This window comes from Stutzerimonas stutzeri RCH2 (assembly GCF_000327065.1).
Classification (GTDB): domain Bacteria; phylum Pseudomonadota; class Gammaproteobacteria; order Pseudomonadales; family Pseudomonadaceae; genus Stutzerimonas; species Stutzerimonas stutzeri_AE.
Map to the genome: position 1 here is coordinate 3554373 of NC_019936.1, position 56100 is coordinate 3610472.

A 56100-nucleotide genomic window follows, 5' to 3' on the forward strand; every position below is an offset into this window, starting at 1 on the left:
GCGCGCGACAGATAACAGGTCACCCCATCGACCAAGGGATCGTCGAACGCCTCGACGACGATCTTGTGATTCGGCCCGAGCCATTTGAAGACCGTATCCACCTCACCGATTTTCTCCGCCGACGCCAACGAAGGAACAGCCAACCCAAAAGCCAGCGCAATAGTGGCTAGACGCATGCTCACCTCAGACCAGAATCATGTTGTCGCGATGAATAAGTTCCGGCTCATCAACATATCCAAGCAGCTTTTCGATCTCATCTGATGGCCGCCCGAGAATGCGCTGCGCCTCGGCCGCACTGTAGTTCACCAGACCGCGCGCTACTTCCGCACCCTGCGGTCCGACACAGACCACCATCTCGCCACGACGGAATGCACCCTGCACAGCGCGCACACCGACAGGCAGCAGACTGCGATTGCCTTGACGCAAGGCATGCACGGCACCGTCATCCAGCGTCAGCGTGCCACGCGTTTGCAGATGCCCAGCCAGCCATTGCTTGCGGGCCGCATGGCGGCTGCACTCCGGCGCCAGCAGCGTACCCAAGCGCTCGCCCGCCTTGAGACGCGCCAGCACCTGCTCAATGCGGCCACCGACAATCACCGTATGTGCGCCGGAACGCGCAGCAAGGCGCGCCGCGCGCAGCTTGGTCTGCATACCACCGCGCCCCAGCGCACCACCCGTACCGCCAGCTACCGCATCCAGCGCCGGGTCGTCAGCGCGCGCCTCGCTGATCAGATTGGCTTGAGGATTGAAACGAGGGTCGGCGTCGAACATGCCATCACGGTCGGTCAGGATGACCAGCAGATCAGCTTCGACGAGATTGGCAACCAGCGCGCCAAGGGTGTCGTTGTCACCGAAGCGGATCTCGTCGGTAACCACAGTGTCGTTCTCGTTGATGACCGGCACCACACCGAGATCAATCAGCGTACGCAGCGTACTGCGCGCATTGAGGTAGCGCTTGCGGTCAGAGAGATCGTCGTGGGTGACGAGAATTTGCGCTGTCTGCTGATCGCAGCGAGCAAAGCTGGATTCCCAGGCGCGAATCAAACCCATCTGCCCGACCGCGGCAGCCGCCTGCAGCTCATGCACAGCTTTTGGCCGAGAACTCCAGCCGAGACGACTCATGCCAGCCGCAACCGCACCCGACGACACCAGCACGAGCTCCACCCCTGCCTCACGCAAGGCCACCATCTGATCGACCCAGACCGCCATTGCAGCCTGATCAAGCCCGCGACCGTCGGCGGTCAGCAGCGCACTGCCGATCTTGACCACCCAGCGCCGCGCACCACTCACCTTGTCCCGCATCGTTCCCGCCTCTATACGGCCAAAACACTTCCGGATCGGACTGCGCACGAGCCAGCCCTCCGACCACTCGCCTACCAGGCCGCGCAGCGGCCCGGGGTTCGACTTAGCGCACGTAGATGATCTCGGCACCGCCTTCGTCATCATCATCGTCGTCGAAGTCATCATCCTCGACCTCGTCAACCGCCTTGACACCAGCGCGACGCAACGCGCGCTGATCATCCAGCTCCTGCAGCCGCGCGCGCGCTTCATCTTCGATCTGGCGATCGAGCTCGGCCAGGGCCTCAGCGTAATCAGGCTCTTCGGCGATGCGCACAGTGCGCTCATCCAGATAACGCATGATGGCCTGGCTCAGCGCTTCGGTACCCTCGCTCTCCAGCGCGGAGATGACAAATACGGGACCCTTCCAATCCAACCGCTCGACCACCTGCCGGACCCGCTGCTCGCGCTCGTCTTCCAGCAACTGATCGGCCTTGTTCAGCACCAGCCAGCGATCACGCTGGGTCAGGGCCGGACTGAACTTCTCCAGCTCATGCAGGATAACCTCCGCCGCATCGGCCGGATCGCTACCGTCCAGCGGCGCCATGTCCACCAGATGCAGCAAAAGGCGAGTACGCGCCAAGTGCTTGAGGAAGCGAATCCCCAGCCCCGCACCCTCGGCAGCGCCTTCAATGAGCCCAGGGATATCGGCAATCACGAAGCTCTTGTAGCGCCCGACGCTGACAACACCCAGATTCGGCACCAGCGTGGTGAACGGATAATCGGCGACCTTAGGCTTGGCCGCCGACACCGAGCGAATGAAGGTGCTCTTACCGGCGTTCGGCAAGCCCAGCAGCCCGACATCCGCCAACACCTTCAACTCGAGCTTGAGGTCGCGAGCATCACCCGGCTTGCCCGGCGTGGTCTGCCGCGGCGCACGGTTGGTACTGGATTTGAAGCGGGTATTACCCAATCCATGCCAACCACCCTGAGCCACCAGCAAACGCTGCCCGGCCCTGGTGAGGTCGCCCATGATTTCCTGGGTAGCGGCATCGATCACTGTAGTGCCGACCGGGACCGGAAGAATCAGATCCTCGCCCTTGGCCCCAGTGCAATCGGTGCTACCACCCTTCTGCCCGTTCTGAGCATTGAAACGGCGGGTATAGCGGTAGTCGACCAGGGTATTGAGGTTTTCGTCAGCCTCCAGATACACCGAGCCGCCGTCACCGCCGTCGCCGCCATTGGGACCGCCTTTCTCGATGAACTTCTCTCTGCGGAAGCTCATCATGCCGTTGCCGCCGTCGCCGGCCTTTACAAAAATCGATACTTCATCGACGAATTTCATGAGAACGCCTCCCGTCACAGGACGGGCTTAAGAAACAAGAAACGTAAGGGTCTTGCAAAAAACCCAGCGAAAACTGATTGAGCACCGAGCAGTTCTTTGCAAGAGCCTCACAGGATACAGAAACAAAAAAGCCCCGTCGCATGACAGGGCTTTTCCAGCAACGCCGCAGTTAGGCTGCGACGACGCTCACGTAGCGACGGCCAAAAGCGCCCTTCACTTCGAACTTGATCACGCCTTCGACTTTAGCGAACAGGGTGTGATCCTTGCCCATGCCAACGCCGTAGCCGGGGTGGAACTGGGTGCCGCGCTGACGCACGATGATGTTACCGGCCTTGATGGCCTGGCCGCCGTACATCTTCACGCCAAGGCGCTTGGCTTCTGAGTCGCGACCGTTGCGGGTAGAACCGCCAGCTTTTTTGTGTGCCATGAGTTCAATACTCCTATAAGGGGATTCAGGCCCGATTAGCCCTGAATACCGGTGATTTTGACCTCAGTGAACCACTGACGGTGGCCCTGACGCTTCATGTGGTGCTTACGACGGCGGAACTTGATGATGGTGACCTTGTCGTGACGGCCCTGGGCAATCACTTCAGCGGTAACCTTGGCACCATCGACCACCGGAGCGCCGATCTTTACATCATCGCCGTTGCCGATCAGCAGAACGCGGTCAAAAGTGACAGCTTCGCCAGTAGCAACTTCGAGTTTTTCAATCTTGAGGTATTCGCCTTCGGCAACTTTGTATTGCTTGCCGCCGGTTACGATAACTGCGTACATCTGTGTATCTCCGTTGATCCTGCTCACCCAGCGCTTTGAAATAATGGTTGGTGGCTGGCATGGCTGCATGGGGCCGGAAGGTGACGCCCGTGCAATTGCGTAAGGCAGGGAAATGCCCAGGGGGAAGTTCAGGGTCCGCGATTGTACGCATGCGCTACACCCTGCGCAATAGCCAACTGGCGTTGCCTTGACAGTGCCAGACCCGCCCCCTAGCATGCCGCGCAATCTGCGAGGAGTCCCCGATGCAACCCCAGCCTTTCTATCAAGTTGTGGCGGACGATTTTGCCGCTGTCGACGGCATCATCCGCAAGCAACTGACTTCGCGCGTTCCTCTGGTGGAAAAGATCGGGGACTACATCACCTCGGCCGGCGGCAAGCGCCTGCGCCCCCTGCTGGTACTGCTCAGCGGCAGTGCACTCGGGCATCAGGGCGATCAATTACGCTTGCTGGCTGCCATCATCGAGTTCCTGCATACCTCCACGCTGCTCCATGACGACGTCGTCGACATGTCCGGCATGCGCCGCGGCCGCTCCACCGCCAACGCCCTGTGGGGCAATGCGCCAAGCGTACTGGTTGGCGACTTTCTATATGCACGTTCGTTCGAAATGATGGTGGAACTGGATTCCATGCCGGTGATGCGCATCATCTCCCAGGCAACCCGCGTCATTGCCGAAGGCGAAGTACTGCAGCTGTCCAAGGTCCGAGACGCCAGCACCACCGAAGAAATCTACATGGAGGTCATCCGCGGCAAGACCGCGATGCTCTTCGAAGCCTCGACCCACAGCGCCGCCACCCTGGCCGGCGCCAGCGAGGAACAGCGTGAAGCGCTGCGCACCTTCGGTGATCACCTCGGCATCGCGTTCCAGCTGGTTGACGACCTGCTCGACTACCAGGGCGACGCTGAAACCCTCGGCAAGAATGTTGGCGATGACCTGGCCGAAGGCAAACCCACCCTTCCGCTGATCTACACCATGCGCGAAGGCACCACAGAACAGGCCGCTCTGGTCCGCAAGGCCATTCAGAAAGGTGGCCTCGAGGACCTGGAAAGCATCCGGACCGCTGTCGAGGCGGCAGGCGCACTGGACTACACCGCCAAGCTTGCCCGCGACTATGCCGAGCGCGCTATTGCCTGCCTCGAAGTGATCCCAGCCAATCAGTATCGCGATGCCCTGGTCGAGCTTTGCCGCTTCGCCGTGGCGCGCACGCACTGACAACCCACCCGGCAGTACCGACGCTGCGCCCAGAGCGCAGCAGTCAAACCCAGTTCTAAGCCTCAGCTCCTGCCCGCGCGGCGGGAATATTTGCGCTTGCATATTAGCAAATAACAATTATTCTCATTAACAGAATAAATTGGAGGTGCCGAATGATTTATCTGATAGATGCCTGGCTGGATCGCCCGCAACCGTATCTGCGCATACTCGACCGTAACACCGGCGCGGTATGCATCTCGCTCGACGGGGAAGCGCTGGATGAATTACGAGAACAGGGCGATCTCGATCTTCAGGAGCTGAGTACGAACGAGCCTGGCGTGCTGAAGGAACAGGCACGCAACCTGTTCCTTTTCAGCTATGCCCGCGCGCTGCGGCCTTAGCTCAGATTGCAGCGCGCGCCGAGCTACCGGCTACTGCGCAAAACCAAGCGCCAGCTATTTATCGGGCGCTGCGCAGCCTGTCGAAGCAGCCGCCGTCAGAGAACGTCCAGCAGCTCGACATCAAACACCAACGTGCTGTGCGGCGGGATGCTGCCGACGCCCTGAGCGCCATAGGCCAGCTCGCTAGGAACGTACAGGCGCCACTTGCTGCCGGCATTCATCAGCTGCAACGCTTCGGTCCAACCGGCGATCACACCGCCAACCGGGAACTCGGCAGGCTGGCCACGCTGATAGGAACTGTCAAAGACGCTGCCGTCGATCAGCGTGCCATGGTAGTGGGTACGTACGCTGTCCTCGCGGGACGGTTTGGCGCCCTCTCCAGTCGTCAGCACTTCGTATTGCAGACCCGACTCCAGCACGACCACACCTTCACGCTTGGCATTCTCGACAAGGAAGGCACGACCTTCTGCTGCGGCCGCTTCGGCTTTCTGCTGCGCCTCGGCCTGCATGCGCTCGCGGATCACCGCGAAGCTGGCATTCAACGCTTCCGGGCTGACCTGGCTGGCGATGCCGGCGAAGGCATCACGGATGCCGGCGATGACTGCATCGAGGCTGACGCCCGGCGGGGGATTGTCACGCAGCTGGTCGCCCAGCTGGCGGCCGATGCCATAGCTCACGCGGGTTTCGTCAGTGGACAGGTTGAGGTCGGTCATGCCGGGCTCCGAGATGAAAAAAAGGTCGGCCAGCCTAGCACAGCTCAGCCGGGCGGACGCAGCGGCCTGCAAATCCAAAACAACCGATAGCAACCGCGACTCGAGCGCCTATCCCTTCCGACTACGCCGACAGCGCTCGGAGCAATACCGCACCTCATTCCAGCAGCGCGCCCACTTCTTTCGCCAGGCAAACGGCAAGCCGCACACAACACAGTACTTGAGCGGCAGCTCACCCTTCTTCTTCACAGCGCATCACCGGCATCCAGTCGCGCCAGCAGGATCTCGCCGCGCTGCCACAACGCGCGCTGCTTGCTCTCTGCCATGCGCGCTAGGTTGCGATAGACCATTGTCATCCGCGGATTGACCCGCAGGAGCTCACGATGGCGCATGAGAAAGTGCCAGTACAACGCATTGAACGGACAGGCGTCATCGGTGGTGCTTTCACTCACCTTGTATGGACAATCCTGGCAGTAGTCGGACATCCGCCTGATGTACTGCCCGCTCGCACAATAGGGCTTGGAACCGAGATAGCCGCCATCGGCATGCAGCACCATGCCCAGCACATTGGGCAGCTCCACCCAGTCGAACGCGTCCATGTACACCGCCAGATACCAGTCGCACAGCGCGGGCGGTGCGATGCCTGCAAGTAATGCGAAATTACCGGTCACCATCAGCCGCTGGATATGGTGCGCGTAGGCATGATCCAGCGTCTGCCCGATCACCTGACGCATGCAGTTCATCCGGGTTTGCCCGCTCCAGTAGAACTCGGGCAGCGGCCTGGTATTCCCGAAAGCGTTGCGCTTTGCGTAATCCGGCATCCGTAACCAGTAGATGCCGCGCACATACTCCCGCCAACCGATCAGCTGACGAATGAAGCCCTCAGCCGCGTTCAGCGCGATGCGCCCCTGCCGGTAGGCCGCTTCGACGTCATCGCACAGCCGCCGCAGGTCAAGCAGGCCAACATTGAGCGCCGCACCGATGCGCGCATGAAACAAAAAGGGCTCGCCGCTGGCCATGGCGTCCTGGTAATCACCGAACGCCGCCAGGCCGAAATCGAGGAAATGCAACCAGAGTTGCTCCGCCTCCGCGTGGGTGACCGGGTAATCGAAGCCGTCGAGGCGACCGTAATGATGCGCGAAGCGAGCCTGAACCAACGCCAGAACATCACGGGTAATGCTGTCAGCGGCGAAGCGCAGCACGATCGGGCCATGCAACCCGCGTGGCAACGGCTTGCGGTTGTCCGCATCGAGATTCCACACCCCCCCCTCAGGCGCTCCATCCGGCTGCAGTAGCAGGCCGGTCTTTCGACGCATCTCGCGATAAAAGAACTCCATGCGCAACTGCGGCTTGCCATGTGCCCAGCGTGCGAACTCACCGCGAGAACAGATGAAGCGTCGATCTTCGTGCCAGGTAATGGGCAGACCGCAGCCTTTCAACGCATGCTCGACGCGCCAATCACCGGTCTCGGTGACATGAATCGATTGCGGTCGCTGCAGCCTGGCGAAGCGGGTCAGCTCACCGGCCAGCGAACCGCTATTGGCGGGATCATCAAGCGCCACGTAATCCACCGACACCCCGCGCTGACGCAGCGCCTCGGCGAAGTGACGCATCGCGCTGAAGATGAAAGCAATCTTCTGCGGATGGTGCGGCACATGGCTGACCTCATCGGCCACTTCGGCAAGCAGGACCCGATCACGAGCCAGATCCAACCCCTCCAGGGCCGACAGATCAAAGCTAAGCTGATCGCCAAGCACCAACCGCAGGGCAGCGATGCTCATCGGTCGCCCTCTTCACGCCAGCCGAACGGAACGCAGCAGCGAAGCGGCGTCACCAGTGCGAGCGCATGCCAATCGGCACACGCAGCGGCTCGCGAGCGCCCTCGGCCAGACCGCACATTTCATCGTAGGGCGATTGCTGCACCAGATGGAAAGGCAGCTCAGGCAACTCCCGCAGCAGGTCGCGGGCATGCTCCACCGAGCGCAGATGCCAGACCGCGCCACGCTCGTCGATCAGGCTATGGCGCTGGCCCTGCAGGTAAATGTCGAGAAGATAGATGCCGCCTTCGAGCGAAATCAGCTCGAGGGCGTCGATACGTCCAGCGGCGGCATGAGTCGCAAGGTCGTGAAGATACATGGCAAGGCTCCCGTGAAAACCGCTACAGAATATTGAACAAATAAAATATTCTGTACAGGATTTTTGTCCCTGCCACGAGATAATCGCCGGCTTCTGAGCCGGCGGGCAATGCGCTGCAATCAGTGCTTGGTGATCTTGTCCATGTAGCCCATGGCAAACGCGGAAACTACGAATGTCAGGTGGATGATCACGTACCACATAAGTTTGTCGCTATCGATCTGCTGCACGTCCATGAACATGCGTAGCAGATGGATGGAGGAAATCGCCACGATTGAGGCTGCGACCTTCAGCTTCAGTGAGCTGGAATCCATCTTGCCGAGCCAGTCGAGTTTTTCCTTGCCCTCGGCGACATCCAGCTGTGAAACGAAATTCTCGTAGCCGGAAATCATCACCATCACCAGCAGCCCGCCGACCAGCGCCATGTCGATCAACGACAGCAGTGTCAGCACCAGATCCGCTTCGCTGATCGACAGGATCATCGGCAGGATATGGAAGATTTCCTGGAAGAACTTGATCGCAAGTGCCAGCAGGGCGAATGCCAGACCGAAGTAGATGGGAGCCAGCAGCCAGCGAGCGGCGTACATGGCATTTTCGAGGATGCGCTCCATGAGGATCTCACAGCGGAAAATGACAAAGGCGCGAGTATACGCAGCCCAGCCGGGCGCACCAAGGCAGGCCAAAGGCGCGCCACCCGCTTGTGGATAAGACTTTCATCAGCAACGGCAAACCGCGCCAGCCCATGCGGCGGCCGGTGTAACCCGATGCTCAGGGGCGCGATTCCCACCCCGCCAGGAAGCGAGCCTGATTGGCATTCACCCGGCGCAACTCGGCCTGCATGTGCAGCTGCCAGATGGATGGATCATCCGACTCGCAGTAACCCTGCCCCATCAGGTTGTCCGCGATGGCGGCGAGCACCGATTCAGCCATGGCAGGCCCGTGGAATGGGCCCTGGACCTTGATCGCGGTGGGTTGCCCATCCGCCAGACCGGCTGCACAGAGCAGCGTCCACAATCCATTACCACCGGCAAGCGGGCGTATGACGCATTCGATTCGGGTAACCAGGCCGAGGCACTGGCGATTCAGACAAAGCTTGTGCGGCATGACGGCAGTCCTCGCGTCGGGCTGACGCGAGACATCCTGCGTGGATGTAGCGCGCAAGCCAGTTATCCCCTGAAGCTGTGGATAATCCTGTGGATGGAGGGTGGATGCCCTCCTCCACTGCAGACCTGCCGCGCGCGCTATCGTTCCGTTCAAAAACCGTGCAATGGCGAGCTCAGCTAGCCCCTTCGGGGGCGGACGGCGCTTGCTCCAATGACGCTCCTGACTCGTTCTTCGCTTCTTCTTCCAGCTCGATTTCGGCGATGTCGCGCAACCGCTCGACCACCCGGGCGTTGACACTGCCCTTGGGGAAATGCCCCTGGTCGTTGGCAGCGCCGACATCTTCACCCACCAGCAGTGACAGCGCCTCGTCCACCTGTTTTACAGCATAGACGTGGAATCGCTGCTGGCGCACCGCTTCGAGCACGCGCTCGTCGAGCATCAGCGTGGTGACGTTGGCGAACGGGATGATGACGCCTTGCTCGCCGGTCAATCCGCGGGCCTCGCAGAGGCGGAAGAATCCTTCGATCTTCTCGTTGACCCCGCCGACCGCCTGCACTTCGCCGAACTGGTTGATCGAACCGGTGATGGCGAAGCACTGTTTGAGCGGCGTGCGCGACAGAGCCGAGATCAGCGCGCAGCATTCGCCGAGCGAGGCACTGTCGCCATCGACATAGCCGTAGGACTGCTCCAGCGCGATGCTTGCCGAGATCTCCAGCGGAAACTCCTGGGCGTAGCGGCTGCCGAGGTAGCCGGTAAGAATCATCACCCCCTTGGAGTGGATCGGCTGGCCAAGGTTGACCTCACGTTCGATGTCGACGATCCCCGAACCGCCGGGATAAACAGTCGCGGAAATTCGCGCCGGCATACCGAATGCCGAGTCACCGACTTCCAGCACCGTCAGCCCGTTGCACTTGCCGATCGCCGCGCCTTCGCTATCGATCAGGATCACCCCGGCCAGGATGTCCTCGAGAATCCGTGCCGAGACACGACCGGTGCGCGTGGCCTTGGCCTTCAGTGCACGCTCGATATGACCGGCGTCGGTGACCTCGTCCTTGGCCAGCTGGCGAATGAAATCAGCCTCACTGACCAGCTGGAACAGATCGCCGATGCGTGCCGACAGGCGCCCCTGGTGTTCAGCCAGGCGCGCGCTATAGGTCGCCAGACGCGCAACGGCAGCGGCGGTAAGCGGCGCCATGCCCTCTTCGGAAGTGCGGGTCTTCATCAGTTGGGCGAACTGTTCGAGGCTATCCTCGGCCAGCGGGATGTCCTCGTCGAAATCGACCAGCACGCGGAACATCTCCTGGAAGTCCGGATCCAGGTCCTGCAGCGTGTAATAGAGCTGGCGCGAGCCGATGATGATGACCTTCACGTGCAGCGGAATGACCTGCGGCGTCAGCGTCACGGTAGCCAGGCGGCCGAGTTCGGCCAGCGGCGACTCCATCTTCAGCTTGCGCGATTGCAGGGCGCGCTTGAGCGCTTCCCAGACGAAGGGCTCGCTGAGCAGCTTTTCCGCTTCCAGCATCAGGAAGCCGCCATTGGCACGATGCAACGCACCGGGGCGCAATTGCCGATAGCTGGTATAGAGCGCGCCCTGATCGGTGTTGTACTCGATGCGGCCGAACAGGTTGTCGTAGGTCGGATGCGGCTCGAACACCACCGGCGCACCGCCATCCACCGGATGACCGACCACCAGGCTCGGGCTGTACTGTTCTTCCAGCAATACGCGGTTCTGCGCTTCCGGGCGGTTCTCGTCCACCAGCTGCTCGACCACGGTCTTCAGCAGATTGACCTGCACCGCCTGCAGATAGGCCTCGATACCGGCGTTCTCGGCATATTTTTCCGACAGCGGTGCCAGCAGCGGCTGCAATGCCTGACTGATGGTCTCGTCGTTCAGCTGGCGCAGCTGGTTGGTCGACTCGCGCTTCCATTGCGGCAGGCTGGCCAGCTCTTCGTTCAGGCGCACTTCCAGCGCGGAAATATCCTCGTGATAACGCTCGCGTTCGGCTTCGGGCAATTGGGCGAACTCGGTTTCGTCCAGCGCCTTGCCTTCCTTCATGGGGGTGAACGCGATGTTGGTGCTGTCGCGATAGAGCGCGATTTCCTTTTCCAGCGCGAGCTTTTCGATCACATCCAGCGCCTTGTCGTAGCGCTGGTTGAAGCCGCGATCGATGGCGCTCTTCTTCTGCTGGAAACTCGGATGCTCGAACACCGCCGGAAAGGTCGCCAGCAGGTTGTCGATCAGCTGATTGATGTCGGCAATGAACGCACCCGCTCCGCCGTTGGGCAACTCGAGTACGCGCGGCTCGCGGGGCTCGTCGAAGTTGTTCACGTAAACCCAGTCGGAAGGCGTATCCAGTCGCTTGCCCTCGGCCTTCAGATAACGCCGTACGAAGGAAAACCGACCGGTGCCCGGCTCGCCCATGACATACACGTTGTAACCCGGACGCGGCATGGCGACGCCGAACTGCAACGCCTCGACTGCACGTTCCTGACCGAGCACACCGAGAAACGGCTCGAGCTCGGCAGTGGTATTGAAATTGAATTGGCTGGGCTCGAAGGGACGGGTCAGCGCATCGGGTGCCAGGCGCAAGCCGGCAGCGACAGTTTGAGGCATCGGGAATCCTTGCTGGAGTGGCACGCGCGGCCACGATTGATGCCGCCATTCTGGCGTTGCCTCGGTTGCATCGCAAGGCTGACGCCGCGCCGCTGCCCGGCTTGCGCAGGAGAATGCCTACCGCCGCATGTTCCGGCATCGGCACTCGACTCAGGCCCAGGACACAAGTGGATACATTTGACCGCACCCTGGCTGCCGGGGCTTTTTGATGTGGATCAAACGGTCGCTTGACGTAAAAGCGCCTCCTAGAGCCAGTCAACACCAAAAGGAGCTACATAGATGCGCCCGTCTCTTCCCCTATTGCTTAGCAGCCTACTATTTACTGGCACAGCAAGCGCCGACGAGCTGCGTGAGCGCGCCAACGCCATTTTCAAGCCGATTCCGGACAAGGTCACCGAAGTCCGCGGCCATGCCGTCAGCGAAGATCAGGCAATGCTCGGCCACAAGCTCTGGTTCGACCCGCGCCTGTCCAGCAGCCATGTGATCAGCTGCAACACCTGCCATAACCTGAGCATCGGCGGCAGCGACAATGTGCCAACCTCGATCGGGCATGGTTGGCAGAAGGGTCCGCGCAACTCGCCCACCGTGCTGAACGCGGTATTCAACGCCGCACAGTTCTGGGACGGCCGCGCCAAGGATCTGCAGGAACAGGCCAAAGGCCCGGTGCAGGCCAGCGTGGAAATGAACAGCACGCCCGAGCGCGTCGTCGCCACGCTCAAGAGCATTCCGGAGTACGCCGCCGAGTTCAAGAAAGCGTTCCCCAAGGACAAGGAGCCGGTCAGTTTCGACAACATGGCTTATGCACTGGAAGCCTTCGAAGTCAGCCTGACGACACCTAACTCACCGTTCGACCGCTTCCTCAAGGGCGAGGACAAGGCGCTCGACGACAAGCAGAAACAGGGACTGGCCCTGTTCATGGATGCCGGCTGCTCTTCCTGCCACAACGGTGTAAACCTCGGTGGTCAGGGCTACTTCCCCTTCGGCGTGGTCAAGAAGCCGGGTGCTGAAGTGTTGCCAACAGGTGACAAGGGGCGTTTCACGGTGACCAACACGGCGAGCGACGAGTATGTCTTCCGCGCCGCGCCGTTGCGTAACGTCGCGCTGACTCCGCCCTATTTCCACAGCGGTGAGGTCTGGGAGCTCGAACAGGCGGTCGCGATCATGGGCGACAGCCAGCTGGGCCGTCAGCTCAACAAGGATGAAGTCAGCGCCATTACCGCCTTCCTGCACAGCGTGACCGGCGAACAGCCGCAAGTGGCCTACCCGATCCTCCCTGCCAGCACAGCGACCACTCCGAAGCCTGAGTGATCGTACCTGTTACCCGGCGCCAGCCGCCGGGTAACTTCCCCATAACGCTCAGTAGACGCCTGCTCAGTTACTCTTCTGCTCCCTCAGCAAGTCCCGAATCTCGGTCAGCAACAGTTCTTCCTTGGACGGCGCAGGTGGCGCGGATGGTGCTTCAGCCTCCTTGCGCTTGAGGTGATTGATCGCCTTGATCGCCATGAAGATGGCAAAGGCGATGATCAGGAAGTCCACCACCGTCTGTATGAACGAGCCGTAGCGCAGCAGCACGGCTGGCGCATCCCCTGCCGCCTCCTTGAGTACGATCGCCAGGTCGGAGAAATCCACACCCCCGATAAGCAGCCCCAGCGGCGGCATGATCACACCGTCGACGAACGATGAGACGATCTTGCCAAACGCGGCACCGATGACGATCCCCACGGCCATGTCGACCACGTTACCGCGGACGGCAAACGCCTTGAATTCGCTGATCAGACTCATATGCAGACTTTCCTTTAGTGGATGACGGGGCCGCCTGCCACGGCCCCACGGTCATGGCATTGAACGCCGTGATAGAGCATAGGCGGGCTTGCCGGCGCAGGCCATGGCAGAACACCTTTCATCGACCGGTTGTTGCGAATGAGGTTCGCTTGATCGCCGTCAACCGGTTCTGCCGGGATGGCGAATAAGGTAGAGGCCTTCCTGACAAACCGGAGCGGTTTCCATGCACGTCGAACATCACCCCCTGATCAAGGACTTCCCTGAGAAACGCGAGCAATTGCAAAAGCTGCGTCAGGAAGATCCGGTCTTTGCCCGCAAGGCTGAAGAATACGAAGCGCTCGACAAGCGCATCTGCCGCGTCGAAGACGGCGTCGAAACCCTCGATGACGCTGCGCTCAATGCCCTCAAGCAGGAACGCGTGACCATGAAGGACGACATCGCTCGCGACCTCAAGCGGGCATCGGGCAGCTGCTGCGGCGGTTGCTGCGGCTGACGGCGCCGACCAGTGAAGAAGAAGCCCGCCATGTGCGGGCTTCTTGCTGTCTGGCCCGCTAGAACAAGCCCCCGAAGCGGAACCCCGAGCCGACCCAGACGAAGGCAACCGCCGTCAGGGTGATCAGCACGATATGCAGTCCCAGTTGCGGCAGCCGCTGCGCATCCAGCTTTGGAATCAATGCCAGTCGCGCGTGCGCACCGAGCAGCGCGGTGAATCCGAGCAGCACCAGCTTGGCCTGCACCAGGTGCGCGATCGGTGAAGAGTCGAACCATTGCCCATGGGGCAGCCAGAGACTGGCCAGCCAGAGCCCACTGACGATCTGCACCAGCAGCGCAGGAATCCCGACGCGCTCGTAGAGTTGTTCGAACTGGCGTACCGGCTGCACATCGCGGCGGCGCAGGGCACCCGGCAGCACACTGAACAGCAGGACCAGGTGCCCGCCTACCCAGACACTGGCGCCCAGCAGATGCAGAAACAACAGATGTCGCATGGCGCTCACTCCTGTTCGATTTGTTTACAGTCTGGCCGCTGCCCCGCCGTTTGTGGCTGATGGCGATCAAGTCAGTCGTTATCATGCGACACCCCCTACCATACCCGGAGTTTTCCATGGCCAAGGCCAAGCGCATGTATGGCTGCACCGAATGCGGCTCGACCTTTCCGAAATGGGCCGGCCAGTGCGGCGATTGCGGTGCCTGGAATACCCTGGTGGAAACCGTCATCGAAGGTGCTGCGCCACCCTCCGGTCGCGCTGGCTGGGCGGGCGAGCAGGCCAACATCCGGACCTTGGCCGAAGTCAGCGTGGAGGAAGTACCGCGCTTCTCCACAGCATCTGGCGAGCTGGACCGCGTGCTCGGCGGCGGCCTGGTGGACGGCTCGGTCGTGCTGATCGGTGGCGACCCGGGCATCGGCAAGTCGACCATCCTGCTGCAAACGCTCTGCGCCATCGCCCAGCATTACCCGGCGCTCTACGTGACCGGCGAGGAATCCCAGCAACAGGTGGCGATGCGCGCCCGCCGCCTCGATCTGCCGCAAGACAAGCTCAAGGTGATGACCGAAACCTGCATCGAATCGATCATCGCCACCGCGCGGCTGGAGAAGCCCAAGGTGATGGTGATCGACTCGATCCAGACCATCTTCACCGAACAGCTGCAATCCGCGCCGGGCGGTGTCGCCCAGGTTCGTGAGAGCGCCGCGCTGCTGGTTCGCTTCGCCAAGCAGAGCGGCACGGCGATCTTCCTCGTCGGCCACGTCACCAAGGAAGGCGCCCTCGCCGGCCCGCGCGTGCTCGAGCACATGGTCGATACGGTGCTCTACTTCGAGGGCGAGTCCGATGGTCGCCTGCGCCTGCTGCGCGCGGTGAAGAACCGCTTCGGTGCGATCAATGAACTGGGCGTGTTCGGCATGACGGACAAGGGCCTCAAGGAAGTCACCAACCCGTCGGCGATCTTCCTCACCCGTGCCCAGGAAGCGGTGCCGGGCAGCGTGGTCATGGCGACCTGGGAAGGCACCCGGCCGATGCTGGTGGAGGTGCAGGCCCTGGTCGACACCAGCCACCTGGCCAATCCGCGCCGCGTCACTCTAGGGCTGGACCAGAACCGCCTGGCCATGCTGCTGGCGGTGCTGCACCGGCACGGCAGCATTCCGACCTACGATCAGGACGTGTTCATCAACGTGGTCGGTGGCGTTAAGGTGCTGGAAACCGCGGCAGATCTGGCGCTGATGGCGGCGGTGATCTCCAGCCTGCGCAATCGCCCGCTGGATACAGATCTGCTGGTGTTCGGCGAAGTGGGCTTGTCGGGCGAGATCCGCCCGGTGCCGAGTGGTCAGGAGCGTCTGAAGGAGGCCGCCAAGCATGGCTTCAAGCGTGCCATCGTGCCCAAGGGCAATGCGCCGAAGGAAGCCCCTGCCGGACTGCAGATCATTGCGGTGACGCGCCTGGAGCAGGCGCTCGACGCGCTGTTCGAGTGATCGCTACTCACCGCCCAGTGCGGCCAGCTCGCGCTCCAGCAGTGCCTCGTCGCCGAGGTTGAGTTCGACCAGGCGCCGCAGGTGGGCGATCGAGTCAAGGTCGATATGCTGGCAAACGAAACCGATCAGATCGCCCTCTTCGTGGGTCATGGCCACCTCCATGCGCACCTCGGCATCGTCGGACAGCCGCACGCGCGCTTCGAACGGCTGCCCCGCATCGGCATTCCAGCCCTCCGGCCGGCGAACCAGCAGGCCTTTCAGCGACAGGTCATGCAGCTCCACCGGCCAGCGGCGATCGCCCTGCACCAGCTCGGTGGCTGCGTCGAACTCGATGCGCTGGAAACGTCGGCGCTCACTCGGGTTATCACTCATCGAAATCACTCCACGAAGTCTGGGTTCACTATAGGACAGCAGCGTCCGGCCGGACCGTCACAACCAGCGACGGACACGCCCGCAATAGGCGCGGTAGTCGTCGCCGAACAGTTCGCCGAGCAGGCGCTCCTCGTGCACGATCACGCCACGCTGCATGCAGTAGATCACAGCGGGCAACAGCAGCCACGGCCAGAGCGAGCCCCAGAGCAGCGCGATACCGCAGTAGATAAGGCTGTCGGCCAGGTAGATAGGATTACGTGAGTAACGAAAGGGGCCCTCCTCCAGCAGCCGGGCGGGCTTGCCATACGGATTGACCGTGGTCTTGCGCCAGAGCATCAGAAGCCCGGCCCAGAGCATCAGCAGCACGCCCGCGTCGATCAACCCCCAGCCGAAATAGTCTGTCCAGATGTTCTGCGGCAGCGCGATCGGCATCACCGATCCGAGCAACCAGGCCGCGGCGAGAAACAACAGGTAGATGACTGGCGGCGGCAGAATCACACCAGTGGCGCGCTTGAACATACCTCGAACTCCGGACGGACAGATGATGGCAGTCTAGCGCGTCGAGCCCTTGCCGCGACGACGAGGATCAAGCCGCCATCATTTGCCAGCAACAGATAGCAGAAAGCCCGCTTTCGCGGGCTTTCCGGTGCAGCCTTCGAACGCTTAGTTGCCGTATACCGGGAACTTGGCGCAGACCGCTTCGACCTTGGCGCGGACCGCGTCGATCACCGACTCATCGCCCATGTTGTCGAGGATGTCGCAGATCCAACCAGCCAGATCGCGGCACTCGGTCTCGCCGAAGCCGCGGGTGGTGACAGCCGGAGTACCGATGCGCAGACCGGAAGTCACGAACGGCGAGCGCGGGTCGTTCGGCACGCTGTTCTTGTTCACGGTGATGTGCGCGCTGCCCAGGGCCGCATCAGCATCCTTACCGGTGATGTCCTGCTTGATCAGGCTAAGCAGGAACAGGTGGTTCTGGGTGCCGCCGGAAACCACGTCGAAGCCGCGCTGAATGAACACTTCGGCCATGGCCTGGGCATTCTTCACCACCTGCTGCTGGTAGGCCTTGAACTCGGGCTGCAGCGCTTCCTTGAAGCACACGGCCTTGGCGGCGATCACGTGCTCCAGCGGGCCGCCCTGGGCACCGGGGAAGACGGCGGAGTTCAGCTTCTTCTCGATCTCGGCGTTGGCACGCGCCAGGATCAGGCCGCCGCGCGGGCCGCGCAGGGTCTTGTGGGTAGTAGTGGTGACGACGTCGGCGAACGGCACCGGGTTCGGGTAGACACCAGCGGCGACCAGGCCGGCTACGTGGGCCATGTCGACGAACAGGTAGGCACCGACCTTGTCGGCGATGGCGCGGAAGCGGGCGAAGTCCAGCACCTGCGAATAGGCGGAGAAACCAGCCACGATCATCTTCGGCTTGTGCTCGACGGCCAGACGCTCGACTTCGTCGTAATCGATTAGGCCCTGGTCATTGATGCCGTACTGCACCGCGTTGTACAGCTTGCCGGAAGAAGAAACGCTGGCGCCGTGGGTCAGGTGGCCGCCGTGGGCCAGGCTCATGCCGAGGATGGTGTCGCCAGCGCTGAGCAGCGCCAGGTAGACAGCGGCATTGGCCTGGGAACCGGCGTGCGGCTGAACGTTGGCGTAGTCGGCACCGAACAGCTCCTTGGCGCGATCGATGGCCAGCTGCTCGACCACGTCGACGAACTCGCAACCGCCGTAGTAGCGCTTGCCCGGATAGCCTTCGGCGTACTTGTTGGTCAGTACCGAACCCTGGGCTTCCATCACCGCCGGGCTGGTGTAGTTCTCCGAGGCGATCAGCTCGATGTGGTCTTCCTGACGCTTGGCTTCCTGCTGCATGGCAGCGAAGAGATCGGCGTCGAAACGGGCGAGGGTCAAATCACGGCTGAACATGGCAGTCCTCTGAGATCAGCTGGCGGTATAAAGAGAGGCGCGGATTCTACCTCATCCGGGCGTTTGCGGGTATGAGCGATAGTCATGCACAAGATGAACAGTCGCCGCATCCGCCGCCACCGGGGAGTACCGCCGCGGTTTGCCCTGACCGGTGCATTCGGGTAGCTTTGCGCCCTTTACATGCCGCCCAATTTTTCGGCCTACATGGCTTGGGTCAGGCATCCTTCACCACTGTCACGGGCATCAGTTTCCATGGCTCAATGATTTTATCTACGCTATTAAATTTTAGTCACGTATTACGATCTGCACTCGAGCCCTCATGGCCACTGGCCTTTCCAGCCCACCTACCATCTTTTTCCTCTCATTCCTGTGTCAGGGAAGAGCTTTTAGTTAGCTTTTGCTGATTTTGGGTCAAATTTAGGCTCCAAAACCTAACTTTTTCAAAGTGTTCCTGTGATCGCTTCTGCCAGGTATCACCAGCAGATTTCCTCTCATGAGACAGCAAATCAAGCTCTTCTTACAGCAAGCGGCACCTTACTTCTCAGGGCATCTACAAGCCTGACTTCCGTGACGCTATTGAGAAAACTCAAACAGTGCAGGTGAGGTGGTCACGGACGTCTGGGTTAGACTCGCATTTTTTGCGCGTATTCCAAGGAGCAGTAGCTTGAACACGGAAAACCATTCCCAGACGGCCGCTTTTCTCTGGTCCATCGCAGACCTGCTGCGCGGTGACTTCAAGCAGTCCCAGTACGGTCGCATCATCCTGCCGTTTACCCTGTTACGCCGCATGGAGTGCGTGCTGGCGCCGACCAAGGATGAGGTGATCAAGCAGACCTTCGCCCAAGAAGGTCGCCCCGATACCGTGCGCGAGATGATTCTGCTGCGTGCTGCCGGCCAGCAGTTTTTCAACGCCTCGCCGCTGACCCTTGGCACGCTGTCCGATACGCAGACCGCGGCCGACTTGATGAGCTATGTGCAAGCCTTCAGCAAGGACGCCCGCGAGATTTTCGAGCACTTCCACTTTGAAGATTTCGTGCAGCAGCTGGAAACCGCCAACCTGCTGTATCAGGTAGTGCAGCGTTTCGCCGCCACGGATCTGAGCCCGGAGTTCATTAGCAACTTCGGCATGGGCATCATCTTCGAAGAGTTGATCCGCAAGTTTGCGGAAAGCTCCAACGAAACCGCCGGTGAGCACTTCACCCCGCGCGACATCGTGCACCTCACCACATCCTTGGTGATCACCAATCAGGACCACAAGCTCACGCCCAACAGCATCGTCACCATCTATGACCCAACCGCCGGCACCGGTGGCTTTCTGTCTGAGGGTGATGAGTACATCCAGTCCATCAGCGAGAAGGTCAGCGTGTCGCTGCACGGCCAGGAGCTCAACCCCGAGTCCTACGCCATCTGCAAGGCGGACATGCTGATCAAGGGCCAGGACGTGGCCAGCATCAAGCTCGGCAACACCCTGTCCAACGACCAGCTGGCCGATAAGCGCTTCGACTTTATGCTCAGCAACCCGCCGTTCGGCGTGGAATGGAAGAAGGTGCAAAAGCAGATCACCGACGAGCACAGCCACAAGGGCTTCGACGGCCGCTTCGGCCCCGGCCTGCCGCGTGTATCCGATGGCTCGCTGCTGTTCCTTCTGCACCTGGTCAGCAAGATGCGTGACCCGCGCGACGGTGGCTCGCGCATCGGCATCATCCTCAACGGTTCACCACTGTTTACCGGTGGCGCGGGTTCGGGTGAGTCGGAGATTCGCCGCTACCTGCTGCAGAACGATCTGGTCGAAGCCATAGTCGCGTTGCCCACCGACATGTTCTATAACACCGGCATCGCCACTTATGTGTGGATACTCAGTAACCACAAGGCCGCTGCGCGCCAGGGCAAAGTGCAGTTGATCGACGGCAGCCAGCACTACGCCAAAATGCGTAAGTCGCTGGGCAGCAAGCGCCAGTACATCACTGAGGATCAAATCAGCGAGCTGGTGCGCCTGTATGGCAGTTTTGAGCAAACCGCCCAGAGCAAAATCTTCCCCATCGAAGCCTTCGGCTACCGACGCATTACCGTCGAACGCCCGCTGCGCCTGAACTTCCAGACCAGCCCCGAGCGCATCGGCAAGGTGCTGGAAGAAAAGGCCATCGTGAAACTGGGCAGCGATGGCTGGCAGCCAATTCAACGCGCATTGAAATCGATGGATGCCAGCGTGCTGCACCGCAACCGCGAGCAGTTCAGCAAGCTACTAAAAAAAGCCCTCACCGCGCACAGCGTCAGCCTCAGCACACCGGAGCTAAAAGCCCTGATGAGCGCCCTGAGCGAGCGCGACCCCGAGGCGGATATCTGCATGACCAAGGGCCAGCCGGAAGCCGACGCTGGCCTGCGCGATAACGAGAACGTGCCACTGGGCGAGTCGGTATACGACTACTTTCAGCGCGAGGTCATCCCCCATGTGCCGGATGCCTGGATCGACGAGAGCAAAACCGATGCACAGGACGGCGAGGTCGGCATTGTCGGCTTCGAGATTCCCTTCAACCGCCACTTCTATGTGTTCCAGCCGCCGCGCCCGCTGGCCGAGATCGATAGCGACCTGAAAGCCTGCACTGACCGCATCAAGCAGATGATTGAGGGGCTGTCGGCATGACAAATTTGTCGGGAGCAAATTTGAACAACTACGCAGCTGTTGGCCCGCAGGGCGAGGGCATAGATAGCCCGAGTACGTTTCTGTCGCGTCCGAGATGCAATAACTCGTTGATGGAGAAACGGGCGTGAGTGCGAAAGTTAAATGGCCTTGTAAGTTTCCGGATCGCTGGACAGTTCTACCTTCAAAACGCCTTTTCCCAGAATCCAAAGAGCGTGCGCCTGAAAGTGACGAGCAGCTATCAGCTACTCAGGAGTATGGCGTGATTTCCCAAGCCGAGTTTATGCGCTTGGCCGGGAGGAGAGTTGTTCAGCTGAATCAAAACTTAGAGTTGAGGAAGCGTGTTGAGATAGGTGACTTCGTAATAAGTATGCGAAGTTTTCAAGGAGGGCTGGAGCGCGCATGGGCTGAGGGAGGAATCCGTTCATCCTACGTGGTGTTGAGGCCAAGGGCAGACCTTGTGCCGGGCTACTATCAGCGCCTTTTCAAGTCGGTAGATTACATTCAGACATTGCAGTCAACGGCGAACTTTATTCGCGATGGGCAAGATATGAACTATCAGAACTTTGTTCTGATTGATCTGCCTTTACCTCCAGTATCGGAGCAGCTCTGCATTGCCGCTTTCCTCGACCACGAAACCGCCCGCATCGACGCGCTGATCGAAGAGCAGCAGCGACTGATCGAACTGCTCATGGAAAAGCGCCAGGCCGTGATCTCCCACGCCGTCACCAAAGGCCTCGATCCCACGGTACCGATGAAGGACTCCGGCGTGGAGTGGCTAGGCAAGGTGCCGGCGCATTGGTCCGTAGTCCCATTTGGACTTGCGTTTGGATATCAAGAGGGGCCCGGCATCATGGCCGTTGATTTCAGAGATGAGGGTGTTCCCCTCGTAAGGATCTCTGGTGTCCAAGGGAGATGGGTGACACTGCAGGGCTGTAATTATCTAGACCCAGCCAAAGCAAGTGGAAAGTGGGGGCATTTCCGCCTTGAACATGGCGATTTGATCATAAGTGGCAGTGCGAGCATGGGGCTGGTGAGTGAAGTCGGGGAGGAAGCTGTCGGGGCAGTGGCTTATACCGGGCTGATCCGGTTGACACCCAAGACAGGTATATCCGACCGTGACTTTATTCGTTCAGTCGTTGGCTCTTATCAATTCTTTGTTCAGATTGATTTGCTTAAAGCCGGTTCAACGATTCAGCATTTCGGGCCGACACATCTCAGTCAAATGAAGGTTGTGCTACCGCCACTTGATGAGCAAATTAAGTTGGCTTCCTACGTGGATAAGGTAAGCGTCCAGTTCGATCAGTTACTTGGTGAGGCTGAGAAAACCAACGAGCTCCTCCAAGAGCGCCGCGCCGCCCTAATCTCCGCCGCCGTTACCGGCAAAATCGACGTGAGCGGCTGGCAGCCACCGGCCAGCGTGCCATCTCCCGAATTAGCACAAGAGGCCGTGTAATGGCGGACAGCAAGGAAGCGCAGTTCCAGCAGGACATCATCGACGCCCTGGCCGCCCAAGGCTGGCTGGTCGGCACCGCCAGCGGCTTCGACCGCCGTACGGCCTTGTATACCGAAGACGTACTCGGTTACTTCAAGGAGGCCTGGCCCGAGCGCTGGGACAAGTTTGCCAAGGCCAACCCGAACAACCCGGACGATGTGCTGGTGCAAAAGCTGGTGCGCGAGCTGGAGCAGAGCGGCACCCTGGATGTGCTGCGCCATGGCTTCAAGCTGCCGGCGGTAAAGGTGGAACTGTGCAGCTTCCAGCCCGACCACGGCATGAACCCGGACACCCTCAAACGTTACCAGTGCAACCGCCTGCGCGTGGTGCCGGAGGTGTCCTACTCGCCCCATGCGCGTGAGGCTGGCAGCAGTGGGCAGAGCTATAACCCGCGGCTGGATCTGGTGCTGTTCGTCAACGGCATCCCCACCGCCACGCTGGAGCTGAAAAGCGAGTTCAAGCAGTCGGTGGAAAACGCCAAGCGCCAGTACCGGCAAGACCGCCCGGTGAAAGACCCGCTCACCCGTAAACCCGAGCCGCTGCTGACCTTTAAGCGCGGCGCACTGGTGCACTTTGCCGTGGGCCAGAACGAAGTGGCGATGACCACAAAATTGGCGGGTAAAGACACCTTCTTTCTGCCATTCAACCTTGGCAGCGCGGAAGGCGGCGCGGGCAACCCGATGGCTGAGGATGACAGCCAATACGCCACCGGCTACCTGTGGCAACGCCTGCTGCAGCCAGACGCCTGGCTGAAGGTGCTGGGGCGCTTTTTGCACCTGGAGAAGAAAACCAGCGATGGCTTCGACGGCACGCCGGTGACCAAGGAGACGATGATCTTCCCGCGTTACCACCAGTGGGAAGTGGTCAACACGCTGATCAACACCACCCGCGCCGAAGGGCCGGGCAAGCGCTACTTGATCCAGCACAGCGCCGGCTCGGGCAAGTCCAACTCGATCGCCTGGACCGCACATCAACTGGCCTCGCTGTACGACGAGGCCGGCCAGCGCCTGTTCAACTCGGTGATCGTGATTACCGACCGTACCGTGTTGGATAAACAGCTGCAGGACACCATCTACCAGTTCGAGCATGCCCAGGGCGTGGTCAAGCAGATCAACCGTGAAACCAGCAGCCAGAGCAAATCCGAGCAATTGGCCGAAGCACTGGCCGAGCAGACGCGCATCATCATCGTCACCATCCAGACCTTCCCGGCGCTGTTCGATGCCCTGGACAAATACCCCAAGCTGGCCAGCGGGCGCTATGCGGTAATCGCCGACGAGGCGCATTCCTCGCAAACAGGCTCATCGGCCAGCAAGCTGAAACAGATACTCGGCAGTGATGCCCTGGAAGGGGAAGAAATCAGCGCCGAAGAGCTGCTGGACGCCGCCGTGCAGGCGCGCCAACCGAATGAGCGCATCAGCTACTACGCCTTTACCGCCACGCCCAAGGCCAAGACCCTGGAGCTGTTCGGTCGCCCGGCCGACCCGACGCTGCCGCCCAGTGCCAGCAATAAGCCGGAGGCATTTCACCTGTACTCCATGCGCCAGGCCATCGAGGAGGGTTTTATCCTCGACGTGCTGCGCAACTACACCACCTACAGCACCGCCTGGAAGATCGCCCACCCGGATGGCGAAGACGACGAGGTGGACAGCAAGAAGGCACGCATCAAGCTGGCCCGCTGGGTGCGCCTGCATCCGTACAACATCAGCCAGAAGGTCGAGGTCATCGTCGAGCACTTCCGCGCCAATATCCGTGGCCTGTTGAATGGCCAGGCCAAGGCCATGGTGGTGACCAGCAGCCGTCAGGAAGCAGTGCGCTACCAGTTGGCGCTTAAGGCCTATGTGCAGCAGATGGGTTACAACGATGTGCACCCGCTGGTGGCGTTCTCCGGCAGCGTGCTGCCCGATGAGGTGATCCCCGAAGAGGTGACGGAAAGCAGCAGCCTGCTCAACGCCGGCCTGAATGGCCGTGACCTGGCGCATGCGTTCGACACCCAGGACTTCAACGTGATGATCGCCGCCAACAAGTACCAGACCGGCTTCGATCAGCCCAAGCTGTGCGCCATGTACGTGGACAAAAAGCTGCAAGGCGTGGACTGCGTACAAACCCTGTCGCGGCTAAACCGCACCTTCGGTGACAGCAAGGAAACCTTCATTCTCGATTTCTTCAACGAGCCGCAAGACATTCTCGACGCCTTCTTGCCTTACTACACTAAGGCCGAGCTGACCGACGTGACCGATCCGCAGATCATCTATGACCTGCAGAAGAAACTGGATGCCGAGGGTATCTATCACTGGCAGGAGGTCGAGGCGTTCGCCATGGCCTTCTTCGATCCCAAGGCGGGTGGCAGCAAGCTCAATTACTACAGCAAGCCGGCCAAGGAGCGCTTTGCCAAACGTTATGCCTTCTCCGTTGAGTCGCGCCAGCAGGCGCTGGACTTCAAGCGCACCGCCGAAACCAACGGTGACAGCGCCGGCCTGAAAAAAGCCGAGCACGCGTTGAAAGAGGCCGGCGAGCAGGTGGACCAGCTCGACCTGTTCCGCAAGAACCTGCAGAGCTTTGTGCGGCTGTACGAGTTCCTCTCACAGATCGTGCCTTATGAGGACCGCGAGCTGGAGCAGCTGTGCGTGTACGCCAAGCACCTGCACCCGCTGCTGCGCGTGGATCGCCTGCTACAAGACGACGTAGACGTGGGCGAGCTACAGCTGAGCCACTATCGCCTGAGCAAACGCGCCGAGCACCAACTACGCCTGAGTGAAGAAGACGGCGACTACAGCCTCAAACCCGGCAGCGACGTGGGCAGCGGTAAACCGCATGACCCGGAGAAGAAACGCCTGTCAGAAATCATCGAAGCGCTGAACGATATTTTTGGTGCCGAGGTGAACGATGAGGACCAACTGCAGTTCCTCACCGGCATCGCCCAGCGCATCAGCCGCCAGGAAGATGTAATGGCTCAGGTGAACAACCACTCGGTGGAGCAAGTGATGCACGGCCTGTTCCCCAAGCGCGTGCTCGACACCGTGCTGGACGCCATGACCGACCACGAGAAGCTATCGCTGGAAGTGCTGGATAACGAGACCAAGAGCCGGGCGTTTGCGATGGTAATTTTGAAGATGTTGACGGCAGCTGGGGGCTTGGGAAAAAGTAACAGCGGCGCTGCTGTCTGAATTTCTTGCGCGGTGGCATTACTTGCGCTGGCTAAACTTCAGACGGCGGTGGAAGAAGGCTTGAGGGATCGCAGGCGAGTTCGCTAGCGATGCGGTAGAGCTTCTCGACCGTGATGTTGACCTCACCACGCTCTATTCGGCCCATGTAGCTGCGGTCGATATTGCAGGCCAGCGCGAGTGCATCCTGGGAAATCCGGCAGATCTTCCTCTGCATTCGGATGCGTTCCCCTAACGCTTTCGCCAACGTATCCATGACCGTCTCAATTCCACTTGAGGCGGCACTATCGTGCGTTTGCGGACAAGCAGGCCACGGACTATAATCCGCATTTCTTTCGCGCTAACCCTTCTGGTGCCTCAATGAAATCGGCCTCGTTCATTTTCGACAGGCGCCTGTATGAGCTGCTTCAGGAGCAAGGCCGTACAACATTCACCACACGTGAATTACGGGATGCCTACGCTGAGCGTCTCGGAGAGGGTTTTTCTCTCAATGATGTTCGCCGTTACGTTTATGAGCAGATCCGTCGCATGCTCCGGCTGGGCTGGCTTGTGCTTGATGAAGAGCGCCGGACACGAGGGCAGGTTTACCACCTGAAGACGTTACCGACGCGTGCTCAGCTTGAACTGATCGACGATGGGTTCGAGCTCCGTCTTATGGCGATGCGTGAAGCCGATCAGGAGCGATCGCTGGTTGAGCCGGATGTTGTTGCGGAAAGCCTGGTACCTGATGCAGAGCAGCATTTGGAAACGCTCCTCAAGGAGATTCGGCTGGATTTCCTTTCTGCGATGGGGGAAGCGGAGCGCTACAAGCAGCTCTTTGAAGATATGCCGCATCTGCGTGACAAGGTCGAAAGCGAATATCTGGATGCTCGGGACCGAAGCTCGCGACTGATTGGGCATCTCCGCGCTGTCGAGAATACGCTCAAAACGCTCGCCGCTACTCGATGACCTCCTCGCTGCGAGATTGGCAACGCCGCTGTATCAATACGGCGCTGGAACACTTCCTTTCCACGTCACATTTTTTCTGCCAAGCAACACCAGGCGCTGGCAAGACGCGCATGGCAGCAGAGCTGGCTCGCAACCTGCTGGATCAGGGCAGGATTGATCTTGTGCTCTGCTTTGCGCCGTCATGCCAGGTAGTGGAGGGCTTCCGCTCGACCTTCATGGCGGTGCTAGGCAGGCGTCTGGACGGTCAGCTCGGCGCAGTGGGCGCTGCGTACACCTATCAAGCCATGGATTACCGTGAAGAGGCGTTCTGGCAGCTCCTCGACGACTACCGGGTCTTCGTTGTCTTTGACGAAATCCATCACTGTGCGGGTCATGATCCGCTGCTGAGCAACGCCTGGGGGCAGCAGATACTCCAACGGGTTCAGGATCGCGCCGCATGCACGCTGGCTCTGTCCGGCACACCATGGCGCTCGGATGACCGGGCCATTGCCTTGGCTCGCTACTCGTCGCCGGAAGGCCAGCTGATTTGTGACTTTCGCTATGGATTAAAGGAGGCTATCGCTGATGGAGTTTGCCGCTCGCCCCGCATAGTCCTCCTCGACAATCAGCAGGTGAAGCTCACGGAGGAGTTGCAGGCTGAAAGTACCGTCAGACTTTTTCCCAGCATCGCTAAGCTCCTGGGAGAATCCCCCGTCACCTACGAAGAACTACTGCGTCACGACGAGGTGATCGATCAGTTGCTCATCTTGGGACGTGCCAAGCTGGACGTGCTTCGCCAGATCAAGCCAGATGCGGCTGGCTTGGTGGTATCTACCGATATCGAGCACGCACGACAGATAGCCCAGGCCTTGGAGGCCATGGGGGAAAGCTGTCAGATCGTCACCAACCGAACGCCGGATGCCCAGCAGCTAATTAACACGTTTAGGCACAGCGACTGCCGTTGGATCGTCGCAGTGGGGATGATCAGCGAGGGAACGGACATTCCCCGTCTGCAGGTGTGCTGCTACCTCAGTCGTATTCGTACCGAGTTGCACTATCGGCAAGTGCTGGGTCGGGTACTCAGACGCAAGGATGGGTCAGATGATCAGGCTTGGTTATTCATGCTGGCTGAGCCGACGCTACGGCGTTTCGCCGAGCGAATTGCGGATGACTTGCCGGACGATATGGCGGTATTGAGTGTGCAGGTGCCAGACCCAGCCTCGGGCTCTGCGATAGGGTGGTCGGGCCTTGGCTTCAATGAAGGCGAGCGAGCAGACGGAGAGCCGGATGGCGAGCAGGTTCTTGATGCCAGCGTGGAAAATGTCGTATCACTGGATGGGCTGGCAGATGGGCCGACCTATCAGGTCAGCTTTTCTCAACACTATCGGCAGCAATTATTGGCGTGCTATTAGCGCTTCTGTGGGACAAAGCATGGCCCAGCCAGGGAAAGCCAAAATGGATCAGCACGAGAAGAGTCCGGGCGCTAGCTAAAGCCGTCAACCAGTTAGCCATTGAATCGCCCCGGCTTTCCTAGACACTCTCCAAGCTCTGGAAATAACGCTTTTCAAACTCCACTGGCGACAGCTGCATAGCGCTGCTGTGCCGGCGCTTGGGGTTATAGAACATCTCGATGTAATCGAACACATCACTGCGGGCTTCTTCGCGAGTGCCGTAGGTTTTCCGTCGGATGCGCTCCCGCTTCAGCAACTGGAAAAAGCTTTCCGCGACCGCGTTGTCGTGACAGTTACCGCGTCGACTCATGCTGCTGATTAGGTTGTTGGCCTTTAGGAAGCTCTGCCAGTCCGAGCTGCTGAACTGGCTGCCCTGGTCGGAGTGGATCATCACCTCCTGCCTGGGCTTGCGCCGCCAGACCGCCATCAACAACGCATCGATGGCCAGGTCGCTGCACATCCGTGGTTTCATCGACCAGCCGATCACCTGGCGCGAAAACAGATCCAGCACCACCGCCAAGTACAACCAGCCCTCATAGGTGCGGATGTAGGTGATGTCGGTGACCCAGACCTTGTTCGGCTCGCTGACCTTGAACTGCCGCTCCAGGCGGTTGGGCGAAGCCACCGTCGGCTTACCGCCGTAATAGCCGGGGCGCCGACGATAACCGGTCTGCGAACGCAGCCCCTCCACCCGCATCAGGCGAGCCACGCGGTGCCGGCCACAGGACTCGCCCAGCTCACGCAGGTCGTCGTGGATCTTGCGGTAGCCGTAGACCCCGCCGCTTTCCAGCCAGGCATGCTTGATCAATCCGAGCAGGCGCTGATCTTCCTTCTCGCGTGCGGATTTCGGCTCGGCCAGCCAGGCGTAGTAACCGCTGGGATGTACCTGGAGGGTCTGGCAGAGACGCCGTACCGGGTACTCCACCGACAGCTTGCTGATGACGGCGTACTTCAGCCGGACTCCTTGGCAAAGTACGCGGCGGCCTTTTTTAGGATGTCTCGCTCTTCGGTCACCCGCTTGAGTTCCGCGCGCAAGCGACGCAGCTCGGCCTGTTGATCATCTACCTGCTGCCGCTGTGCTTGGGGCTTGCTGTAGCGCTTTACCCAGGCGTACAGGCTGTGCGCGGACACGCCTAGACGCTCCGCCACATCGGCAACGCGCAAACCGCGCTCGGTGACTTGCTTGACCGCTTCGATCTTGAATTCTTCGGGGTAACGCTGGTTGCTCATGGCACCTCCTGATGGGCCTCATTATGAGGCTTGGAGGTGTCTACGAAACCAGGGGCGATTCACATCGAGATATTCGGGAATCAAAAGGAGACAGAGCGCTGGCTCAAAGCACCAAACAAGGCCCTTGGCGGAAACTCTCCCGCATCGCTTTGCAAGACAGAGGATGGAGCGATACAGGTTCGGCGCTGCTACACGCGGTAAAGTGGTGAGGGAGCGTGTAAATGGTGTCGATTTTTTATCTTTTGTAGAGGCTGACATGACGTTGCCCCATGAGCGTACCCGCGCAGTAGCGCAAACCTACGAGTTTCTAGGAAAACTCGCTCGTAACAGCAATCTGCCCGAGGAAATTCGCCGCGACGCACTCCACTTGCTACGCCATTTCCCCAATCAATATGACGTAACCAAGGCAGGAGCGAATGAAGAGAGGCTGTCAGAGGTTCCGCACTTGTTCATTGACCCTGTCTTTAGCTCTTCATGCGTTTAGATAGAAAACCTGATGCTTTCGTATCAGGCGTGATCCAAACTGAGTCGCCAGCGTCACAGTCAGGCGTTTCGATGTGACCATGGTCGGAATTTATACAAGTTCCGGTGGGGTTAGGATGGATGAATCAAGGACAATGAGGATTGGATAGCTCGCACCTGATTGCTGTTCATTACCAAGAATTGCCTGATAGCCCGAAAGATTGCCCGCTGTGACAATGTCTTCAATACAGTCTCGCGTTATCGCTTGAAGTTGATTCAAGACTGCAATGCTTTGGGCCGTGCCGGGAAATGCTAAGGCGAGATGATGAAGCCTTTGATAGTGCTCCGCTTCGTGCGGAGGAGGTGCGAACTTCATTATCTCACCCGTCTTCCAACCCTCTTGCCAGTAATGCTGGTAGCCCACCTGAGCGTTTCCTTTCCCTGGGCGAACGTTGCGTACAGCCTCACGAAAATTCTCTGATTCAGCGATCGTGCAGGTCTCACCTGGACGGCTTAAATTCAATATGGTCTTACCAGGCAATACCGACGATTTATACACATGACCATTGACTGCATACGCTTGTACTGACTGTTTTGCGAACAGCAAAGACCTAGTAAAGAACAGGCCTCTATGGAGCGGCATTCCATTTTTCAGATTTGCAGGTCGACCATCTATCTTCCACTGTGAGAATCTCGAATTTGTACCGTGAAACCAATCTGTTAAATAGTCCATAAAATGTTCCAATTCCGAATCAGCACCAACAGCCACAGCACCATTGCTAAATGACAGCTTCTAGTCACCGGCTGCAGGTTGCTACAGTGTGCTTTTAGTCTATAGTAGCCGCTAGAGAAGAGCTGCTACTGTCCAATAGAGGTCATCGAGTATTTATCTAAGCCGGGGGACTTAAACTGCAATTAGGCCGACTCCTTAACTGAGGGCTGAAGTTATCTCTGGATACGACAACGATGGTCGATAAGATCCATCGGCCTGAAAGTCAAAATCGAACTCATACAACGTCAGTGGTTTGAGTAATGACGCCTGCCGCCCAAGATAAAATGTGAAAGCATTTGGTGCCGAAATGAACAGGTGATAGCGCTCACGCCTCGCCGTTATGTCGATCACTCGATCGACGGCGATTTTCGAGGCCAATTGCTCGGCTAGGTGATTTGCATGAGCTCCTGACGTAATAGCTCGCGGCGAGGCTCCTCCCACCAAAGTCGCTACCAGCAGACGACGGAAGTGCCCCGGGTTTTCTTCAAGAAATTGTCGTACCGAACCTTCCGTCTCACGAGTCAAACTGACCGCACAGACTGTACCGCTACCATCGGGATCTAGTTCGTGCTCAGAGAATACCCACCCGTTGGATGCACTGCTCAGGGTCTCGTCATCGGGCGCCCAAATCTTCATGACAGGCGAGCGCTGCTCTAATTCTGTCAGCCTTCCAGATTTAGCATCGAGTACAGCTCCAGCCGCAAAAGCCAGAGTGGCATGAGCCTCGATTGCCAGACGGATACGCCCATCTTCGGAGGGCACATTCAATAAAAACTCTCGGAGCTTGGGCAGAAGCGAATCTCTCCAGGAACTCTCATCTCGTATCGTCCGTTCATCAAACTCTGGAACCAGATTCAGCACATGAGCACAGCGGTTCTCCATTCGATCGAGGGGATGCTCAAACGACTTCACGCCGAATATCAGTGGTGCTGCCTTCGACTTTTCGGCCAGCAAGCCTTCTTGCGCACATTTATCTTTAAAGTCTGATCGGTCGAACACCGTTCTGCGTTGCCCGACCCATTCGAAGATATTTCCGTCGTAAACAGTGACGCTCGCGTTCGGCTCAGGCCTAACCAACCCATTCGCACGGCATGCGCTGTCCAAAAGATCGCGTAGCCCATCCAACGAGTCGCGGGACAGATGGAAAGCCAAGCTGTTACAGAGTGCACGTAGCTCCTCTTCTTCTATATCGAGGTGGTCGCACCAAAGCTTACGCAGGCTCCCAGTTGCACTACGCTCGGTTGTCCCTTGAAACAGCTTATCCACGTCGAGATTTAGGGACTTTGAGCGAATGCATTTCGCCAAGGTATCAGCTAGATCTGCCATGTGGTTGGTGACTAAGACCAGCCTAGACGTGCACTCATTGGCCTTGTCATGTCGATGCGCAGCAAGAGCACGCTGCAACATAGAGGTGGTAGTAGCATTAATGTACTCGGGTCGTACTAGATCCCCGTGCGTAAACGAGCCAGGTATCGCGTGCCACTTACATTGCATTCGCTCAATATGAACCGAGTTTCCCCGATGATCTTGAGGTGCGCGAAGGGGGTCATACTCAACCCAAATGTCGTCGAACCCTTTCAGTCCGGACTCGAAACCCACGCGGATGATTGGGCTTCCTTCGTCTAGCAAGCGGGCGGCATAAAGCCAAAACATTCGCGCTTGGAACACATCACCATCACGACGAGTGACAACTGCCTGCGTCATAACTCTGCCTCTCTGATCAGTTGCACAGCAGTGACTCAGCGATCCTGGAACGCTGGTGTGGGTTTCATTGCTTGAGCGGTGAGCAGTGCCTCACGCGCGTCCACGGCCTTATTCGGATAGGCAGCAAGAATGATGGAAGGAATCAGTCGCTGGTTGATGTCAGAGAATGTAAAACCAGGTTCATTCGCTTCCCGCGCCCCGGTCAGCTTAACTAGCTGGTCAATTGCAACAGTCGGAAGACCCAGGCCTTCTAGTTTCGAACTCAACAAATAGCGCCGCTGGACTTCGTCGGGTCGACCAAACGTCAGCACCTCAGCTGCTCGCCGCTGCACTGCTGGATCAAGCGCTTTGAGTCGATTGGTACACATCAGTACTGCCGCTGGAAGCTTCTGATTGGCAATGCGGTCAATGCCTCGAATGAAAGCATTTACCCCTGCACGATCCTCGTGGTGCATCTGCGCGTTTTCTCGGGATTGGGCCAAAGCATCAGCTTCGTCGATCAGCAGCAACACAGCACCGCGAGCCTTCCCGCTTGAGTTCTTGAGCTTCTCTGCAGCCTCGATGGTGTAGTCGAATGCGGCTGAAACCAGTTGGGTCATTTCTCCCACACGGCCCTGTCCGCGAGTCGCGAGGCTCAAAGGGTAGAGGGTGATGTCGATACCCTCTTGCCGAGCGACAGCATCGCCGATGGTTTCAGCAAGTTCGGTTTTACCCGAGCCAACATCACCTGCCAGAACGGCTAAAGGGGGGCGGCGCATAACCGTATCAACAGCTGCGCGGGCCTGCGGGTGATGCTTCTCGGCCCACTCTTGCAAACCGTACGGGTTGACCAAAAGACCCAATATTTTAGCCAGCCGCTCTTTATGCGCGTCCAGTCCGACGAGGCGTGCCAAACGCTCTTGGGGCTCGAAGTCCGGGAAGCTTACGCGTCGCTCAAACAGTTCATCTAGAGACGGTTTTACGTTCATCAATAGCTCCTTACGCTTGCACGGTTGAGGGCGCGGCCACCTGCCGAATAGGTCTTGTCATTTTCTAGATAGCCACTGACCCCCGGTGTTGGCGCGCCTTCTCGCTTAAAAGGCAAATCTTCTAGGGCGCTCTCCCGCTCAGCCGCCGCATCGCTGTAGTACTTCGAGCTGTAAGTCATGTAGCTGGAGAAGGACGCCCCAGTCACGTCTTTCCCAGGACGTACCTTTCCCGGATCATCATCCGAACCTGCGCCTACCAGATCCCCTGCTGTGTAGCGCAGAGTGGGCTCGATGAAATCGTTGCCACGCTTGAAGCCGTAGGTCACCTCCCCGAGATACCCGGTTTTAAGCATCACAATTAGTTCCGCTTCGTACTGCGCGATCGAGGAATCGCTGGGATAGCCGTAGAAGCGCTGAACCCGCTTAAGGTCAGTCGCTACTTTGGCTGCCATGTGTCGAGCATGGGTGACAGTGAAGGTCTGCGATTCAGCGACGCTGAAGCTATAGGAAGACATGGCTTTATCACCCCTGGAATGAAGAACCGAAGACTTTCTGCCAGTAGCCAACCGTCAACTGCTTGGTCGGCGCGTAGGTCGCAGCTTCAATGGCATCACCTGCTTCCATTGCCGCATCAACGATCGCGTCAACGTTGCGCTGCGTATACAAACGAGCGACGTTGTTACTGGGGTTTACTGGGTCAATGATCTGCACGAGATCAGACAGCGCACCGACTTTCGAGGCCGCGTAGTTGTCCTCAAAGACAATTCGCTGCCGTAGTCCGCTTATCGCCAGATAGGTAAAGAACGCCTGCATGGCCTCGGGATAGTCGGAGAAGTCGACTCCGTCGTCGCACAGCTTGGCCATGATCAGCTCGATCATGAATGACTTGAACCGGAAATCCTGACGCTCCTGCTTCATTAGGCGTGCCCAGTACTTGGCCAGCCGAACAACCTGAGCAAAATGAGTTGGGGCAGCACGTTTACGCGCCTTGGCAAACTCAAGGTGCAACGGAATGCTTGTCTCTAGGAAAGATCCATCCTCCTGGCTCACCAAGTTGCCCCGCCAATTTGGCAAGCCGGAGTACAGCACCGGCACAACATCGACATCCAGGCCTGAACCTTTGAAGGACACGGTTACCGAGTAGGTCTGTGGCTTGACTTGATCAGGCGTGAAGTTAGGAAAAGCCTTGCGCAGCCTCTCCGCCAGATAATCGAGCAGATCGCGAATATCGTGCGGCGCCTCAGAACCACTGATGTACACGGCAACATCAATGTCGTTCAGCGAGCGAAGCGCCGTCCCTTTAGCCAGGCTGCCAGACAGCATCATGCGTTTCAGCGAAAAATCGTCGTGGTCTGCCAGGTACCCTTCCAGCTTGTCCTGCAGCCGCTGAGCTTGCTCGCGATACTGCTGAGCCTTTTCCTTAGGCAGATTCACTTTTTCCTCGGCGAACCGCGCTATATCCTTATGGTCGATGTGCTCTCTTGCCATTTCATTCCCCTCAATCCATACGCGTCTAGTGGCCGGGCGAGGAGCTGAAAGGGCTAGTCGTCGAGCCAGGAAAAAAAAGTTCGGAATAGCGAACTTTGTGACAGGCTGCTCGCGTCTATCGCCTTTGTCAAACTATTTGTTCGGAATCGTGGTATTTTGTACTTAACGACTATGGAGGAGACACGACGATGACTACCCGTCTCGGCGAGAAGCTCCGCGACCTGCGCAAGCAGCGTGGGCTGACCCTGGAAAAACTTGCGGACATGGCAGGGCTCAGCAAGAGCTATCTATGGGAGCTGGAGAACCGAGAGTCTCAAAGACCCTCAGCAGAGAAGCTCACAGCACTGGCAGATGTTCTCGGAGTAGGAACAGCTTACTTTTTCGAGGATGATCTCCGTGAGCCGGAAGAAAAGCATCTCGATGAAGCCTTCTTCCGCGGCTACAAGAATCTGGAGCCGGATGCGAAAGCGCAGCTTAGGAGGATTCTAGATACGTTCAAAAAGGACTTTTAAAGATGCCTGATGGCAAGGTATGGACACCGCAGAAAGCAGCCATCCATCTGACCAAAATCTGTGATCAGATCAGCCAATCCCTAGGGCTTGATCGCTTCCCTGTCAATGTTAGCGAGCTTGCCCTTGGCGCCTTCGAGGTCTTTAAATACCCCGACCCGATCGTCAAGGTAGAGGCTGTCGACATCAAAAACTTCGATGGTGCGCTGTTCGCCAACGAAGCGAAAGACCGCTGGATGCTTCTATACAACAACGGCTTGAAATCTCCAGGTCGTATTCGTTTCACTCAAGCTCATGAGCTGGGGCACTACATCCTCCATCGTCTCAAGCGCGACGAATTTCAATGCAGCAGTGATGACATGCTGTCATGGGAGGAAAAGAACATTGAGGCCGAAGCCGATCTATTTGCATCTTTTCTGCTGATGCCCCTAAACGACTTTCGCAGCCAACTCACCCCAGACACTGACATTGAAGTATTGCGTCATTGTGCAGATCGCTATGGCGTTTCACTTACCGCTGCTGCCCTGAAGTGGATTGAGTGCACTGAGGACAGTTCGGTCTTGATACTGTCTCGTGATGGCTTCATGAAATGGGCATTTGCCAGCTCGGCTGCACGCCGTAATGGTGCTTTTTTCCGAACACGCCAGAGCCCCATCCCAATCCCCGCGGGTTCGTTAGCAGCTTGCTCAACAATTACCCAAGAGCGGAAGGGAATTGAGCTTCCAGCCTCACTCTGGTTCCCCCATGCTGATCCCAGCGCTTGCGTTCGTGAAATGAAAATTCATTCCGAGCGTTATGAGTACGTCATTACCCTGCTCCGACTTCCTCGCTCTGCTGCGGTTTGGCCTCCTTATCAAGAGTCTCGAGACAGAAACGATTACTGGCGGCGCAGATGAGCATGCTCACCTGCCGGCCGTTGACAGGCAGGAGGCGGCCAAAAGCAGCCGCCCGAAGCCGTCTACGAAAAGAAGGTCTACTCACAGTATCAGTCAATCCGCTTGAAACACCTTGCGACCTTTCCTCGATTGAGAAGCCACAAATGCACCTCTAGAGTTGCCTCCGCAACGCCGGGCCCCTCTGACAGCTAACCGCTGCCATGTCGGAGTTGCAGTTTGCACAACTTCGACACTTAGAGGAGGGGCTCATGACTGCCCTAGAACCGTTCTTCCTGGCCGAATTTCTCGGCACTGCCACTTGGTTGTGGCTCGTTTTTATCAGCATAGTGATTGGCCTGTTGGTCTTCGACCTAGGGGTGCTTCACCGCGAGCATCGCGAAATTGGCATTCGTGAAAGTTCATTGGCAAGATTCCATCGGTAATCTCCCTGAGTCTGCTGCTGCTGCTGGGCGGCGTGCTGCTGTCCCTTTGGAAAACCCGTGGCCAGCCGGCCCCGGCTGGCCCTCAGGTGTAAATCAAAACAGGTGGAGGTAGCTAGTCGGCTGCCTACTGTCGAATTGGCAACTTTCAACACTGGAGGCGGTAATGAAAAAAACGCTGCAATTGACAGCTATGGGGCTGTTACTGGTGGGCTTGGCCGGCTGCGACGCAGCCGAGCAATCGGCGCAGAAACTGGCCGAGAAGGCTGAGCAGGCAATGCAAGACGTAGCCCGCGAAACGGTCGATGGGACCCTGCAACAACTCAATAAGCAACTGAATGAAGTACAGCAGTCAACCAATGAGTGGCTAGGCAAGCCGCCGTCCAAGGAAACGCAGGAGGGCGAGTTGCAGGAAGGTCTGCCTGAAACTAATGAGTCAGGAGAGCCTATCGACAAAACGGCAGTTGAAACCTAGTTGGCTGGCAGAGTGCGTGGTTTGTAACCATTTGGAGCAGACTACGATACGGCTAATTATAGTTGGCCGCTTTTGGCCGGTTAGCGACGGTCTGACTTCGACCGTCGCTATACATGGTCAAACCTCGGTCTGCTCCGCCATTTCCAAGGCGTCATCGACCTCAATCCCGAGGTATCGGACAGTGCTCTCAAGCTTCGTATGGCCGAGCAGCAATTGAACCGCACGCAGGTTCTTCGTCCTGCGATAGATCAGTGATGCCTTCGTACGTCTCATTGTGTGAGTGCCATACATGGCTGGATCAAGGCCAATGGCTTTCACCCAGCCTTTGACGATACGGGCGTATTGACGAGTGGAGAGATGGTCAGAGGTATGCAGCCGGCTCGGAAAAAGGCAGTCCTCGCTGCGGAGCTGGGCTTGATGTATCCAGGCCGCGAGAGCAGACCGTGTTTGCTCAGTGATCTCGAACTGCACTGGCCGCTGCGTTTTCTGCTGCATCACCATGGCTCGTGATGACAGGTTTTCGCCATGGGCAACGTCGCGCACACGGAGCTTGGTTAAATCGCAGGCTCGCAGCTTGCTGTCGATGGCTAAATCGAAGAGCGCTAGATCTCGACTTCTCTCGGCGATTTGCAGCCTCACCCGGATTGCCCAGATATCTCTCAGGCGGAGCGGGGCCTTCTGTCCGACTAATTTTCCTTTGTTCCAGGGCTGATGGCTGTAGGTAGCAATGGTGTTCATGGCAAGTCCTCCTGGTGTGGGAGGACAAGGATGGTTGGCCGGAGCAATGGTCGCTAACCGGCCAGAAGCGGCCACTAATTTCTTGGCAATCAACAGCAGAAAAAGCATTATGGAAACAACTGCTCACGCGCAGTCCCATCTTCGGCGGCATGGATGCCTTGCTTATCTCACACAAGCATTCATTCCTGCTAGCTTTGGCGACATGCTGTGAAGCGCGGGCTTATGCCGCATTCGGCCGCCCTGGCTTATACCGCGTTCGATATAACGTCGCAGCAGAAGGGAGTGAAAGATGCATAAAACACTGATCCGCAAGAGAAAAGTCAACATTGTTAGCGAAATGTTAGGCTGCGTATTAGTCGAGCGTTCGGTCTAATCACTGTTAGTGGCTTTTCTCCAGGTCATGTCAGGGTCACGAACGTTTGAAGTAATCCAGCAGTAATCCGACAGCTCCAGTGTTCGGCTAACGCCGTAGAAAGCACAATCTAGAGGTTGATTAACGAGATAGTAGATGGTCCGGTGAAACCGACTAAGAGAAAATTGTGAGTCTGTAACTGACGTTGTGACGCGGCCCGGAGAAATTATGATCGAGAGAGTTTTCAGAAGTAGTCGGTTTATGGTGTGGGTGGCAGTCGTTATCTGTGCGGTGTCATCTTTGCTCTTGTATGGTGCCTCGGTTAACATAATCTGGAATACCGCACTGGATGTAGTACGTGATATACCTGTCTCTGCTGACGACGGCAAGAGCCTCGCGGTTCGCCTCCTGAAGCTGTTGGATCTCCTGCTGATCGCTATTACTTTTCAGATCATGGCGGTTAACCTGTATCGTCTGTTCATCCGTCCGGTGTCTGATGATGACAGAGAATCCCAAAACCCTCTGGACATTAAGAGCTTCCATGATTTGAAGATAACAGTAAGCCAAGTGGCTGTTGTGCTACTGGTGGTTCTGTTCCTTGAGCAGGCGGTAGAGATTGGCGCTACGATCGCTACGTTATACTTTGGTGCTGCCATCGGTATCATTATTTTGGCCTCGGTATTCGCGTGGAAGAATATGAAAGACTGATGCACAGCACGCGGTTAGACGTCACCTGCTGGTTGCCTGAACTAGAGAGGCAACCACTCCGCAGAGAATGTAGGCGGCCAACGCTTCATGGGAGCCTGCTTTGGGCAAGAGCCAACGTCACGGGCGTCTGCCACTAACCAATCCAAGCATAGCGACACCATTTCGGTTGCGGCTTCGCCTTCACTACAAAGCTGCGCGTGTTGGCGGCGTTATGCGCATCCATAGAGAGGGTACTCTTATTATTGAAATCAGGAAGGCAGAAAAAGCGGACGTTCCTGCGATACTCGACCTTGTTCGAGGAAAAGCGGAATTCGATGGGTGTTTGAATTCGCTTCAATCTACGGAAGCTGACATTGAGGAAGCTTTCTTCTCCGAACAACCCAAGGCGTTTGCGCTCTTGGCCATGAAGTCAGGCGAGGCCGTGGGTATCGCGACGTACTACAGTATCTATTCCACGTTCATTGCCAAGCCTGGCATCTGGCTAGACGATCTGTTTGTCTATCCGCAGTTCCGGGGAAGCGGTGTGGGCGAAGCTCTACTCTCAGAGCTGTGTATCCTCGCTCAGAATACTGGCTGCGGGCGTATTGACTGGATCGTGGCTACCGACAATGATCGAGGAAGGAGCTTCTACGAGCGCTCGGGCGCTCGGATATTCGAAGAGGTACGGCGTGCCCGGTTAGATGAATGTGCGATCAACGCACTTGCAGAGAAAGCGCATAACAAAGCAATGCACCCGACAAGCGGGTGATTGCGGCGTTAGGCACAGTCAAACACGCAACAATCCAATTCTTTCAACCCAGGGGTCTCCCAACTATGAAAGTCAAACTTGTAGCATTAACAGCATTAGTCGCACTTACCTCAAATATTGCGAACGCAAACGAGCCCATCGTTGTAAATCAGGCAGTAACAGAGAAGGAAGCATTAACAGCTCAGCAAGCATGGTGTGCTGCTCTTCTTGATATCAACGCCGCATACGAAAAGGATGGAAAAGTAGCAGCGAGAGCATTGGCCGAGAAAGTCATAGATTCCGCTTACGCCTACCAAATGGGCGCAGTACTCTTTAAGCCTACGCTCACGGTGAACCCTCAAACATTTCGCCCCACACGTGCCGGTGCGCTATCTTATTTCGTTGGCGGTGACCCATCCTTCCCTGCCGACACAGGTTTTGCTCTAAAAGGCTGGAGAAAATGTGAGCCTGTCACTTCTGCTATTTTTCTTGATGGCAATAGCGCAATTACTATGGGGAAAGTTCACTTCACAGATAAAAATGGGAAAGTGACTACCGTTGACAAAACGTGGGGTTACGTTAAAGACGATGCGGGAAATTTGCGCATTAACCTTCACCATTCATCATTGGAGTACCAACCTAAGTAAATCCGCTATAAACCCATAGGCAGTGGAGTTGTTGCCTAACAAGTCATTCCAGCGGACTGCCTACGGCAGCCGCTGAATTCCAACGTTAGGTTATCCGAGCAAAAGTGACCCGCCCCTCATTCCTCAGTCACTGTGAATGTCCGCTTCTGGCCGATTCTGTTGAAAAAGTAGCGACCTCCCCATGCCGTTGGCAAAATTGCTTTGTCAGCGGGCGTGGAGGCGAACAGCATGATGGGACAGTTACCGGGAGGACAGCAGCGCCTGTTCTACTCGTTCAATCTCGAAGATCACGTCCCGGCCCAACATCTCCTGCGCAGCATCGACCAGTGCCTGGATCTCAGTGATCTGCGCGCCTATCTGGCGGATTTCTATAGCCCCATCGGGCGTCCCTCGATTGACCCGGAATTGATGGTGCGCATGCTGGTCGTCGGCTACTGCTATGGCATTCGTTCCGAGCGGCGATTGTGCGAAGAGGTGCACCTGAACCTGGCCTATCGCTGGTTCTGCCGGCTGGGTCTGGAAGACGAAGTACCTAATCACTCGACCTTCTCGAAGAATCGCCATGGCCGTTTCCGTGACAGCGATCTGTTCCGCTGGTTGTTCAATGAAGTGCTGCGGCGCTGCATGGCAGCCGGCCTAGTCAAGGGCGAAGGTTTCGCCGTCGACGCCAGCATCATCAAGGCGGATGCCAGCCGGCAACGTGGGGTGGTGGGAGATGAAGTCGATTGGAGCGATCCAAAGCTCAGCAGCCGCGCCGTGCGCGAGTACCTCGAAGCACTTGATGAAGATGCGTTGGCTGAGGCTCTTCCCAAGAAGATTTCGCTCACCGATCCTCAGTCCCGTTGGACAGCAGCACCAGGCGGCCCGGCCTTCTTTGCCTACTCCACAAATTACCTGATCGACACTGAGCACGGTGTGATCATGGATGTGGAAGCGACCCCGGCGCACCGTACCACCGAAGTCGACTCGACCAGGACGATGGTCGAGCGTGTCGAAGCGCAGTTCGACCTCACACCGGAACGCCTCATCGGCGACACCGCCTATGGCACTGCCCCGATGCTGGCCTGGATGGTCGAAGAGAAGGACATCGAGCCGCATGTGCCGGTGTGGGACAAGACTGAGCGCAAGGACGACAGTCTCTCCAGTAACGACTTCCACTGGAATCAGGAAGCCGATGAATATCGCTGCCCAACCGGCAAACCGCTACGCAGTGAATGGCGCGCCTTCACCCAGAAAAGATCGCGGGTAACCAAGGCCAACACCATCATCTACCGCTCCAGCCAAACCGACTGCGTCACCTGTCCGTTGAAAGCGAAATGCTGCCCCAACACACCGAATCGGAAGATCGTTCGCAGCATCCATGAGGCTGCCCGCGATGTGGCTCGACGCATCGCCAAGACACCGGAATACCTCGTCTCACGTTGCGAACGGAAGAAGGTGGAGATGCTTTTCGCCCATCTTAAACGGATCATGAAACTCGACCGTTTACGACTGCGTGGCCTGACAGGCGCCACTGACGAATTCACCATGGCTGCGATGGTGCAGAACCTGCGCCGCATGGCCAAGCTTTTGCCTCAAGGGCCACCGCTCACGGGATAGGTACGCCTGTGGCGAGCAGAAACCCTCGAATTAACCCTCAAACCTGAGCAAGGACGCTCAGTGAAACGCCGAAAGGTAACTTGAAGTGGCTTGCAGCCACTTCGACAGCAGGTACATCCGACCGCCTTGCTGCCGCTAAACCTACTTTTTCAACAGAATCGGCCGATTTCTGCCTGTCGGCACTTGCCGAGATCGCCAGAAGCGGACAGTCAGCACTGACTACGTATCTGGGTCGATTCAATGGTGGTCAGGCCTCGTCGTCTACCTCGATCGGCTGGATCAATTCCGGCCCATGGTTGCGTACGTTCCCTACCGCCTTACTCACACGGTACCACTCAAATTCCTCGGCCGGCCTTGGTGCAGCAGCATCTGTTCTGCCCGGTGGTTGGTAGTGGTGGGGGCTATCCATTCCCCTTCCAGAACGTAGCGCGGAGTATGGTCCGAATGCTCGGATTTCAGGTCGTAGCTGAGTCTTTTCCAGGTAAATTTCTGACACCGGATCAGGTCTTTTTTCGAAGCTGTGAAACCGGCCGCTCCAACATCGATTGCGTTAGCCCGTGCATATCCGCATTGGCTTGCCAGATCAAAAACCGGCTATGCATATCTCGAACAGCAGCTAACAGCTTCTGATTGGTCGTTGTCAGTTTCTCAATGTGCTCGTTGGCTGCCTGAATATCGCTAATCCAGCCCGGCTTCAGCTTCTGAGCCTTCAATGCCGCCTTGCAATTCTTCATCGCTAAATCCACGGCAGGTAGATTCATCAGGGACTGGCGAGCACGACTGATACCCAGTTTTTCTTTGCAGGCCTCGACGAGCAAAGGCCAGGTCAGCTTCGGCTCTGACCATTCCTCAATCAGCTTAATGATACGTTTCTCATCCTTTGGCGTTAAATGTCCCATCGTTAACCCTCGATCTCATCCAGCAAGGCCAAGACGTCATCCAGAGATGGTAACCCCTCTTGCGTCTGGTTCCCTTCAATGACTTTGACTTCGATCAGCCCCGACATTGCGGCGGCGTTCTTGGTCAGCGTCCAACCGTTATCGGCGTTCCACACAATGGCACCGTTTTCGAGTTTGGGGTCTTCCAGCGTTAGGATTAACGCCTCGCACTTATAGAGCTTTTCACTCAGTTTTTTGGCTGACTCCGATGCCCCAAAGACATCCCGAGACTGCGCATCCAGAGCTTTATCGAGGCGAAGTTTAAGGTCGTCGCGTTCTTCCTTGAGGTTGCCAAGCTTCACGTCATCCCCTTTGACGCAGCCGAGCAGCCCGCAGTCCAAACAGGCTCCCATTTTCGGGCAAGGCTCGTAAGCAAAATTGTGCACACAGACGCCGAGATGGGTTTGATGGACAACGCGGTCCGGTTCACCCTCGCGCAGTTCCCTTACATCACCAAGAGTCAGAGGCTGATTTGTTTTGACCTTGTCCAGACGCTGAGCACCGGTGCTGTGCTTAGTTTTGGGGTGGAACGCCGCAACCCTCTGGGTGCGGTCCTCGATGGTTTCATGGTTGTAGACCGATCCCCTCGACGTACGCCCGGAGAAGGCGTCAATCAGGAGTTGCGACAGACCGGCCTGGTGCATCCGCGTGTTCAATTCATGCCGAAACGCATGCGTGTTGACCTTGATGCCGGGGTAGCCATGGCGCTCAAACATACTTTTAATACGCGGGTCGTTCGCACCGCCTAATTGCGCTGTCAATCGGTTAGAGTGCGCCGCGATCTCCACACCAAATTCGTGTTTCTCGTTACCTGAGTTTTTTGCCATTGCTCCCGTGCGCACGGTAAACAGCGCATCACGGTATTTAACCCGAGCTTTACCCTCCGTGTATGGCGTGGTGTATGGAAAATCTTTTGGAAGATACTTTTCCCGCAACAGCACATTGAGCTTGCGAAGCGTGATCATGCATCGGTCGTCAAACTCAATACTCTGGAATCTTTGCTTGCCCTTAACATATATGCGCTGCCCTGCGCTGGAGTCCCACCCGTCACGGATATCGGCCAAGAGGGCTCGTGCGGCGGGGCTGAGCGCCTTTTGCTTCTCTACGGATTTCAGGAACTTACTTTTGAATACGCTTCGCGGGTGGGATGTTTCATGAACGGTGAGTTTCACTGCGGCACAGCATTCGGCGTACGTGAGCGGTTCATCAGGTCCCTTAGATGGCACTCCTTCGTGGGGGGGGAAATCATCGGGATTGTCTTCTAGCCAGGCGGCGTAAGCACGCGGCTCATCGGTGATCGGTTTCAGTAACGTAATGACCCGTTCGACGACCGGCTCCATCTCAGGCTTAACGACGGGCTTCAGCGTCACCTGGTTTATCTTTTCCGAGTGCCAGCGCAGGAACATGCGCCGATTACCCTGGTTATCCTCTTTAAATACCACGCAATCCAATTCAACATCCGCCAATTCACCCACGCGACTGGGGGCACTCAGCAACAGCGCACAGGCGGAGGTCACAACGATATCGAGGGGGAGGGTCAATTCGTTTGAGAACACTTCCCCGAGGGCTCTGATCGCGTCAGGGCTGGGAAGCTTCTGTTCCCGATCTGCTCTTTGTTGCTTGAGCGTGCCATTAGGCTTAATTGTCAGCGGAGAGGTCCACCGGAAATCCGAATTGAGCAGATTTTTGGCCCGCATCAGGCTGATGATGGTCTCAAGTGACTTACTGTACGTGTATGCGTTGTTACCTTTGGTCCAGTAACGGTCCATGTACTCGCACGCTTTATTGCAAACAGCGGCGGACACCCGCGTCACATCCCGTGTGCCGGTCAGTTCGAGTAGGGCGGCTTCCAGCGCCCTCAGAGAACCCATCCAGCCTCCCACCGCCTTTTTTTGCAAATACACCCCTCGATACACCAGTAAGGCTTTGGCAAAATCCGTGAAGGGTGCCTGCATTGCCTTTGGGGCAGATCTAGTTGATCCGACCGCCGAGAAGTTACAGCCTGTGAATCCATGCGGGTGCCAACTGCTATCTTCCCAGAGAATACTCGCGTGCACTCGACTGGGAATGCCTTTGGGCAGGGTCTGTTTTGCCCATTCGATAAATGCCTCAAGTTGAGCCTCCGCAGCCAGCTGGCTCCTGGGCTTAAAATCGACAATGTTATTCGCCGATTCAGAATAAAACGCATCGGTCATTCGTCTTCCCTCCCGGATCGGAGCATGGCCTCACAATCCAGAATCACCTTACGGCAAGCCAGAATGGCCCGATCCCAGAGCACGCCGGTAATTTTATCCGTGGCAATGGTTTGCGCCCGACGACGCTCCAATCGCTCAAGGACCGCATGGTGATTGCCGTTCAGAAGGGGTTGGAATTTTCCGCATGCGTAACAGGTGTACGGCGCATCAAGATGGCAGGTGGCAGTGGCACCGCATACTGCCACATCCTCGATTTGTCGATCCGCTCGGTCCCCGTTTTCAGCTGAGGTACGATCCGCGACAATGATTCCGGTGAACGCATTCACAACCAAGGCCAGCTGGTCGCTCATCTTCGCGTCGATCAACGCCATCAACTCCGCCGATATGGCGCGGTACTTTCGCACTGTGTGAGTGTTTCTGTGCATCAATGCACGGGCCATTGTCCACTCATCCTGCCCCGCATTGGAAAGGTCCGTGCCGAGGGTATGTCTGAACCGGTGGCCCCGCGTCACTTTCAGCGGCTGATGGGTGCGAGGCGAAATCGGAAAGGACTCCATCCGCTCGATGCGGGCAAGCCAAGCATGAATTGTGCTTTTTCCGGCATGAAAGATTGGCTGCGGCGCGTATTCGAGGTCTTTTTGAAGGGGGCTATCGAGCAAAACAGGGGGAGACATCCGCTCACGACATTCAGCTTCATCATGCAGCTTCCGACGAAAGATGGGCACATTTTCAATGGCTGCATTCCAGTCGGCACCGTTTGGATAGGTTTGCCAGAGTTGCGCCAGAACTATTGCCTTGTAGGACTGCACGGTGTTGTAGAGGTCCTCATCCAGACTGAATGTTTCGGGCTTTACTCGCCAACCTGCCTCGTCGTCAATTTGCTTTACCCAATGAAACCTGACATTGCAGCCCTGGTCGCTCTTCGTGAAATCAGCAAAAATCATCATTCGCACCTGAGCGCCACGCTGCCCGTAAATCATCAATATGCGCAGGTAAAGGTACTGCTCGAAATCTAAGTGCCCGTGACAAAACTGCTCATGGATCCATTGGTACAGCGCGTCTTGCTCCACCTGCGTGAGCGGGCCTTGTTCGGGGTCCAGTGTGAGGATCACGTCGTTGCTCGAACTCTTTTTCCTGGGCAGTGCCTGGTAGGCGTCGATCAGTGGTTGCGACGGGTGCTGTTCGAGTGACTCGCAGTCGTGCCAAAACTCCATGAAAGCTGCAATGAGACTGAACTCTCTATAGTTAAATCGCTCCCGCAAAGCGATCAGTTGACCCTCGTTGAGCGGGTCTATCTCGCTCTGAGCAGCCCGCGACAACACACTGGCGGTATTAGCAACCGTGCGCGCTGCCGCATTGGCCATTCGGTACGCCAGGGCTGCGTGCAACCAGGGCTGCCAATCCGACGAGACGCAGGCAATAGCTGCCTCCCAGTTGACTGGTTGACTGGTCGATTTATCCGGACTCCACATCGGTTCTGCGGGTGTGAACACCTCCCCACATTTCGCCAGGCGAGGTGTGTTCAGCCATGCATCGAGGCTGTCCTTCGTGGGGGCCTGAAGTGCTTCTACGGAGATGTTCATTTTGAACCCCCTTTTGTCGTGCCGGTCTTCTGGCGGATGGCCTTAAGCCGCTCGGCCCGTTTCTGTATCGCTTTGTCTGCCTCTTCCTTCCAGAATTTCGCGCCGTAGAGGCCGGGCATGTTTGATGCGGGATTCCAGCCGAACATCCATGTGAGGGTCTTTTGAACTTGCGTGGTGCGATCCTCCGGCGTGAGCGTTGCCAGTTCCTCACGCATGCTTTCCAGCATCGTGTAAACCGCGTCATGCCTCAGGATATGCAGGTGCACATGAGCCAGTTTCGGCGCTATTTCTCGGACCTTGGACAGAACACCATCCACTGCCTTGATGGTCAGAGGTCCGCCCTCATTTCGCTTGTGCGCAACAAGCAAAAACGGATGCCTTCTCGCTTGCGATGCGCCGTTACGGGGCTTCCTGTGGCGATATTTCGATTCGTACTCAGTGATTGCGTCATACAGGTCATCGGTCATCACCAGCATGCGCTCGTGGGTTTTGAATTGCGGGGCCATGGTTCGTGGATCGAGGCTTTCATCTTCCAGGTTGACCACCGCTAGTTGACGACTGTGCCAGTGAATATCGCTGGTCTTGATCAGCAGCATCTCGGAGCGGCGAAGCCCCATATCCAGACCCAAAAGCAAAATGATGTAATTACGTAATCGAATAGCTGGATCAGCGAAGGGGTTGATCGGACTGTCAGGGCGCAGAATCTCCAGCAATCGATCTCGCTCCTGGGTTGTCAGTCCTTTCATTTCGTCCAATCGCGTTTTTTTCCACGCAGGGCTGGCCGCTTTGATCTTGCGGTTGATGCGCTTCTTCACATCGTCAACCGCCTCATATCGTGATGAGTGATCACCCAACTTGTCATAGAGGAAGGCCAGATAATCGCGTACCGCCTCGATTCGCTGCCGCGCATGGACTTTGCCAACGGATTTGTAGGCAGTCGGATGCAAACGCATCCCCGCATACTTCATGGCCAGGGTTTCCTTGCTGAACCCCGCGTCCGACACAAACCGAGAAAGTTCAGTGTCTGTCAGGTATTGGCTGGCAGGGCGCTGTTCGATGCGAGAAATCAGATCAATAGAGGAGAAGGCTAGAAACTGCTCAAGCACAACTAGATGCTCAAGGTACTTCTTGGTTGTTTCCAGTGCTCTGCCCGAGTGCTCCATGGTCATGTAGAGGTTGGGGTAGTAAACCGGGATGTAGTCTTGCACCAGTAGCTTTCTGCGAGCACCATTCACCACCTGCTCTATGACCTGGAGACCCATATTGCTCCCTCATAAAAAATAACTTTTCTAAATATAGTCAGGAACAAGTTTGGGTCAACGCAAAATCTAACGTTTTGCTTTCCAGAATTTAAGCGCTTGTCGCTACCATAACTCTCTGAAAAAGCAGGATTAAAGGCGAATCAAACCATGTCAAAAAGTGACAAAGCAGGCAAAACAGGCTCTTACGTCTACACCATGCACCGGCTGAGCAAGGTCGTTCCGCCGAAGCGTGAGATTCTCAAGAACATCTCCCTGTCGTTCTTCCCTGGCGCCAAGATCGGCGTGCTCGGTCTGAACGGCGCCGGTAAATCCACCCTGCTGCGCATCATGGCCGGCGTCGACACCGAGTTCGACGGCGAAGCCCGCGCCATGCCGGGCATCAATGTCGGCTATCTGCCGCAGGAGCCGCAGCTCGATCCCGAGAAGACCGTGCGTGAAGTCGTCGAGGAGGCGGTTGGTGTGATCAAGGACGCCCAGGCCCGCCTGGATGCCGTCTACGCCGCCTACGCCGAGCCGGACGCCGATTTCGATGCCCTGGCTGCCGAGCAGGCCAAGCTCGAAGCAATCCTGCAGGCATCCGACGGTCACAACCTGGAGCGTCAGCTGGAAGTCGCCGCCGATGCATTGCGCCTGCCGGCGTGGGACGCCAAAGTCGCGCACCTGTCCGGCGGAGAGAAGCGCCGCGTCGCCCTCTGCCGCCTGCTGCTGTCGGCCCCGGACATGCTGCTGCTGGACGAACCGACCAACCACCTGGACGCTGACTCGGTGGCCTGGCTGGAACGTTTCCTCCATGACTTCCCGGGCACCGTGGTAGCGATCACCCACGATCGTTACTTCCTCGACAACGTCGCCGGCTGGATTCTCGAACTCGACCGCGGCGCGGGCATCCCGTACGAAGGCAACTATTCCGGCTGGCTGGAAGCCAAATCGGCGCGTCTGGCGCAGGAATCCAAGCAGCAGTCGGCCCATGAAAAGGCCATGAAGGAAGAACTGGAATGGGTGCGCAAAGGCGCCAAGGCCCGCCAGTCCAAATCCAAGGCTCGTCTGCAGCGCTTCGAGGAAATGCAGTCGCAGGAATTCCAGAAACGCGCAGAGACCAACGAGATCTACATTCCGGCCGGCCCGCGCCTGGGTGACAAGGTCATCGAATTCAAGAACGTCACCAAGGGCTATGGCGACCGCGTACTGATCGACAACCTCTCCTTCAGCGTGCCGAAAGGCGCCATCGTTGGCGTGATCGGTGGTAACGGTGCCGGTAAGTCGACCCTGTTCCGCATGCTGATGGGCAAGGAAACCCCGGATTCCGGCAGCATCGAAATCGGCGACACCGTGCAATTGGCCTGCGTGGATCAGAGCCGCGACGACCTGGAAGGTGGCAAGACCGTCTGGGAAGCGGTCTCCGATGGCCTGGACCAGATTCGCATCGGCAACTACGAGGTGCCGTCGCGCGGCTACGTCGGCCGCTTCAACTTCAAGGGCGCCGACCAGCAGAAGTTCGTCAAGGATCTCTCCGGCGGTGAGCGCGGTCGTCTGCACCTGGCGCTGACCCTCAAGCAGGGCGCCAACGTGCTGCTGCTCGACGAACCGTCCAACGACCTCGACGTGGAAACCCTGCGCTCGCTGGAAGAGGCACTGCTGGACTTCCCCGGCTCGGCCATCGTGATCTCCCACGATCGCTGGTTCCTCGACCGCGTCGCCACCCACATCCTCTCCTACGAGGACGATGGCGGTGTCGTGTTCTTCGAAGGCAACTACACCGAGTATGAAGCCGATCGCAAGAGGCGCCTCGGTGACGCAGCCTCCCAGCCACACCGAGTCAGGTACAAGAAGCTCGCGCAGTAACGGTTGCACCAGACGAACGGAGCCCAAGCGGCTCCGTTCTTGCGTCAGAAAGACGACTATCGACTAGTAGCAAAACGCCTTATGTCGGATAATTGCCGCTTTTCGATAACCGGCCGGCGATCATCCACCGCGCCAATCTAGCGACAGAGGGAACTTCGCATGGCAGCCTTGGGACTGCGCGGCAAATCACTGCTGGCCCTGTTGCTGAGCTGTCTCCTCGCTTTCGCCCTCGCCGGCCTGATCGGTCGGGAGGCCTTGCTTGGCGTGCAGCACCGCTTTGGCGAGGCCTACGCGCGCAACGTCGTACAGCTCAACCGCGAACGTCTTTTCGCGCCGGTATCCCGCGAACTGGCCCTTGCCCAGCGTCTCGCCGCCTCTCAGCTGACAGTCGCCTGGCTGCAGGCCGAAGACAGTCCGGCCAAGCGCGACACCTTTTTCAAAGAAGCCGCCGGCTACCAGCAGGCATTCGGCGACCATGCATATTTCGCTGCGTCTGCCAGCAGCAACAGCTATTACTCCAACGGCCCGGGCCAGGAGCCAAGCCAGGCGCCGCGCTACCTGATGAGCCCGGACAATCCGCGCGACGAGTGGTTCTACCAGACCCTGCAGGCAACAGCTCCCTACTCGATCAATGTCGACCGCTCCGTAGTCACTGGCGAGCTCAAGGTATGGTTCAACGTGCAGGTGCGCGACGGCGATCGTCATCTAGGCCTGGTCGGCTCGGGCATCGGGTTGCGCGCCTTTCTGGATGATTTCATCGAGTCGAGCAAGGTCGGAGTCGAGTCGATGGTGCTCGACGCCTACGGCTCGATCCTGGTGCACCCGAATCAGAACCTGGTCACGCTGAATGCCGAGACGGCCCGTGGGCGCTCGCTATCGACCAACGTGCTGGGGCTGCTCGACGATATCAGCGCCGCCACGGCAGTCCGCCAGGCGATGGCCGACAGCCGCGAGGCACCCGGAACAGTCTCGACATTGCGCGTCACCCTGGACGGGGCGCCGCGTCTCCTGGCGCTGAGCTGGATACCGGAACTGCAATGGTTCGTCGCCAGCTCCGTCGATCTCGGCACTGCACAGGTGGTCGAGGTACGCCCTCTGCTGCCCGCCATCGGCCTGTTTCTGGTGCTCTTCCTGCTGCTGATCGGCGGCGGTGCCTGGCTGGTCGAAAAGCGCGTGCTCAAGCCGCTGCGCCAGCTGCGCCGCGGTGCTCAGGCGCTGGCGGCCGGACAGTACGATGTAGCGTTGCCGCTCGGCCGCAAAGACGAGATCGGCGAGCTGAGCGCTGCCTTCGGCAGCATGGCGCAGACGGTTCGCAGCCACACCAGCGAACTGGAAAACCGCGTGCGCGAGCGTACCCAGGAACTGGAGCGAGCGAACCGCGACATGGCGGCCGCGCACAAGAAGATCGACGATTCCATCGACTATGCCAGCCTCATCCAGCGCTCCATCCTGCCCAATCGGCAGCTGGTCAGCGCCATGGGCGATCGTCATGCGGTGCTCTGGCGGCCACGTGATGTCGTCGGGGGCGACTTCTATGTCTACCGGGCGGACGAGCGCGGTTGCCTGTTCGGTGTAGTCGATTGTGCCGGGCATGGCGTGCCGGGCGCGCTGATGACCATGCTCGCCCACGCCGCCATCGACCAGGCGCTCGGCACGACCGGCCTGAATGATCCGGCAGCTGCGCTATCGCGTACCGACGCGATCGTCCGCAGCATGCTGCGTGAAGAGGACGACGCCCATGCGCTGGCCACCAACATGGACATCGGCCTGGCCTATGTCGACCTGCAGCGACGCGAGGTGCGCTACGCCGGAGCGAAGATCGCGCTGTACTACTGCGACGGCGAGGAGGTCCAGGAAGTCCGCGCGGCGCGACGCGCGATCGGTGACAAGCGCATCGGCGAGTACCACAACACCCTCGTCAAACTGCAGCCGGGGCGGACGTTCTACATGACCACCGACGGCTTCCTCGACCAGGCGGGTGGCGAACAGGGGTACGGCTTCGGCAACAGCCGCTTCGCCAGCATGCTCCGCGCGCACGCCAGACTGCCGCTGGCCGACCAAGGCGAAGCCTTCAGCCGTGCGCTGGCGCACTATCAGGGTGATTATCCGCAGCGCGACGACATCACGATGTTATGTTTCCGTTTCGATTGAGACAGGGAGTTGGCAATGGCCCCGATTGACATGTTCGCGATGCGCGAATGCTACAACCAGCAACAGATCATGTTGTGCTTCAACGGCCCCATCTCGCGCAGCCTGATCGAAGAGATAGGCAACGCGCTGCGCAATTACATGGCCGAAGAACAGGCCCACCCGTCATCGGCAATGGATGTGTTCGCCGTCTACATCGAGATGACGCAGAACATTCGCCATTACACCCGCGAGAAGAACTGGTCCGATCAGCAGGCAGGGGCCACGGTGGTGGTGTCGCGCGATGATCAGGGCCGCTATGTCGTCTCGGCCGGCAACCTGATCGAAACCGCCGACGGCCAATTGCTGCTCGGTGCAGTGGCCGAACTGGCGAAGAAGAACAAGGCGGAACTGAAGGCGCTGTACAAGGAACAATTGCGCCGGCCACGCGACGAACATGTGACCTCCGGCGCAGGGCTGGGCCTGATCGACATTGCGCGCAAATCCAGCGAGCCGCTCAAGGCCTCGTTGCAACCGGTTTCCGACGAACTTTCCTTCATCAGTCTGAGCGCCGTCATCTGACCTCCAAGAGCATCCACATGAACGATTTCTCCATCCCCGGCAGCCAATCCACCCCCGCCATTCATTCGGACTGGGAAAAAGGTGTCGTCTCGATGCAGGGCGATTCCTATCCGGAAAACTCTTACGAACTGTTCCATCAGGTCTATGACTGGATTGAGCGTTTCCTCGGCCAGGCCTCGCATCCGCTCGCCCTCGAACTGCGTCTGCTGTATCTCAACACCAGCAGCATCAAGGCGATGATGGACATCTTCGACCTGCTCGAAGCGGCCTATCAGGATGGCCGTCAGGTGGCCGTAAACTGGTACTACGACATCCGCAACGAGCGCGTGGTAGAGCTGGCCGAAGAGTTCAAGGAAGACTGCACTTTCCCCTTTTCCATCCTCAGTCACGACTGACAGAAGGTTGATATGCGTGGGCCATCGCCGCTAGAGCAAGAGGTTGCCGATCTCCTCGCCGATCCGCAGTTCGAGGGCCATCCGTTGAAGGAGGCCCTGAGCCAGCTGTGGGGAGCCCACCACGACCTGCTCGGACGCATCGAGCGAATCGCCCGCGTCTCTGACGGTTACCAGAGCATTGCCCGCGAGCGTGAAATGAGCCTGGCCGCACGCTTCGACAAGCAGTTGCGGCAGTTGGAGAAGGTCGCGCGCATCTCCGATCGCTATCAACTGATGATGCACGACCTGAATGCCTCCCTGCGCGAGGCCTCGACACTCGACTCGCTGACCGGCATCGCCAACCGTCGACTGCTGACCGAACGCCTGCGCGAGGAAAGCGAGCGCGCCAAACGCTATGCGCGCCCGCTGGCAGTGGTCATGTTGGATATCGACCGTTTCAAGCTGATCAACGATGAACACGGTCATGAGGTCGGTGATCGGGTATTGATCGAAGTGGTCCGCGTCATGGAAGCGGAGATTCGCGAACAGGATCTCTGCGGTCGCTGGGGCGGCGAAGAGTTTCTGATCCTCATGCCCGAATGCACCGCACCTACCGCTGGTGCGGTGATGGCCCGTATGGGAGAGAGCATCAGCGCACTCGGCGTGCGAGTGAACGACAGTCTGCTGGGCGTCACCGCGAGCATGGGCATTGCCGAGCTGCGCGCCGAGGAAACCTATTCGAGCACCATCAATCGGGCCGATTTCGCGCTGCTGCGCGCAAAACGTAGCGGGCGCAATCGCTGCGAGCTGGCCGACTGAGCAGGCGTAGCGCATCGATTTTTCTGCACAAAAACGACGCACGGTATGCGTCATTTTGGCGCGAAAGGCGGCACCTGACCGACCAGGCTCCGCCGAATACCCCGCGCTAGGCGACATCGCCGATCCTCCGCTGCTGCTCACAAGCGCGCACCATTGACATGCACCTCAGACCCATGTCGCACTTCCGCGGTGCGAAGCAGGTTTGCTACAGTCGCGCGCCAAAAATTATTAATGACTGCCACTGCGCGGTCGCCGAGGGCCTACTGATGATCGAAACCGTTGATGCCTTTCTCGCCCGCCTGAAGCAACGCGACCCACACCAACCCGAGTTCCACCAGGCCGTGGAAGAAGTGGTTCGCAGCCTCTGGCCATTTCTCGAAGCCCATCCGCACTACATGCAGGCCGGCATCATCGAACGCATGGTCGAACCGGAACGCGCCATCATTTTCCGGGTACCGTGGGTCGACGATCAGGGTCGCGTCCAGGTCAACCGCGGCTTCCGCATTCAGATGAACAGCGCAATCGGCCCCTACAAGGGCGGCCTGCGTTTCCACCCATCGGTGAACATCGGCGTGCTCAAGTTCCTGGCCTTCGAGCAGGTCTTCAAGAACTCGCTCACCTCGCTCCCCATGGGCGGCGGCAAGGGCGGTTCGGACTTCAATCCGAAGGGCAAGAGCGACAATGAAGTGATGCGCTTCTGCCAGTCGTTCATGAGCGAGCTGTACCGCCACATCGGCGCGGATCTCGACGTGCCAGCCGGTGACATCGGCGTCGGCGGTCGCGAGATCGGCTTCCTGTTCGGCCAGTACAAGCGCCTGTCCAACCAGTTCACCTCGGTCCTGACCGGCAAGGGCCTGCCCTACGGCGGCAGCCTGATCCGCCCGGAAGCCACCGGCTACGGCTGCGTGTACTTCGCCGAGGAAATGCTCAAGAGCACCCACAGCAGCTTCGAAGGCAAGCGCGTCTCGATTTCCGGCTCCGGCAACGTGGCCCAGTACGCCGCGCAGAAGGTCATGGAGCTAGGCGGCCGGGTCATCTCGCTGTCCGACTCCGGCGGTACCCTGCACTTCCCGGATGGCCTGACGGGCGAGCAGTGGGACTACCTGATGGACCTGAAAAACGTCCGCCGCGGCCGCCTCGAGGAGATGGGTGCGCATTTCGGTGTGACCTACCTGGCCGATCAGCGTCCGTGGAGCCTGCCGTGCGATATCGCCCTGCCCTGCGCCACACAGAACGAGCTGGACGGCGAAGACGCTCGCATGCTGCTGAAGAATGGCTGCGTCTGCGTCGCCGAAGGCGCCAACATGCCGTCGACGCTGGAAGCCGTGGACCTGTTCCTCGAGGCCGGCATCCTCTACGCACCAGGCAAGGCATCCAATGCTGGCGGTGTGGCCTGTAGCGGCCTGGAAATGAGCCAGAACGCCATGCGTCTGCACTGGACTGCCGGCGAGGTGGACACCAAGCTGCACAGCATCATGCAGTCGATCCACCACGCTTGTGTCGCTCACGGCGAGGAAAACGGCCGGATCAACTACGTCAAGGGCGCCAACATCGCCGGCTTCGTCAAGGTTGCCGACGCCATGCTGGCCCAGGGCGTCGTTTAACCGCGCCAGCGGCACGCCATAAGAAAAGCCCCTGCCGGATCGTCCGACAGGGGCTTTTTGCTTTCTTGCTGGCAACCGTGAAGCTTGGGCCGGGAAGCCGGCATCGGCGCTCGCCTACCAGTAGTTCTCCACCGCCACCTGCCCCGGCCGGCGGGTCAAGGCCAGATTCAAATCACGCGCTTTCAACACGGCGCGGGTGTCCTCGATCATTTGCGGGTTGCCGCAGAGCATGATCCGCGAATGCTCCGGCGTCAGCTGCAGATCGGCAGCGCGCTCCAGTTCGCCGTTCTCGATCAGGGTGGTGATGCGCCCATGCAGCGCCCCAGGAACCTGTTCGCGGGTCACCACCGGCAGGTACAGCAGCTTCGAGCCCAGCCCGTCCAGGTAATCGCGCTGCGGCAGCTCGGCGATCAGCTGCTGATAGGCCAGTTCGCGCGCCTCGCGAACGCTATAGACCAGAATGATGCGCTCGAAACGCTGCCAGGCCTCGAAGTCCTGCAGGATCGACAGAAACGGCGCGATGCCGGTGCCGGTGGCCAGTAGCCAGAGGTCGCGGCCGTCGGGAAAGCGATCCAGGGTGAGAAAGCCGAAGGCCTGCTTGTCCACCAGCAGCTCATCACCGACCTTGAGGCGACTCAGCTCGCTGGTGAACTCGCCATCCGGCACCACGATGGAAAAGAAATCGAGAAACTCGTCATGCGGCGCTGAAACCATCGAATAGGCACGCCAGACGATACAACCACTGGGCTTGCGCACGCCAAGACGGGCAAACTGCCCGGCGCTGAAGCGAAAGCTGGGATCACGGCTGGTGCGCAAGGTGAACAGGTTGGACGTCAGCGTCTGCACCTCGAGCAGGCGCTGGCGGGTGAACTTCTCTTCGCTGGCGGTCATACTTCGCTCCCTCCGAGCATCTGCCGGGTCTGTCGCGCGCAGGCCCTTGAAGTCTTGATACTCCTTTCCGACGCCCATAAACACCGCCAGTTCTCATGCCTATTCTCGATACCCCCTATGCCAGCCTCGACCTGATCCGCCAGCCGGAGCAGCCGAACGAGCCGTTGCAGGCCTTTGACGCCGCCGACGAATACCTGCTCGCCACGCTGCATGAACAGGGTTTGCCGGCAGCCGCGCGGGTGCTGATTCTCAACGACAGCTTCGGTGCCCTGGCTTGCGCGCTGGCCGCGCATGTCGAGGTGACCAGCAGCGGCGACTCGCATCTGGCCCATCTGGCGCTGCAGAAGAATCTGGCGCGCAACGGTATATCCGAGACACGAGTGACCTTCGTTCCGGCCAGCGAAATGGCCCAGGGCCCGTTCGATCTGGTGCT

General features: G+C 58.5%; 56 protein-coding genes and 1 pseudogene (2 of these 57 running past the window's edge). 27 read left to right on the top strand and 30 right to left on the bottom strand.

What is annotated here, in order from left to right:
* The 5 genes from PSEST_RS16440 to rplU form a co-directional block, all read right to left on the bottom strand.
* On the bottom strand, positions 1 to 176 hold the 5' portion of the coding sequence (locus PSEST_RS16440) for a CreA family protein (RefSeq protein WP_015278100.1). It extends 289 nt beyond the left edge of the window; only the first 176 of its 465 coding nucleotides appear in the window; it begins with the start codon at positions 174 to 176; its stop codon lies beyond the left edge, outside the window.
* 7 nt (positions 177 to 183) lie between these two features.
* A complete protein-coding gene (gene proB / locus PSEST_RS16445; protein WP_015278101.1) occupies positions 184 to 1302 on the bottom strand; it encodes a glutamate 5-kinase in 1119 nt (372 codons plus the stop codon).
* A 103-nt stretch (positions 1303 to 1405) separates the two neighbouring features.
* Positions 1406 to 2623 carry an Obg family GTPase CgtA gene (gene cgtA, locus PSEST_RS16450; protein WP_015278102.1) on the bottom strand — a complete coding sequence of 406 codons (1218 nt, stop codon included), beginning with the start codon at positions 2621 to 2623 and terminating at the stop codon, positions 1406 to 1408.
* A gap of 169 nt (positions 2624 to 2792) precedes the next feature.
* Positions 2793 to 3050, bottom strand: coding sequence for a 50S ribosomal protein L27 (gene rpmA / locus PSEST_RS16455; protein WP_015278103.1), 258 nt, complete (start codon positions 3048 to 3050; stop codon positions 2793 to 2795).
* A 35-nt stretch (positions 3051 to 3085) separates the two neighbouring features.
* Positions 3086 to 3397, bottom strand: a complete 312-nt coding sequence (rplU, locus tag PSEST_RS16460) for a 50S ribosomal protein L21 (protein WP_003302133.1) — start codon at positions 3395 to 3397, stop codon at positions 3086 to 3088.
* Positions 3398 to 3639: 242 nt separating this feature from the next.
* Between rplU and PSEST_RS16465 the strand changes: the two genes are divergently transcribed.
* Both PSEST_RS16465 and PSEST_RS16470 read left to right on the top strand, forming a co-directional pair.
* Positions 3640 to 4608: a polyprenyl synthetase family protein gene (locus PSEST_RS16465; protein WP_015278104.1), complete on the top strand. Its 969-nt coding sequence runs from the start codon at positions 3640 to 3642 to the stop codon at positions 4606 to 4608.
* Between the two features lie 152 nt (positions 4609 to 4760).
* The gene (locus PSEST_RS16470; RefSeq protein ID WP_015278105.1) at positions 4761 to 4988 is read left to right on the top strand and encodes a hypothetical protein; all 228 of its coding nucleotides are present in this window, start codon (positions 4761 to 4763) and stop codon (positions 4986 to 4988) included.
* 95 nt (positions 4989 to 5083) lie between these two features.
* Here the strand turns inward: PSEST_RS16470 and PSEST_RS16475 are convergent, their stop codons facing one another.
* The 7 genes from PSEST_RS16475 to PSEST_RS16500 all read right to left on the bottom strand — a co-directional run bounded on the left by PSEST_RS16475 (position 5084) and on the right by PSEST_RS16500 (position 11549).
* On the bottom strand, positions 5084 to 5701 hold the full coding sequence (locus tag PSEST_RS16475; RefSeq protein ID WP_015278106.1) for an FKBP-type peptidyl-prolyl cis-trans isomerase: 618 nt from the start codon (positions 5699 to 5701) through the stop codon (positions 5084 to 5086).
* A 108-nt stretch (positions 5702 to 5809) separates the two neighbouring features.
* On the bottom strand, positions 5810 to 5947 hold the full coding sequence (locus tag PSEST_RS21885; RefSeq protein WP_015278107.1) for a DUF2256 domain-containing protein: 138 nt from the start codon (positions 5945 to 5947) through the stop codon (positions 5810 to 5812).
* Positions 5944 to 7479, bottom strand: a complete 1536-nt coding sequence (locus PSEST_RS16480) for a cryptochrome/photolyase family protein (RefSeq protein ID WP_015278108.1) — start codon at positions 7477 to 7479, stop codon at positions 5944 to 5946. Before PSEST_RS16480 ends, PSEST_RS21885 begins: the two co-directional genes overlap by 4 nt.
* A gap of 49 nt (positions 7480 to 7528) precedes the next feature.
* Complete coding sequence (locus tag PSEST_RS16485) at positions 7529 to 7834, bottom strand: DUF6482 family protein (RefSeq protein ID WP_015278109.1); 306 nt, start codon at positions 7832 to 7834, stop codon at positions 7529 to 7531.
* A 119-nt stretch (positions 7835 to 7953) separates the two neighbouring features.
* Positions 7954 to 8442, bottom strand: a complete 489-nt coding sequence (locus PSEST_RS16490; RefSeq protein WP_015278110.1) for a TIGR00645 family protein — start codon at positions 8440 to 8442, stop codon at positions 7954 to 7956.
* A gap of 157 nt (positions 8443 to 8599) precedes the next feature.
* Entirely contained in the window at positions 8600 to 8935 is a 336-nt protein-coding gene (locus tag PSEST_RS16495) for a hypothetical protein (protein ID WP_015278111.1), read from the bottom strand.
* 172 nt (positions 8936 to 9107) lie between these two features.
* Positions 9108 to 11549: a Lon protease family protein gene (locus PSEST_RS16500; RefSeq protein ID WP_015278112.1), complete on the bottom strand. Its 2442-nt coding sequence runs from the start codon at positions 11547 to 11549 to the stop codon at positions 9108 to 9110.
* Positions 11550 to 11828: 279 nt separating this feature from the next.
* Between PSEST_RS16500 and PSEST_RS16505 the strand changes: the two genes are divergently transcribed.
* Entirely contained in the window at positions 11829 to 12857 is a 1029-nt protein-coding gene (locus PSEST_RS16505; protein WP_015278113.1) for a cytochrome-c peroxidase, read from the top strand.
* Positions 12858 to 12920: 63 nt separating this feature from the next.
* Here the strand turns inward: PSEST_RS16505 and mscL are convergent, their stop codons facing one another.
* Positions 12921 to 13331: a large-conductance mechanosensitive channel protein MscL gene (gene mscL / locus PSEST_RS16510; protein WP_015278114.1), complete on the bottom strand. Its 411-nt coding sequence runs from the start codon at positions 13329 to 13331 to the stop codon at positions 12921 to 12923.
* Between the two features lie 223 nt (positions 13332 to 13554).
* Between mscL and PSEST_RS16515 the strand changes: the two genes are divergently transcribed.
* Positions 13555 to 13824 carry a YdcH family protein gene (locus PSEST_RS16515; protein WP_015278115.1) on the top strand — a complete coding sequence of 90 codons (270 nt, stop codon included), beginning with the start codon at positions 13555 to 13557 and terminating at the stop codon, positions 13822 to 13824.
* Between the two features lie 58 nt (positions 13825 to 13882).
* On the opposite strand, the gene PSEST_RS16520 is transcribed toward PSEST_RS16515, so the two are convergent.
* Positions 13883 to 14317 carry a CopD family protein gene (locus PSEST_RS16520; RefSeq protein ID WP_015278116.1) on the bottom strand — a complete coding sequence of 145 codons (435 nt, stop codon included), beginning with the start codon at positions 14315 to 14317 and terminating at the stop codon, positions 13883 to 13885.
* 116 nt (positions 14318 to 14433) lie between these two features.
* Between PSEST_RS16520 and radA the strand changes: the two genes are divergently transcribed.
* Positions 14434 to 15795 (top strand): DNA repair protein RadA, encoded by a 1362-nt coding sequence (gene radA, locus PSEST_RS16525; protein ID WP_015278117.1) that lies wholly within the window; start codon positions 14434 to 14436, stop codon positions 15793 to 15795.
* A gap of 3 nt (positions 15796 to 15798) precedes the next feature.
* Here the strand turns inward: radA and PSEST_RS16530 are convergent, their stop codons facing one another.
* The 3 genes from PSEST_RS16530 to glyA all read right to left on the bottom strand — a co-directional run bounded on the left by PSEST_RS16530 (position 15799) and on the right by glyA (position 18084).
* Positions 15799 to 16167 carry a PilZ domain-containing protein gene (locus PSEST_RS16530; protein ID WP_015278118.1) on the bottom strand — a complete coding sequence of 123 codons (369 nt, stop codon included), beginning with the start codon at positions 16165 to 16167 and terminating at the stop codon, positions 15799 to 15801.
* 57 nt (positions 16168 to 16224) lie between these two features.
* Positions 16225 to 16686: a methyltransferase family protein gene (locus tag PSEST_RS16535; protein WP_015278119.1), complete on the bottom strand. Its 462-nt coding sequence runs from the start codon at positions 16684 to 16686 to the stop codon at positions 16225 to 16227.
* A 144-nt stretch (positions 16687 to 16830) separates the two neighbouring features.
* On the bottom strand, positions 16831 to 18084 hold the full coding sequence (glyA, locus tag PSEST_RS16540; protein WP_015278120.1) for a serine hydroxymethyltransferase: 1254 nt from the start codon (positions 18082 to 18084) through the stop codon (positions 16831 to 16833).
* Positions 18085 to 18748: 664 nt separating this feature from the next.
* On the opposite strand from glyA, the gene PSEST_RS16545 reads away from it, so the two are divergent.
* The 3 genes from PSEST_RS16545 (at position 18749) to PSEST_RS16555 (ending at position 25381) form a co-directional block, all read left to right on the top strand.
* Entirely contained in the window at positions 18749 to 20725 is a 1977-nt protein-coding gene (locus PSEST_RS16545; RefSeq protein ID WP_015278121.1) for a type I restriction-modification system subunit M, read from the top strand.
* A 124-nt stretch (positions 20726 to 20849) separates the two neighbouring features.
* Positions 20850 to 22178 carry a restriction endonuclease subunit S gene (locus PSEST_RS21570; RefSeq protein WP_015278122.1) on the top strand — a complete coding sequence of 443 codons (1329 nt, stop codon included), beginning with the start codon at positions 20850 to 20852 and terminating at the stop codon, positions 22176 to 22178.
* Complete coding sequence (locus tag PSEST_RS16555) at positions 22178 to 25381, top strand: type I restriction endonuclease subunit R (RefSeq protein ID WP_015278123.1); 3204 nt, start codon at positions 22178 to 22180, stop codon at positions 25379 to 25381. The genes PSEST_RS21570 and PSEST_RS16555 overlap by 1 nt, the downstream gene beginning before the upstream one ends.
* Positions 25382 to 25412: 31 nt before the next feature.
* On the opposite strand, the gene PSEST_RS16560 is transcribed toward PSEST_RS16555, so the two are convergent.
* Positions 25413 to 25634, bottom strand: coding sequence for a helix-turn-helix domain-containing protein (locus PSEST_RS16560; RefSeq protein WP_015278124.1), 222 nt, complete (start codon positions 25632 to 25634; stop codon positions 25413 to 25415).
* Positions 25635 to 25738: 104 nt separating this feature from the next.
* On the opposite strand from PSEST_RS16560, the gene PSEST_RS16565 reads away from it, so the two are divergent.
* Positions 25739 to 26326 carry a hypothetical protein gene (locus PSEST_RS16565; RefSeq protein WP_015278125.1) on the top strand — a complete coding sequence of 196 codons (588 nt, stop codon included), beginning with the start codon at positions 25739 to 25741 and terminating at the stop codon, positions 26324 to 26326.
* Entirely contained in the window at positions 26323 to 27717 is a 1395-nt protein-coding gene (locus PSEST_RS16570; protein ID WP_015278126.1) for a DEAD/DEAH box helicase, read from the top strand. The genes PSEST_RS16565 and PSEST_RS16570 overlap by 4 nt, the downstream gene beginning before the upstream one ends.
* A gap of 118 nt (positions 27718 to 27835) precedes the next feature.
* Here the strand turns inward: PSEST_RS16570 and PSEST_RS16575 are convergent.
* Positions 27836 to 28986, bottom strand: a protein-coding gene (locus PSEST_RS16575; protein ID WP_085990600.1) for an IS3 family transposase whose coding sequence is annotated in 2 segments (ribosomal slippage) — positions 27836 to 28749 and positions 28749 to 28986 — 1152 coding nt in all. Because the reading frame shifts where the segments join, the coding sequence is not laid out codon by codon here.
* A gap of 36 nt (positions 28987 to 29022) precedes the next feature.
* Here PSEST_RS16575 and PSEST_RS21895 point away from each other — a divergent pair.
* Together PSEST_RS21895 and PSEST_RS22525 are read left to right on the top strand one after the other, a co-directional pair.
* Positions 29023 to 29187, top strand: a complete 165-nt coding sequence (locus tag PSEST_RS21895; RefSeq protein WP_232422558.1) for an MbcA/ParS/Xre antitoxin family protein — start codon at positions 29023 to 29025, stop codon at positions 29185 to 29187.
* Between the two features lie 55 nt (positions 29188 to 29242).
* Positions 29243 to 29470, top strand: coding sequence for a BPSL0761 family protein (locus PSEST_RS22525; protein ID WP_015278127.1), 228 nt, complete (start codon positions 29243 to 29245; stop codon positions 29468 to 29470).
* Positions 29471 to 29560: 90 nt separating this feature from the next.
* Here PSEST_RS22525 and PSEST_RS22175 read toward each other — a convergent pair whose 3' ends face one another.
* The 5 genes from PSEST_RS22175 to PSEST_RS16605 all read right to left on the bottom strand — a co-directional run bounded on the left by PSEST_RS22175 (position 29561) and on the right by PSEST_RS16605 (position 34380).
* Positions 29561 to 30181, bottom strand: a complete 621-nt coding sequence (locus tag PSEST_RS22175) for a hypothetical protein (protein WP_015278128.1) — start codon at positions 30179 to 30181, stop codon at positions 29561 to 29563.
* Between the two features lie 195 nt (positions 30182 to 30376).
* A complete protein-coding gene (locus PSEST_RS16590; protein ID WP_015278129.1) occupies positions 30377 to 31924 on the bottom strand; it encodes an SAVED domain-containing protein in 1548 nt (515 codons plus the stop codon).
* Positions 31925 to 31959: 35 nt separating this feature from the next.
* The gene (locus PSEST_RS16595) at positions 31960 to 32892 is read right to left on the bottom strand and encodes an AAA family ATPase (RefSeq protein ID WP_015278130.1); all 933 of its coding nucleotides are present in this window, start codon (positions 32890 to 32892) and stop codon (positions 31960 to 31962) included.
* The gene (locus PSEST_RS16600; protein WP_015278131.1) at positions 32892 to 33407 is read right to left on the bottom strand and encodes a hypothetical protein; all 516 of its coding nucleotides are present in this window, start codon (positions 33405 to 33407) and stop codon (positions 32892 to 32894) included. The genes PSEST_RS16595 and PSEST_RS16600 overlap by 1 nt, the downstream gene beginning before the upstream one ends.
* Positions 33408 to 33414: 7 nt before the next feature.
* Positions 33415 to 34380, bottom strand: coding sequence for a CBASS oligonucleotide cyclase (locus PSEST_RS16605; protein WP_015278132.1), 966 nt, complete (start codon positions 34378 to 34380; stop codon positions 33415 to 33417).
* 188 nt (positions 34381 to 34568) lie between these two features.
* On the opposite strand from PSEST_RS16605, the gene PSEST_RS16610 reads away from it, so the two are divergent.
* The 4 genes and pseudogenes from PSEST_RS16610 to PSEST_RS16625 all read left to right on the top strand — a co-directional run bounded on the left by PSEST_RS16610 (position 34569) and on the right by PSEST_RS16625 (position 36679).
* Complete coding sequence (locus PSEST_RS16610) at positions 34569 to 34892, top strand: helix-turn-helix domain-containing protein (RefSeq protein WP_015278133.1); 324 nt, start codon at positions 34569 to 34571, stop codon at positions 34890 to 34892.
* 2 nt (positions 34893 to 34894) lie between these two features.
* Positions 34895 to 35785, top strand: coding sequence for an ImmA/IrrE family metallo-endopeptidase (locus PSEST_RS16615; protein WP_015278134.1), 891 nt, complete (start codon positions 34895 to 34897; stop codon positions 35783 to 35785).
* 248 nt (positions 35786 to 36033) lie between these two features.
* Positions 36034 to 36189, top strand: a pseudogene (locus tag PSEST_RS16620) (TerC family protein); the annotation flags it as partial.
* A 181-nt stretch (positions 36190 to 36370) separates the two neighbouring features.
* Positions 36371 to 36679 carry a hypothetical protein gene (locus PSEST_RS16625; RefSeq protein ID WP_015278135.1) on the top strand — a complete coding sequence of 103 codons (309 nt, stop codon included), beginning with the start codon at positions 36371 to 36373 and terminating at the stop codon, positions 36677 to 36679.
* Positions 36680 to 36796: 117 nt separating this feature from the next.
* Here PSEST_RS16625 and PSEST_RS16630 read toward each other — a convergent pair whose 3' ends face one another.
* Positions 36797 to 37417 carry a tyrosine-type recombinase/integrase gene (locus tag PSEST_RS16630; RefSeq protein WP_015278136.1) on the bottom strand — a complete coding sequence of 207 codons (621 nt, stop codon included), beginning with the start codon at positions 37415 to 37417 and terminating at the stop codon, positions 36797 to 36799.
* 580 nt (positions 37418 to 37997) lie between these two features.
* Here PSEST_RS16630 and PSEST_RS16635 point away from each other — a divergent pair.
* From PSEST_RS16635 to PSEST_RS16645, 4 genes are all read left to right on the top strand, one after another.
* Complete coding sequence (locus tag PSEST_RS16635; RefSeq protein WP_015278137.1) at positions 37998 to 38477, top strand: YqhA family protein; 480 nt, start codon at positions 37998 to 38000, stop codon at positions 38475 to 38477.
* A gap of 100 nt (positions 38478 to 38577) precedes the next feature.
* Positions 38578 to 39225, top strand: coding sequence for a GNAT family N-acetyltransferase (locus tag PSEST_RS16640; protein WP_015278138.1), 648 nt, complete (start codon positions 38578 to 38580; stop codon positions 39223 to 39225).
* 65 nt (positions 39226 to 39290) lie between these two features.
* Positions 39291 to 39851, top strand: coding sequence for a hypothetical protein (locus tag PSEST_RS21905; protein WP_080585066.1), 561 nt, complete (start codon positions 39291 to 39293; stop codon positions 39849 to 39851).
* Between the two features lie 228 nt (positions 39852 to 40079).
* Positions 40080 to 41450 carry an IS1182 family transposase gene (locus tag PSEST_RS16645; RefSeq protein ID WP_015276282.1) on the top strand — a complete coding sequence of 457 codons (1371 nt, stop codon included), beginning with the start codon at positions 40080 to 40082 and terminating at the stop codon, positions 41448 to 41450.
* Between the two features lie 500 nt (positions 41451 to 41950).
* Here the strand turns inward: PSEST_RS16645 and PSEST_RS16650 are convergent, their stop codons facing one another.
* From PSEST_RS16650 to PSEST_RS16665, 4 genes are read right to left on the bottom strand one after another with little or no spacing between them, the layout of a single operon-like run.
* Positions 41951 to 42349, bottom strand: coding sequence for a hypothetical protein (locus PSEST_RS16650; protein WP_015278140.1), 399 nt, complete (start codon positions 42347 to 42349; stop codon positions 41951 to 41953).
* Positions 42350 to 42351: 2 nt separating this feature from the next.
* Complete coding sequence (locus PSEST_RS16655; protein WP_015278141.1) at positions 42352 to 44583, bottom strand: hypothetical protein; 2232 nt, start codon at positions 44581 to 44583, stop codon at positions 42352 to 42354.
* Positions 44580 to 46166 (bottom strand): site-specific integrase, encoded by a 1587-nt coding sequence (locus PSEST_RS16660; protein WP_015278142.1) that lies wholly within the window; start codon positions 46164 to 46166, stop codon positions 44580 to 44582. The genes PSEST_RS16655 and PSEST_RS16660 overlap by 4 nt, the downstream gene beginning before the upstream one ends.
* Complete coding sequence (locus PSEST_RS16665; RefSeq protein ID WP_015278143.1) at positions 46163 to 47428, bottom strand: site-specific integrase; 1266 nt, start codon at positions 47426 to 47428, stop codon at positions 46163 to 46165. The genes PSEST_RS16660 and PSEST_RS16665 overlap by 4 nt, the downstream gene beginning before the upstream one ends.
* Before the next feature lie 147 nt (positions 47429 to 47575).
* Between PSEST_RS16665 and ettA the strand changes: the two genes are divergently transcribed.
* The 6 genes from ettA (at position 47576) to gdhA (ending at position 54776) form a co-directional block, all read left to right on the top strand.
* Positions 47576 to 49270 carry an energy-dependent translational throttle protein EttA gene (gene ettA / locus PSEST_RS16670; RefSeq protein WP_015278144.1) on the top strand — a complete coding sequence of 565 codons (1695 nt, stop codon included), beginning with the start codon at positions 47576 to 47578 and terminating at the stop codon, positions 49268 to 49270.
* A 159-nt stretch (positions 49271 to 49429) separates the two neighbouring features.
* Positions 49430 to 51421: a biofilm regulation protein phosphatase SiaA gene (gene siaA, locus PSEST_RS16675; protein ID WP_015278145.1), complete on the top strand. Its 1992-nt coding sequence runs from the start codon at positions 49430 to 49432 to the stop codon at positions 51419 to 51421.
* A 15-nt stretch (positions 51422 to 51436) separates the two neighbouring features.
* A complete protein-coding gene (gene siaB / locus PSEST_RS16680; RefSeq protein ID WP_015278146.1) occupies positions 51437 to 51979 on the top strand; it encodes a biofilm regulation protein kinase SiaB in 543 nt (180 codons plus the stop codon).
* A gap of 17 nt (positions 51980 to 51996) precedes the next feature.
* Complete coding sequence (siaC, locus tag PSEST_RS16685) at positions 51997 to 52374, top strand: biofilm regulation phosphoprotein SiaC (protein WP_015278147.1); 378 nt, start codon at positions 51997 to 51999, stop codon at positions 52372 to 52374.
* A 12-nt stretch (positions 52375 to 52386) separates the two neighbouring features.
* Positions 52387 to 53172, top strand: a complete 786-nt coding sequence (siaD, locus tag PSEST_RS16690; RefSeq protein ID WP_015278148.1) for a biofilm regulation diguanylate cyclase SiaD — start codon at positions 52387 to 52389, stop codon at positions 53170 to 53172.
* Between the two features lie 266 nt (positions 53173 to 53438).
* Complete coding sequence (gene gdhA, locus PSEST_RS16695; RefSeq protein WP_015278149.1) at positions 53439 to 54776, top strand: NADP-specific glutamate dehydrogenase; 1338 nt, start codon at positions 53439 to 53441, stop codon at positions 54774 to 54776.
* Positions 54777 to 54890: 114 nt separating this feature from the next.
* On the opposite strand, the gene PSEST_RS16700 is transcribed toward gdhA, so the two are convergent.
* Positions 54891 to 55667: a ferredoxin--NADP reductase gene (locus PSEST_RS16700; protein ID WP_015278150.1), complete on the bottom strand. Its 777-nt coding sequence runs from the start codon at positions 55665 to 55667 to the stop codon at positions 54891 to 54893.
* Between the two features lie 95 nt (positions 55668 to 55762).
* Between PSEST_RS16700 and PSEST_RS16705 the strand changes: the two genes are divergently transcribed.
* A protein-coding gene (locus PSEST_RS16705) for a methyltransferase (RefSeq protein WP_015278151.1) crosses the window boundary here: on the top strand, positions 55763 to 56100 show its beginning. Its footprint extends 790 nt past the window's final position; 338 of the gene's 1128 nt are visible here — the first part of the coding sequence; the start codon lies at positions 55763 to 55765; its stop codon lies off the right edge, out of view.

Excerpts from the sequence above, each read along its gene's own strand:
- PSEST_RS16475 (WP_015278106.1), bottom strand. The coding sequence starts at position 5,701 with ATGACCGACCTCAACCTGTCCACTGACGAAACCCGCGTGAGCTATGGC.
- PSEST_RS16625 (WP_015278135.1), top strand. The coding sequence starts at position 36,371 with ATGAAAAAAACGCTGCAATTGACAGCTATGGGGCTGTTACTGGTGGGC.
- PSEST_RS16520 (WP_015278116.1), bottom strand. The coding sequence starts at position 14,317 with ATGCGACATCTGTTGTTTCTGCATCTGCTGGGCGCCAGTGTCTGGGTA.
- PSEST_RS16700 (WP_015278150.1), bottom strand. The coding sequence starts at position 55,667 with ATGACCGCCAGCGAAGAGAAGTTCACCCGCCAGCGCCTGCTCGAGGTG.
- ettA (WP_015278144.1), top strand. The coding sequence starts at position 47,576 with ATGTCAAAAAGTGACAAAGCAGGCAAAACAGGCTCTTACGTCTACACC.
- rpmA (WP_015278103.1), bottom strand. The coding sequence starts at position 3,050 with ATGGCACACAAAAAAGCTGGCGGTTCTACCCGCAACGGTCGCGACTCA.
- PSEST_RS16560 (WP_015278124.1), bottom strand. The coding sequence starts at position 25,634 with ATGGATACGTTGGCGAAAGCGTTAGGGGAACGCATCCGAATGCAGAGG.
- proB (WP_015278101.1), bottom strand. The coding sequence starts at position 1,302 with ATGCGGGACAAGGTGAGTGGTGCGCGGCGCTGGGTGGTCAAGATCGGC.
- PSEST_RS16490 (WP_015278110.1), bottom strand. The coding sequence starts at position 8,442 with ATGGAGCGCATCCTCGAAAATGCCATGTACGCCGCTCGCTGGCTGCTG.
- PSEST_RS16600 (WP_015278131.1), bottom strand. The coding sequence starts at position 33,407 with ATGTCTTCCTATAGCTTCAGCGTCGCTGAATCGCAGACCTTCACTGTC.
- PSEST_RS21905 (WP_080585066.1), top strand. The coding sequence starts at position 39,291 with ATGAAAGTCAAACTTGTAGCATTAACAGCATTAGTCGCACTTACCTCA.
- siaD (WP_015278148.1), top strand. The coding sequence starts at position 52,387 with ATGCGTGGGCCATCGCCGCTAGAGCAAGAGGTTGCCGATCTCCTCGCC.
- PSEST_RS16605 (WP_015278132.1), bottom strand. The coding sequence starts at position 34,380 with ATGGCAAGAGAGCACATCGACCATAAGGATATAGCGCGGTTCGCCGAG.
- PSEST_RS16555 (WP_015278123.1), top strand. The coding sequence starts at position 22,178 with ATGGCGGACAGCAAGGAAGCGCAGTTCCAGCAGGACATCATCGACGCC.
- PSEST_RS16655 (WP_015278141.1), bottom strand. The coding sequence starts at position 44,583 with ATGACCGATGCGTTTTATTCTGAATCGGCGAATAACATTGTCGATTTT.
- gdhA (WP_015278149.1), top strand. The coding sequence starts at position 53,439 with ATGATCGAAACCGTTGATGCCTTTCTCGCCCGCCTGAAGCAACGCGAC.
- PSEST_RS16480 (WP_015278108.1), bottom strand. The coding sequence starts at position 7,479 with ATGAGCATCGCTGCCCTGCGGTTGGTGCTTGGCGATCAGCTTAGCTTT.
- PSEST_RS16660 (WP_015278142.1), bottom strand. The coding sequence starts at position 46,166 with ATGAACATCTCCGTAGAAGCACTTCAGGCCCCCACGAAGGACAGCCTC.
- PSEST_RS16535 (WP_015278119.1), bottom strand. The coding sequence starts at position 16,686 with ATGTTCAAGCGCGCCACTGGTGTGATTCTGCCGCCGCCAGTCATCTAC.
- PSEST_RS16650 (WP_015278140.1), bottom strand. The coding sequence starts at position 42,349 with ATGGGACATTTAACGCCAAAGGATGAGAAACGTATCATTAAGCTGATT.
- PSEST_RS16485 (WP_015278109.1), bottom strand. The coding sequence starts at position 7,834 with ATGTATCTTCACGACCTTGCGACTCATGCCGCCGCTGGACGTATCGAC.
- PSEST_RS16570 (WP_015278126.1), top strand. The coding sequence starts at position 26,323 with ATGACCTCCTCGCTGCGAGATTGGCAACGCCGCTGTATCAATACGGCG.
- siaB (WP_015278146.1), top strand. The coding sequence starts at position 51,437 with ATGGCCCCGATTGACATGTTCGCGATGCGCGAATGCTACAACCAGCAA.
- PSEST_RS16590 (WP_015278129.1), bottom strand. The coding sequence starts at position 31,924 with ATGACGCAGGCAGTTGTCACTCGTCGTGATGGTGATGTGTTCCAAGCG.
- PSEST_RS16495 (WP_015278111.1), bottom strand. The coding sequence starts at position 8,935 with ATGCCGCACAAGCTTTGTCTGAATCGCCAGTGCCTCGGCCTGGTTACC.
- glyA (WP_015278120.1), bottom strand. The coding sequence starts at position 18,084 with ATGTTCAGCCGTGATTTGACCCTCGCCCGTTTCGACGCCGATCTCTTC.
- PSEST_RS16530 (WP_015278118.1), bottom strand. The coding sequence starts at position 16,167 with ATGAGTGATAACCCGAGTGAGCGCCGACGTTTCCAGCGCATCGAGTTC.
- PSEST_RS16610 (WP_015278133.1), top strand. The coding sequence starts at position 34,569 with ATGACTACCCGTCTCGGCGAGAAGCTCCGCGACCTGCGCAAGCAGCGT.
- PSEST_RS16515 (WP_015278115.1), top strand. The coding sequence starts at position 13,555 with ATGCACGTCGAACATCACCCCCTGATCAAGGACTTCCCTGAGAAACGC.
- PSEST_RS16565 (WP_015278125.1), top strand. The coding sequence starts at position 25,739 with ATGAAATCGGCCTCGTTCATTTTCGACAGGCGCCTGTATGAGCTGCTT.
- PSEST_RS16645 (WP_015276282.1), top strand. The coding sequence starts at position 40,080 with ATGATGGGACAGTTACCGGGAGGACAGCAGCGCCTGTTCTACTCGTTC.
- PSEST_RS16665 (WP_015278143.1), bottom strand. The coding sequence starts at position 47,428 with ATGGGTCTCCAGGTCATAGAGCAGGTGGTGAATGGTGCTCGCAGAAAG.
- radA (WP_015278117.1), top strand. The coding sequence starts at position 14,434 with ATGGCCAAGGCCAAGCGCATGTATGGCTGCACCGAATGCGGCTCGACC.
- PSEST_RS16615 (WP_015278134.1), top strand. The coding sequence starts at position 34,895 with ATGCCTGATGGCAAGGTATGGACACCGCAGAAAGCAGCCATCCATCTG.
- PSEST_RS16470 (WP_015278105.1), top strand. The coding sequence starts at position 4,761 with ATGATTTATCTGATAGATGCCTGGCTGGATCGCCCGCAACCGTATCTG.
- PSEST_RS16505 (WP_015278113.1), top strand. The coding sequence starts at position 11,829 with ATGCGCCCGTCTCTTCCCCTATTGCTTAGCAGCCTACTATTTACTGGC.
- PSEST_RS16465 (WP_015278104.1), top strand. The coding sequence starts at position 3,640 with ATGCAACCCCAGCCTTTCTATCAAGTTGTGGCGGACGATTTTGCCGCT.
- cgtA (WP_015278102.1), bottom strand. The coding sequence starts at position 2,623 with ATGAAATTCGTCGATGAAGTATCGATTTTTGTAAAGGCCGGCGACGGC.
- PSEST_RS16595 (WP_015278130.1), bottom strand. The coding sequence starts at position 32,892 with ATGAACGTAAAACCGTCTCTAGATGAACTGTTTGAGCGACGCGTAAGC.
- PSEST_RS22525 (WP_015278127.1), top strand. The coding sequence starts at position 29,243 with ATGACGTTGCCCCATGAGCGTACCCGCGCAGTAGCGCAAACCTACGAG.
- rplU (WP_003302133.1), bottom strand. The coding sequence starts at position 3,397 with ATGTACGCAGTTATCGTAACCGGCGGCAAGCAATACAAAGTTGCCGAA.
- PSEST_RS16635 (WP_015278137.1), top strand. The coding sequence starts at position 37,998 with ATGATCGAGAGAGTTTTCAGAAGTAGTCGGTTTATGGTGTGGGTGGCA.
- siaC (WP_015278147.1), top strand. The coding sequence starts at position 51,997 with ATGAACGATTTCTCCATCCCCGGCAGCCAATCCACCCCCGCCATTCAT.
- PSEST_RS16630 (WP_015278136.1), bottom strand. The coding sequence starts at position 37,417 with ATGAACACCATTGCTACCTACAGCCATCAGCCCTGGAACAAAGGAAAA.
- PSEST_RS16500 (WP_015278112.1), bottom strand. The coding sequence starts at position 11,549 with ATGCCTCAAACTGTCGCTGCCGGCTTGCGCCTGGCACCCGATGCGCTG.
- PSEST_RS22175 (WP_015278128.1), bottom strand. The coding sequence starts at position 30,181 with ATGGACTATTTAACAGATTGGTTTCACGGTACAAATTCGAGATTCTCA.
- siaA (WP_015278145.1), top strand. The coding sequence starts at position 49,430 with ATGGCAGCCTTGGGACTGCGCGGCAAATCACTGCTGGCCCTGTTGCTG.
- mscL (WP_015278114.1), bottom strand. The coding sequence starts at position 13,331 with ATGAGTCTGATCAGCGAATTCAAGGCGTTTGCCGTCCGCGGTAACGTG.